This window comes from Serratia sp. TSA_198.1 (assembly GCF_052686505.1).
In genome coordinates this window covers 228,035-285,428 of the sequence record NZ_JBQZFP010000005.1, presented here as the reverse complement: position 1 = coordinate 285,428, position 57,394 = coordinate 228,035, and the positions used below count along the sequence as shown (strand labels likewise).

The window sequence follows — 57,394 nt, the reverse complement described above, 5'->3', positions numbered from 1 at the left end:
TCAGGATGACGCCAAGCTGGTTGGCCTGCTCGGCAACCTGCCGGCGGCGCAGAAAGCCGATTTTGAGATTTCACCGTTCAGCATCACCAAAGAGTACCAGGGCGTCGGCATTCCAAAAGGGGAAGATCGCCTGACCGCCAGCATTAACGACACGCTGATCAAGCTGGAAAAAGACGGCGAAGCGGTTAAGATCTACGACCGCTGGTTCGGCCCGGAAACCAAAACCGCCCAACCGCGCGGCGATTTCAAGATCGCGCCTTTGGATCAACAGCCAAAAGCCTGACGATCTGGAGTGCCGAGATCTGAACGGAGGGGCGCAGCTTGCTGCGCCCCTGATGCATTTGGCAAAACAAGGATTGAACATGAATTTGGACTGGCTGCTGGCGCCTCAGTATCTGGGCTGGTTATGGGATGGCTTCCTGCTGACGCTGTGGCTTTCCGCTTGCGCGAGCCTGGCGGCCACGCTGTTGGGTTTGATACTGACGGCGATGCGCGACAGTAGCCTGCGTCCGCTGCGCTGGCTGGCGGTGGGCTACAGTTCGTTGTTTCGCAATACGCCGCTGTTGGTGCAGCTGTTCTTCTGGTATTTCGCTGCCGGGCAGATCCTGCCGTCCTCCGCCATGCAGTGGCTGAACACTTCGCATCAAATCGGGCCAATCGCCTGGCCGTCGTTCGAGTTTCTCGCCGGCTTCTTTGGCCTGACGTTGTATTCCACTGCTTTTATCGCCGAAGAGATCCGCTCCGGTATCCGCGGCGTCGCAGGCGGGCAAAAATACGCGGCCAATGCGCTGGGGCTGACCGGCTGGCAGGCCATGCGTTACGTGGTGCTGCCGCAGGCGCTGAAAATTGCCTTTCCGCCGCTGTTGGGCCAATACATGAACGTGATAAAAAATTCTTCGCTGACCATGGCGATCGGCGTTGCCGAGCTGTCTTACGCCTCGCGTCAGGTGGAAACCGAAACGCTGCGCACCTTCCAGGCGTTCGGTGTTGCGACGGTGTTGTACATCGCCATCATTGCGTTATTGGAAGGCTGGGGCATGTGGCGACAGCAACGTAAACCCCTGGGGGGGCACTAACATGGATTTCGGCGTTATTTACGACAATCTGGGTTATTTATTGTGGGGCACCTGGCCGGATGGGCCATTGGGCGGCGCGGCGTTGACGCTGGCGATCAGCCTGATGGCCGGCGTGGCTTCGGCTGTCCTCGGCACGCTGCTGGGCGTGGCGTTGGCGATGTCGCGCGGCGTAGCCGCCGGGTTATTGGCTGCTGTACTGGGATTTTTCCGCGCTATCCCGGTCATCATGCTGATTTTTTGGACCTACTTCCTGCTGCCGATCCTGTTTGGCGTGGATATCCCGGAGATCACCACCGTGGTCTGCGCATTGGCGCTGATCGCTTCGGCCTATCTGGCGCATGCGGTGAAGGCGGGCATTGTCGCCATTGGTCCCGGCCAGTGGCAGGCCGGTTTGTCGCTGGGGCTGACCCGTTGGCAAACGTTGCGCATGATCGTACTGCCGCAGGCGTTGCGCATGATGGTGCCGTCGTTTATCAACCAGTGGATTTCCCTGATCAAGGACACCTCATTGGCTTATATCGTCGGCGTCAGCGAACTGACCTTTCTGGCGACCCAGGTCAATAACCGCAGCATGGTGTACCCGATGGAAGTGTTCCTGTTTGTCGCGCTGGTGTACTTCGTGTTCTGCCTGGCGCTTGATCTGCTGGCCAATGCGGTCAACCGCCGCCTCAGCCCGCAGGCCAGGGCATTGAGACGTTCCTGGCGCTGGTGGCGCAACAAACCGCCGCTGCCGGCGAGCTGATCGGGGCCGATTAACGGGTCAACTGCCAGCCGCGTTCCCGCCATAACGCCGGAAGTTGGGCCAGATCGTCAAACGGGGTGACCAACGGGTGGTCGATAGGCTGGTTGTGCGGATCGGCACAGAAGTAAAACACCGGAATGTCGGCGGCGATCCCGGCCTGGGCTCCGGCGGCGGAATCATCCACCAGAATACAACGCTCTACCGGCACCTGCATTTTTTCGGCGGCGTGGAACAGGAGCGCCGGGTCCGGTTTCCAGCGCTGGATGTCATAGCCGCTGAACAACCGGTCATCAAAATAGTTCAGCATGCCGGTCAGGCCGAGCGAGTGCTGCATTTTGCCGACCGGGCCGTTGGAGACGGTGCACATCGGCACAGCTATTTGTGCCAGCAACTCGCGTGCGCCGGCGATCTCCTGTAGCTCACTGTCGAACAGACGGGCCACTTCCCGGCGATATAAGGGCTCCAATTCCTCTTTCGGCAGCGTGATGCCGTGCTCCGCATTAACCTGCTCGATGATCTCGTACAGCTTTATCCCTTTGTATTTCCTGAACATCTCCTCCAGCGACAACTGAAGGCCGTAGTGGGCGAACATATGCACATAAGCTTTGCTGCACAGCACTTCGCTGTCTACCAGCGTGCCGTCGCAATCAAACAAAATGCAGTCGATCTGATTCATCAGGGTAAGCGTCCTTCGGTTAAGCGGCGATAAACCACTTTAACCGCATCAGGCAAGATTGCGACTCCTTAATCCACTTTGCCAATGAATATCAATAAATACAGTCTGTTGATTACTTTAGCCGTAAAGACGGCGAAAAAAACCTGTGACCTGCGTCAAAAGCCAGACTTTTTGTTATAGGATAGCCAACGACTGTCCATTCCCCTCTTCGGAATTCTGATAATGAGCAAACCAGTATCTGGCCTTGACGTTGAGCAAGGCTTGCTTGGGCGCGTGTTTAAACTCAAGCAGCATGGAACCACGGCGCGTACGGAAACGATTGCCGGTATTACTACCTTTTTGACCATGGTGTATATCGTGTTCGTTAACCCCCAGATCCTGGGCGCGGCGGGCATGGATACGCAGGCGGTGTTCGTAACAACCTGCCTGATTGCCGCTTTTGGCAGTATTTTTATGGGCTTGCTGGCTAACCTGCCGGTAGCGTTGGCGCCGGCGATGGGCCTGAATGCGTTCTTCGCCTTTGTGGTGGTTGGCGCCATGGGCATTTCGTGGCAGATCGGCATGGGCGCTATTTTCTGGGGCGCCGTCGGTTTATTGCTGTTGACCATTTTCCGCATCCGTTACTGGATGATTGCCAACATTCCGATGAGCCTGAGGGTGGGGATCACCAGCGGTATCGGCTTGTTTATCGGCATGATGGGGCTGAAAAACGCCGGCATCGTGGTGGCCAATCCGGACACTCTGGTCACCATCGGCAGCCTGACCTCGCACAATGTGCTGTTGGGGGCGTTGGGCTTCTTTATCATTGCCGTGCTGTCCTCACGCAATTTCCATGCGGCGGTACTGGTCTCCATCATGGTAACCACTCTGATCGGCTGGGCGCTGGGCGATGTCAAATACGGCGGCGTGTTCTCCATGCCACCGAACATTACCTCGGTGGTGGGCCAGGTTGATCTGGCCGGTGCGCTGAATATCGGCCTGGCGGGGGTGATCTTCTCCTTTATGCTGGTTAACCTGTTCGACTCTTCCGGCACCCTGATTGGCGTGACCGATAAGGCGGGGCTGACCGACGACAAGGGCAAGTTTCCGCGCATGAAACAGGCGCTGTATGTGGACAGCATCAGTTCGGTCGCCGGTTCGTTTGTCGGCACATCTTCCGTCACCGCGTACATCGAAAGCTCTGCCGGCGTATCCGTTGGCGGCCGCACCGGCCTGACGGCGGTGGTGACCGGTATCCTGTTTCTGCTGGTGATCTTCCTGTCGCCGCTGGCGGGCATGGTGCCGGCTTATGCCGCCGCCGGCGCGTTGATCTACGTTGGCGTGCTGATGACATCGAGCCTGGCGCGCGTGAAATGGGATGATCTGACCGAGGCCGTGCCGGCGTTTGTCACCGCGGTGATGATGCCGTTCAGTTTCTCGATCACCGAAGGCATCGCGCTGGGCTTTATTTCTTACTGCGTGATGAAGCTCGGTACCGGCCGCTGGCGTGAAATCAGCCCCTGCGTGGTTGTCGTGGCGCTGCTGTTTATACTGAAGATTGTCTTTGTAGACGGCCATTAATACGACCAGGGCCGACGTTTGTCGGCCCTGGTCTCTATACCCCAGGCTTCGCGTCCGGTGCCTGATTCAATACCCACTGTAATGGCCGTTTGAAACGCGCCTGCCAGCCGCCTTCCGCGTTCTCTCCCTGGGGAAAATGCAACGTCTCCACCTGATTATTTTCGCTGAAAAGATTGGCGAAGTGCAGTGCCAGCGCCTGCTCGCTGAAGTTTTGCCGATCGTAGTACGCCACCACCACCTTCTTGTTCGCCGCCAGCGACTGCTGTGCCGGTTTGATCTCGCCATTGGGCGCAATCAGCATTGCACCGGCATAAAACTGCGGATACTTGCTAAGCAGGTTGGCGGCATGCAACGCCCCCTGTCCGCGGGCCGCGAGGTAGATCTTTTGCGGGTTGAGCTGTAATTCGTCCTGCGGCCGGAGGGCCTGTTGAATGGCGTTTTGGGTACTTTCCTCGCTGTAATTCGACCAGCGGAAGCTGTTTTCCGACAGCATCTGGGTGCCGTTGATCTCAATATAGGCGACGCCCATCTCACTGAACAGCAAGCGTTCTTCGGGGCTGATATTGGCGCCTTTGCCATAGCCGTGCAGGAACACCACGATTGGCCATCCTCCCGCCGGAGGAGTGCCGTCCGGTATGGCATAGCTGGCTTTGCCTTCAAACAACGGGGCGTGCCGCAGGTAGCGAGCTTTGGTGGCGGCGAGGATCGACTGATAGGTGGCACGGTGCTGGATGCTGTTGAAGGCGTCGTCTTCGAGCAATGCGTAGTAATACCACAACCCACGATTGGCGCTTAGTTGCAGATAGCGCTCAGCCAGCTCTGTCTGGCCCTTTTCAGCCGAAGAGGCCGCTAACTGATAGGGTGCCCATACGTTGCTTCCATCTTCTCGCATCAGCGTCAGATAGAGCGACATGGCGCCGAGTTTCTTGTCTTCCTGGCTTTGGGCGGCGCGCGGCAACTGGGCGTTCAACAGGCTATGTGCCGGCAGCTCGATCGGTTCTTCTCCGGCGGGATAGCGCATTTCTGTGGCGAACGAAGGTCTGGTGAACAAAGCCAGTAATAGGGCTAAAATAAAAAAATACATAATTGCATAACTTTATTTTTTAATGGGTTAGAGAAAATCCTCTCACGGGAGCAGCGCCTTCAGCCGATTGATGGCCGAAGGCCTCAAAAACAGGATTTACTTCAGGCGGCGGATATAGTCGCTGAATGCGGACAACTGGCCGGTCAGGAAATCCAGCGTACCTTGTTCGACCAATTGCCCGGCCTGCGCATCCACTTTGTTCTGGATGACACCGCCCATAAACTCCGGCTTGTTCATCACCATGGCGTCGAGGAACACCAGAATCTGGCGCAGATGATATTGGCAACGCGCGCCGCCAATGGGCCCCATCGAGCTGGTCTGAATCGCTACCGGTTTACCGGCCAGCGGCTGGTTCGGTAAGCGGGACAGCCAGTCAATGGCATTTTTCAATCCGCCCGGCACCGAGTAGTTATACTCCGGGGTCACAATGATCACGCCGTCAGCCTGACGGATTTGCGCGGCGATAGCCTCAACCGAGGCGGGGAAACCTTCATCTTGTTGCACATCGGCATCATACAGCGGGATATCACGGATTGAGGGAAGCGCTTCGATGATCACCCCCTGAGGGGCAAGGTCTGGCAGCGCTCGGGCCACCATGGCGTTGTAAGAACCTTTACGCAGGCTACCGAGCAGGGTGACTATTTTTAAGGCTTGGTCTGACATGGTGATTCTCCCTTTCGAATGAACAGATTCAGCTTAGAACACCTGCCGATAGTAGGGCAAACATGGCGGTGAGAATAGCCAATTCCTGCATATTTGCCTGCCTTTACAATTTTATTCAGAAATTAATAGGTTAAAGAAAGTTTTATCTTATCTTTTTTGCCATAAGCCGCCGATGTCAGCGGTGATGGGCCAGGCTGGTCAGTTTTACAAAGCGGGTGGAGATGGTGGGGGTGCGTGATGAGATCTCGCCGTACTTCTGCAGGCCTTTGTGCTCTTCGTACTGCCAGCACACCAGCCGATCAAGATTGGGCTCATGCGCACAGGCCCAGCTAAGATACTCGTCGATATCACTCATCACCTGAACCTGGGGGGTAGCGCTGGAGCGAAGATGGCCGGAAAAGGGGTGCAGCAGCAGCGTTGATTGCCCGCTATTCCCCAGACCGGAAAGCTTCAGCACGCTCTGGCGGATACTCCACAACTGGGTTTCCGCTTCCAGCTGATCGTACTGTGCGCTGATCCAGGCGGTCTCTGTCGGTGTCTGATACTGGTGTTGCAGTTTTTTTTGCTGGCCGCCGCGCGCGCGCATGACCTCTATATCCAACCCTACTTTGCCTTCATTGCTGAGCAGGACGCCTACGGTATCGCTGGCATAGGCCAGGCTGAAATCAGGCAGGTGGTTGTCGGCAAAACAGGGGCGCCCGGTGGGCGTGGTGGCTATCGGCGGCAGTGTCGGCAGCCCATAAAGATAAAACATCATTTCGGCGAGCAGGATGCGTCCCTGAAGGAAACGCTGGCGGCGTTTAGCGGAAAAAGCCGCGGTCGCGGTCAACATCTCGGCAGATAATCTATGGGTATCCAGGGCGGCGCTAGCGGGGATCCATCGGGCAAAATGACACGCCATTGTTCACTCCATGACAGAGAGGTCTCTGATAACGCAGGAGTGTTAGATTAAGCATAAGTCGCGGATTTATCATCAAAAAAGAGTATGAGGTTTATCCTATTTATCTGTTTCTTGAATGTCATTGTCTGGCGCCGCATCACTCCACCATTGTATCAGCGAGGCATTTGGCGTCAGATCAAAATGCGGTTTGCCGAGCAAATGATTGAGGATACGGGCAGAGCGCCAGGCCATCAGGCTCAGGCCGCCTTCAGCGCTGCCGTGGCTGTGGATACCGGCATTCACCGCATAAATCCGGTTCTGCTCCGGCCCTTGCCACTCAAGGTTAAAATCCGGTAACAGCGGCAGGTGCTGTTGATTGTCGAAGGGGATGCGCGGCAACAGCGGTTTCAGGCAGGAAGGCAGCGAAGGGCGGTAGCCGGTGGCTAAAATGACCATATCGGCCTTAAATCCTTCCTGACGATTTTCCAGGCCATGCCGGGCGCGCAACTGGAAATCTTTTCCCGTTGGCTCTATCGCCAACAGCGTTCGGTGCGGCAACAGGCGTACGTTACGTGTCTGGTGCATTACGTCAAAACGCATGTACAACTCGCGATATAGGGTACGCAGCGTATGGTTGCTGATGCCGTCGGCGGGCAGCTTCTGCGCCTTGATTTCCCGTTCGCGGATATCTTGCGGCAGCGTATAGAAATAATCGACGTATTCCGGGGTGAAGTACTCATTGGTGAAGGCGGATTCATCCAGAGGCTGGAAGTTGGGCCGGCGGGAAAGCCAGTCCAGCTGCGCCGGTTTTCCCCAATGCCCGCGCAGTGCATTGAGGAAAATGTCGGCACCGCTTTGGCCGCCGCCCACCACCATAACCCGTTTGCCGGTAAGATCCGGATTGCGGAGGGCGATCTCTGCGGCATGCAGGCAATTTTCCCCCAGAGCCGGGTAGAACTCATCAGGGATCCAGGGATCGTGGCCGGTGCCCAGGCAGATGTTTTTTGCCCACAGGGTTTGGTTGAGAGTACGGACTTCAAACAGCTGCTGGTCATCGTCAAAATCAATGCTTTCTACCGACTGCGAAAACTGTAGCCCATCTAATCTATCGCAGGCCCAACTTAGGTAGTCCGAAAACTCTTCACGGCTGATAATTTGCTGCTCGGTGATCAGAAAACGGTAAATTTTTTTCTGCTCGACCAGATAATTGATAAATGAAAACTGGCTGCGCGGCGCAACGGCGGTCACTAAGTCCTGCAGCACATAAGTCTGCATATACGCCGAGGGTAACAACATGCCGGGATGCCAGCGAAAGCTGGCGTTGCGATCGAGAAAGGCGTAGTTCACCTCACCGCTTTCGAAGGCCATGGCTGCCAGACTGAGATTGAATGGCCCCAGGCCGACGCCCAGTAAATCCAATGGTTCGTTCATTTATGCTTATGTCTCTCGGCAAAAATCGCTGAGATAAGCTTAGGCCAGTTTGGGCGGGTAAAGGGGAAATGGCGGGGGGATTGTTGGATGCGGGTGCCGTTTCCAGCACCCGTCGCCGGTTATTTTCCGATGCAGAAACTGGAGAAAATGCGCCCCAGCAGGTCATCTGAGGTAAATTCGCCGGTGATTTCACTCAGCGCTTGCTGCGCCAGGCGCAGTTCCTCGGCCAGCAGCTCCCCCGCGTAAGCGCTCACTAACTGTTCTTTGCCCTCGACCAGATGACAGGCCGCCTGTTCAAGCGCTTGCAGATGCCTACGACGCGCCAGGAAGCCGCCTTCCATATTGCTGGTGAAACCCATGCTCTGTTTCAGATGATCGCGCAGCAGGTCGATGCCTTCGCCGGTGCGCGCCGAGAGGCGAATAAGTGAGTGACCATTTACTTCGGTCATGCCCAGCGTTTCACCCGTGATATCGGCTTTGTTACGCACAACAGTGATTGGCAGGCTGTGCGGCAGGCGCGCCATAAACTCTGGCCAAATCTCTGCCGGTTCGGTTGCGGCGGTGGTGGTGCCGTCAACCATAAACAGAACACGATCGGCTTGTTCGATCTCGTTCCATGCACGTTCGATGCCGATGCGCTCCACTTCGTCGCTGGCTTCACGCAGGCCGGCGGTGTCGATGATGTGCAGCGGCATGCCGTCGATGTGAATATGCTCACGCAGTACGTCGCGGGTGGTACCGGCAATGTCGGTGACGATCGCCGCATCGCGGCCGGCTAACGCATTGAGCAGGCTTGATTTACCGGCGTTTGGCCGCCCGGCGATCACCACCTTCATCCCTTCGCGCAGCAGGCTGCCCTGGCGCGCCTCGGCGCGTACGTTGTCCAGATCGGCCATCACGCCGTTGAGCTGCGCTTCGATTTTACCGTCAGACAGGAAGTCGATTTCCTCATCGGGAAAGTCGATCGCGGCTTCCACGTAGATTCGCAGGTGAGTGAGTGCTTCCACAAGCTGGTGGATGCGGGTGGAAAACGCCCCCTGCAATGAGTTCATTGCAGAACGTGCTGCCTGTTCGGAACTGGCGTCGATCAGATCGGCAATTGCCTCTGCCTGCGCCAAATCCAGCTTGTCGTTGAGAAAGGCGCGTTCGGAGAACTCGCCGGGCCGCGCGATGCGCACGCCGGGCAGCGCCAGTACGCGTTTCAGCAGCAGATCGAGGATTACCGGCCCACCGTGGCCTTGCAGTTCCAGCACGTCTTCACCGGTAAACGAGTTTGGGCCGGGGAACCACAGCGCAATGCCCTGATCCAGGGTGGCGCCTGCGGCGTCGCGGAACGGCAGATAATCGGCGTATCGTGGCTTCGGCAACTTGCCGAGCAGGGCCTGGGCGGCGTCTTTCGCGCCACGACCGGAAATACGCAGAATGCCGACGCCGCCGCGTCCCGGCGGAGTGGCTTGGGCTACGATGGTATCGGTAGTGCTGCTCATAACGGTTCTCTCTGACGATTCAATATGCAAAAAGGCGGTCTAATGACCGCCTCTTATCTTTCGCTGCAAGGGTTCAGCGTGCCGAACCCCTACAATACGCTTAGGTCTTTTTCTTGTCGCGGCTGTGTAAGCCACGTTTTTCCAGGCCGCGGTAAATCAGCTGCTGCTGGAGGATGGTGACCAGGTTACTGACGATGTAGTACAGCACCAGACCGGACGGGAACCACAGGAAGAACACTGTGAAGATCACCGGCATAAAGGTCATGATTTTCTGCTGCATCGGGTCAGTCACGGTGGTTGGCGACATCTTCTGGATGAAGAACATCGTCACGCCCATCAGGATTGGCAGAATGTAGTACGGGTCTTGCGCCGACAGGTCATGGATCCACAGGGCGAACGGCGCATGGCGCAGCTCAACCGAGCCCATCAACATGTAGTACAACGCCAGGAAGATTGGCATCTGGATAACCAGCGGCAGACAACCTCCCAATGGGTTCACTTTCTCGGACTTGTACAGCGCCATCATTTCCTGACTCATGCGCTGTTTGTCGTCACCGATACGCTCACGCATCGCCTGCAGTTTTGGCTGCAGCATGCGCATTTTCGCCATCGAGGTGTACTGCGCTTTGGTCAGCGGGTACATGATGCCGCGCACGATGAAGGTGATGATGATAATCGAGAAGCCCCAGTTACCGATAAAGCCGTGGATGAACTTCAGCAGTTTGAACAGCGGCTGGGAGATGAACCACAACCAACCGTAATCCACGGTCAGGTCCAGATGCGGCGCCAGTTGGGCCATCTGATCCTGCAGCTCCGGACCCACCCACAGGGTGGCATTCAGCTGTTGCTGCGCACCAGGCTGCACCACAACCGGGGTAGATTTGAAGCCGATGGTGGACAGGTTGTCACCAGGTTTAGCGGTATAGAAGGTATTGCTGCCCTGAGTTGCCGGCACCCATGCGGTGGCGAAGTATTGTTGCAGCATCGCAACCCAACCGCCCTGAGTGGTGACATTCAGGTTCTCGTCCTTGTCGAACGCATACTTCTGATATTTGTCTTCGCTGGAAGAGTACGCCGCGCCGCGGAAGGTGTGCAGAGCGAAGTTGTTGCTGCCGGTGTCGCGGTGCTTAGGCAGTTCAGTAGTCTGCTTCAGTTGGCCGAACAGGGTCAGCTCCAGCGGAGCGGTGCTTTTGTTGTCGACGTTGTAGTCAACGCCAACCGCGTAATGGTTACGCTTGAGCACGAAAGTCTTGGTGTAAACCGCACCGTCTTTGCCGGTGAAGGTCAGCGGGATGCGCAACTCATCCTGGCCTTCCGGCAGGGTGTAGTTGTCCTGCGCTGCCTGGAACAAAGGACGTTCGCCATTTGCCGGGTTATCCGGGCCGTTTCTGCCGGTCAGACCGCTTTGCGCCTGATAAACAAATGACGGGGTGTTTTCCAGCAGTTGGAATGGAGTCGATGAACCCAGGGTATCCGGGTAGGCCAACAGTTTAGCCTGCTCGATATCACCACCACGCGTGTTGATGGTCAGTGACAGCACGTCAGTGTTAACGGTAATCAGTTTACCCTGGCCACTGGCTGGCACAGCCTGGCTTGCAGCATCACCGGTAGCTGTGTTCGAAGTCTGTTGCGTGGTCTGGGCGACTGGTTGCGGAGCGTTGTCCGTTTGCCAGGCCTGCCAGATCATGAAAGACACGAACAGCAGAGCGATGAGGAAAAGATTGCGTTGCGAATCCATCGTTAGTGTTCTCTGTTATCGTCGGTTTTCGGCGGCACGGGATCATCGCCACCTGGGTTCAAGGGGTGGCATTTTAATACGCGTTTCAATGCTAACCAACTGCCTTTTATCATGCCAAACCTGCTTAATGCCTCAATTGCGTAATGAGAACATGTCGGCTGGAAGCGACAACGAGGCCCAAGCAACGGACTGATGACGAGCTGGTAAGCCCGCACCAGCCCGATCAGGATGCGGGAGCCTGGCGACAGTGGCGACGCCATAATTTTTCCAAAGCTTCCGTCAACGCGCGGTTATCCAAATCCGCTATCCCTTTTTTGGCCACCACGACAAAATCCATCGCCGGTAACTCGTGCTGACGTAAACGGAAGCTCTCGCGGGTAAGGCGTTTGATCCGGTTGCGTTCATGCGCGCGTTTGACGTGTTTTTTGGCGACGGTAAGACCGATGCGGGGATGCCCCAGCTGGTTCAGGCGGCCGAGGATGGTGATTTGCGGCGTGCCAGCCCGTTGTGGCTGCTGGAAGACGAAAGTGAAATGAGTGGGAGTTAACAAACGTAACTCCCTGGGAAAAGCGAGCTTAACCACTCAGCGGGTTAGCTTTTATTACTTAGAAACAGTCAGACGAGCACGGCCTTTCGCACGACGGCGGGCCAGAACTTGACGACCATTTTTGGTGGCCATACGAGCACGGAAACCATGGCTACGGTTGCGCTTCAATACGGACGGTTGGAAAGTGCGTTTCATGGCGATTTCTACCTAAACTTAAATAAGGACATAAGTCAAATGCGTTTGGCTACTCGGCGTGAAAGCTACCGACGCCTCAATCGCAATATATAAAGAGGCGGGATTGTAATAATTGTACAGTCCTGAGTCAATTCACATCGCGCGAGCCTACCTGGTTGTCTGCCAATACGGAGTAAAATCCGGTCTTGGCCCGTGGTCACAGCTGAATCCTGTCTGGCTAATGACTCACCATAAGGAACCAGGTATTACACGTAGGGCGAATATTATACGGATTCGGGGGTAAACCGCAAGGATCCTGAAGCGATCCTTGCGGTTAAAAGCCAGGATCCGAGGTGGATAACAGGGTATAACCGGTTGACAATGTAAAAAATACCGTCCTTCGGGCGGGATCTCGCCTGCAATTTGACGTGGATGGCGAAAAGATCGCCGCAGGCCGCGGCCTGTGGATAAAATGGATCTAATCTGTGATGAAGGGGAGGATCTCTTGCTCGGATTGCGCTATGATCCGTCATTCCGATCGCGATCTCTCAAGCGGGGATCGTGAGGGACATAAACCGTGAAAGGCGGTTCGCATGCCCCACTGGTGTTCAGCCGATGCCGGGCATGTGTCAAAAATCATGAGTTATAAAAAATTAGCCTGATTCTTTTCTTTTATTGATCTTGTTCGAGTGGAGTCCGCCGTGTCACTTTCGCTTTGGCAGCAGTGTCTTGCCCGATTGCAGGATGAGTTACCTGCCACAGAATTTAGTATGTGGATACGCCCATTGCAGGCGGAACTGAGTGACAACACCCTGGCGCTTTATGCGCCCAATCGCTTTGTGCTGGATTGGGTTCGCGATAAATACTTAAACAATATCAATGGGCTGCTGAATGATTTCTGCGGTACGGATGCCCCTTTGCTGCGTTTTGAAGTCGGCAGCAAACCGCTCACCCAAATCATCAGCCAGACCGTCACTGCCAGCGTCAGCGCACCTAGCGCGCCGGTGGTGCGCGCCGTAGCGCCTTCCCGGCCAAGCTGGGATAACGCGGCGCCACAGCCCGAACTGTCTTACCGCTCCAACGTTAATCCAAAGCACACCTTTGATAACTTTGTTGAGGGTAAATCCAACCAACTGGCGCGCGCGGCGGCCCGTCAGGTGGCGGATAATCCGGGCGGTGCCTATAACCCGTTGTTTCTGTATGGCGGTACCGGGTTGGGTAAAACTCACCTGTTGCACGCGGTCGGCAACGGCATCATGGCGCGCAAGGCCAACGCCAAAGTGGTCTATATGCACTCTGAACGTTTCGTGCAGGACATGGTAAAAGCCTTGCAGAACAACGCCATTGAAGAATTTAAGCGTTACTACCGTTCGGTCGACGCGTTGCTGATCGATGACATCCAATTTTTTGCCAACAAAGAGCGTTCGCAGGAAGAGTTCTTCCATACCTTTAACGCCCTGTTGGAAGGCAATCAGCAGATTATCCTGACGTCAGATCGCTATCCCAAAGAAATTAACGGGGTGGAAGATCGCCTCAAATCCCGTTTCGGTTGGGGCCTGACGGTGGCAATAGAGCCGCCGGAGCTGGAAACCCGAGTGGCGATCCTGATGAAAAAGGCCGACGAGAACAATATCCGTCTGCCGGGCGAAGTGGCGTTCTTTATTGCCAAGCGCCTGCGTTCCAACGTGCGTGAGCTCGAAGGGGCGCTGAACCGCGTGATCGCCAACGCGAACTTTACCGGCCGTGCCATTACCATTGATTTCGTGCGCGAAGCGCTGCGCGATCTGCTGGCACTGCAGGAGAAGCTGGTCACCATCGATAATATTCAAAAGACGGTGGCGGAATACTATAAAATTAAAATCGCGGATTTGCTGTCCAAGCGGCGTTCGCGTTCGGTTGCCCGCCCGCGCCAGATGGCGATGGCATTGGCAAAAGAACTCACCAACCACAGCCTGCCAGAAATCGGCGATGCGTTTGGTGGCCGCGACCATACCACGGTGTTGCACGCCTGCCGGAAGATTGAGCAGCTGCGTGAGGAAAGTCACGACATCAAAGAAGATTTCTCAAATTTAATCAGAACATTATCTTCCTAGCGCTATGAAATTTATCGTTGAACGTGAGCATCTGCTAAAACCGCTGCAACAGGTGAGCAGCCCGCTGGGCGGCCGCCCAACATTGCCAATTCTGGGTAACTTGCTGCTGCAGGTGACGGAAGGCTGCCTGCTGCTGACCGGCACCGATTTGGAGATGGAGATGGTGGCGCGCGTTGCCCTGTCCCAACCCCATGAAGCGGGCGCGACTACCGTCCCCGCGCGTAAATTCTTTGATATCTGCCGTGGCTTGCCGGAAGGGGCCGAGATCGCCGTAACGCTTGAAAGCGAACGCATGCTGGTGCGCTCCGGCCGCAGCCGTTTCTCGCTGTCAACGCTGCCGGCGGTGGATTTCCCGAACCTGGACGACTGGCAGAGCGAAGTTGAATTTACTCTGCCGCAGGCGACGCTGAAGCGCCTGATTGAGGCCACGCAGTTCTCGATGGCTCATCAGGACGTGCGCTACTACTTAAACGGCATGCTGTTCGAAACCGAAGGTGAAGAACTGCGTACCGTAGCAACCGACGGTCACCGCCTGGCGGTGTGCTCGATGCCTATCGGTCAGCAGCTGCCTTCGCATTCGGTGATCGTGCCGCGTAAAGGGGTGATGGAGCTGGTGCGTCTGCTGGACGGTGGCGATACGCTGCTGCAACTGCAGATCGGCAGTAACAATATTCGTGCCCACGTCGGTGATTTTATCTTCACCTCCAAGCTGGTTGACGGCCGTTTCCCCGATTATCGCCGCGTATTGCCGAAGAATCCGGACAAAACGCTGGAAGCCGGCTGCGACTTGCTCAAGCAGGCGTTTGCCCGCGCAGCCATTTTGTCGAACGAAAAGTTCCGCGGCGTGCGCCTGTATGTGAGCCAGAACCAGCTTAAGATCACCGCCAACAACCCGGAGCAGGAAGAAGCTGAAGAGATCCTTGATGTCAGCTACGACGGTACCGAGATGGAAATTGGTTTCAACGTCAGCTACGTGCTGGATGTGTTGAATGCGCTCAAGTGTGAAGATGTGCGCCTGCTGTTGACCGACTCGGTTTCCAGCGTGCAGATCGAAGACGGTGCGAGTCAGGCGGCGGCGTACGTCGTCATGCCGATGCGGTTGTAGAAATTATCGGGCTATCTTACTTGCCCCTTTGCGATTGGGCAGTGCTCGCAATCCTCGCGTACTCTGTGTACGCTCCGGTTGCTGCGCGCTGGCCGCGCGCAAATGGCCTGCGACGATTACGCCCTGGGCTGTTCGATGATTAAGATAACTGCAGCATGGCTCTGACGCGTTTACTGATTAAAGATTTCCGCAATATCGAAGCGGCGGATTTGGCTCTGGCGCCGGGATTCAATTTCCTGGTTGGGGCCAACGGCAGTGGGAAAACCAGCGTGCTCGAGGCGGTGTATACCCTTGGCCACGGGCGCGCATTTCGCAGCCTGCAGGCCGGAAGGGTGATCCGCCACGACCAGCCGGAGTTCATTTTGCACGGCCGTATTGAAGGCGCTGAGCGTGAAATATCCGTGGGATTAAGCAAGAGCCGTCAGGGAGACAGCAAAGTGCGCATCGATGGCAGCGACGGCCACAAAGTGGCTGAGCTGGCGCAGTTATTGCCGATGCAGCTGATTACCCCCGAAGGTTTTACCCTGCTAAACGGCGGGCCGAAATTTCGGCGCGCCTTCCTGGACTGGGGTTGTTTTCATAACGAACCCGGTTTTTTCACCGCCTGGAGCAACCTGAAACGGTTACTGAAGCAGCGTAATGCCGCGCTGCGCCAGGTCAGTCGCTATGCGCAGATCCGCGCCTGGGATCAGGAACTGATCCCGTTGGCCGAGCGTATCAGCGAGTGGCGGGCAGCTTACAGCGACGCGATTGCCGCGGATATCACCGCGACGTGCGCGCAGTTTTTGCCCGAATTTGCCCTGAGTTTCTCTTTCCAGCGCGGCTGGGACAAAGAGAGCGACTACGGAGAGCTGCTGGAGCGCCAGTTTGAGCGCGACAGGGCGTTAACCTATACCGCCGTGGGGCCGCATAAGGCGGACTTCCGCATCCGTGCCGAGGGCACGCCGGTAGAGGATTTATTATCGCGCGGTCAGCTAAAGCTGCTGATGTGCGCGTTGCGCTTAGCGCAGGGTGAGTTTCTCACCCGGCAGAGCGGGCGGCGTTGCCTGTATCTGATTGATGATTTTGCCTCCGAGCTGGACACCGGCCGTCGCCGGTTGCTGGCCGATCGCCTGAAAGCCACCCAGGCCCAGGTCTTTGTCAGCGCGGTAAGCGCTGAACAAGTGACCGATATGGCCGGTGAAAAGGGCAAGATGTTCCGCGTGGAACAGGGTAAAATAGAGGTTCAACCACAGGACTAAAATGAGCGAGAAACGTTGATGTCGAATTCTTATGACTCCTCAAGTATCAAGGTATTAAAAGGGCTGGATGCGGTGCGTAAGCGCCCGGGCATGTATATCGGCGACACCGATGATGGCACCGGTCTGCACCACATGGTATTCGAGGTTGTGGACAACGCTATCGACGAAGCACTCGCGGGCCACTGTAGTGACATTCAGGTGGTCATCCATGCCGATAACTCCGTTTCGGTACAGGATGACGGCCGTGGTATCCCGACCGGTATTCACGAAGAGGAAGGGGTTTCTGCGGCGCAGGTCATCATGACCGTGCTGCATGCCGGCGGCAAATTTGACGACAACTCCTACAAGGTATCCGGCGGCCTGCACGGCGTGGGTGTCTCCGTTGTTAACGCCCTGTCCGAGAAGCTGGAACTGGTTATTCGCCGCGAAGGCAAGGTGCATGAGCAGACCTACGCCATGGGTGAGCCGCAGGCACCGCTGAAAGTGGTCGGTGAAACCGATCAGACCGGCACCACGGTGCGTTTCTGGCCGAGCTACGAAACCTTCACCAACAACGTTGAATTTGAGTACGACATTCTGGCCAAGCGCCTGCGCGAGCTGTCTTTCCTTAACTCCGGCGTGTCTATCCGCCTGAAAGACAAACGCACGGACAAAGAAGACCACTTCCACTACGAAGGCGGCATCAAGGCGTTTGTCGAATACCTGAACAAAAACAAAACCCCAATCCACCCTAACGTGTTCTATTTCTCCACCGTGAAAGACGACATCGGTGTGGAAGTGGCGCTGCAGTGGAACGACGGTTTCCAGGAAAACATCTACTGCTTCACCAACAACATCCCGCAGCGCGATGGCGGTACCCATCTGGTCGGTTTCCGTACCGCGATGACCCGTACCCTGAACAGCTACATGGATAAAGAAGGCTACAGCAAAAAGGCTAAAATCAGCGCCACCGGCGATGATGCGCGTGAAGGCCTGATTGCCGTGGTTTCGGTGAAGGTGCCGGATCCCAAGTTCTCTTCCCAGACCAAAGACAAGCTGGTTTCCTCCGAGGTGAAAACCGCGGTTGAAACGCTGATGAACGAGAAGCTGGTCGATTATCTGATGGAAAACCCGGGCGATGCGAAAATCGTCGTCGGCAAAATCATCGATGCGGCGCGTGCCCGTGAAGCGGCGCGTAAAGCGCGTGAAATGACCCGTCGTAAAGGCGCGTTGGATCTGGCCGGCCTGCCGGGCAAACTGGCGGACTGCCAGGAACGCGATCCGGCGTTGTCCGAACTCTACCTGGTGGAAGGGGACTCTGCGGGCGGCTCTGCCAAGCAGGGGCGTAACCGTAAGAACCAGGCGATTCTGCCGCTGAAAGGTAAAATCCTCAACGTCGAGAAGGCGCGCTTCGACAAGATGCTGTCTTCGCAAGAAGTGGCGACGCTGATCACTGCGCTGGGTTGCGGCATCGGCCGTGACGAGTACAACCCGGACAAGCTGCGTTACCACAGCATCATCATCATGACCGATGCCGACGTCGACGGTTCGCACATCCGTACGCTGCTGTTGACCTTCTTCTACCGCCAGATGCCGGAAATCATTGAACGCGGCCACGTGTTCATTGCCCAGCCGCCGCTGTACAAGGTGAAAAAAGGCAAGCAGGAACAGTACATCAAAGATGACGAGGCAATGGATCAGTATCAGATCGCCATCGCGATGGACGGCGCAACCCTGCACACCAATGCCAACGCGCCGGCGCTTGCCGGTGAACCACTGGAAAAACTGGTGGCCGAGCACTACAGCGTGCAGAAGCTGATCGGTCGTATGGAACGCCGCTACCCGCGCGCGCTGCTGAACAATCTGATCTATCAGCCAACCCTGAATGAAAGCGATCTGAGCGATCAGAGCAAAGTGCAGGTATGGATTGAGTCGCTGGTGAAACTGCTGAACGATAATGAGCAGCATGGCAGCAGCTATGACTCGGTAATCTTCGAGAACCGCGAGCGCCAGATGTTTGAGCCGGTGCTGCGCATCCGTACCCACGGCGTGGATACCGACTACCCGCTGGACTTCGAGTTCTTCCACGGCGGCGAATATCGCAAAATCTGCCAACTGGGCGAAAAACTGCGTGGCCTGATCGAAGAAGATGCCTTCATCGAACGTGGCGAACGCCGTCAGCCGGTAGACAGCTTCGAGCAAGCGCTGGAGTGGCTGGTGAAAGAGTCGCGCCGTGGCCTGTCGATACAGCGTTATAAAGGTCTGGGCGAAATGAACCCTGAGCAGCTGTGGGAAACCACCATGGATCCGGAAAGCCGCCGCATGCTGCGTGTGACCGTGAAGGACGCCATCGCTGCCGATCAGCTGTTCACCACCCTGATGGGGGATGCGGTCGAACCGCGTCGTGCCTTTATCGAAGAAAATGCCCTGAAAGCGGCAAATATCGATATTTAACGCATTAATGGCTGTGAAAATCCGCGCCGGGCAACCCGCGCGGATTTTTTTACGCCTTTTTTGGCGCTGACAACGCGGGCTGAAACGCGTTAGCATGGGAAAAAACCACTGGGAGAAGCTTGAATGGCTATTGAACTGATTGCGATCGATATGGACGGCACGTTGCTTAATCCGCAGCACCAGATTACGCCTGCGGTGAAGCAGGCCATCACCGAGGCGCGCCGCAAAGGGGTTCACGTGGTGCTGGCTACCGGGCGGCCTTACGTCGGCGTTCAGGATTATCTGCGTCAGTTGGATATCCAGGGCCCCGGTGATTTCTGCATTACCTACAACGGCGCGCTGGTGCTGCAGGCGGTCGACGGCGCCTGCATCCTGCAGGAAACCCTGGGCTTCGAGGATTATCTCCACTTCGAGCAGATGGCGCGGGAGTTTGGTGTCCACTTCCAGGCGTTCGATTTCGATACCCTGTATACCCCGAACAAAGATATCGGCAAATACACCGTGCACGAGTCGGAAATGACCGGCATTCCGTTGAAATACCGCAGCGTAGAGGAGATGGATCGCCAGACTCGCTTCCCGAAGTTGATGATGATCGACGAGCCGGAGTTGCTGGATCGCGCCATTGCGCGCATTCCAGCCGAGACGCGGGAGCGTTACACCATCCTGAAAAGCGCGCCTTACTTCCTGGAGATTTTGCATAAACGGGTTGATAAGGGCACCGGGGTGAAAATGCTGGCAGAACACCTCGGCATTGCGCAGGAAAACGTGATGGCATTGGGCGATCAGGCCAATGATACCGCGATGATCGAGTACGCCGGCGTTGGCGTAGCGATGGGCAACGCCATCCCGGAACTGAAAGCGGTGGCGCAGTTCGTGACTACCGCCAATACTGAAGACGGCGTGGCGCGCGCCATCGAGAAGTTCGTGCTGAACGCCTGAGGCGTTGTTGCACCCCAGGGGCGCACCTGCGCCCCTGAAGCGCGTTAGAGCCGCGCTAAAATGCCTTTCACAATCTGGACGTCCTGAATCGCCAGCCCGGTAAGATCGGCAATAGTGATTTGTTGCGGGCTGCTGCGCAGCCTTCCCCCCTGCGCCAGAGCAGTGCCTAATTCGACGATCGGCTTCGATGTCAGCAAACCTTGCCGATAAGCGGTGGCGATCTCGCCATAGTCTGCGCATTGCGACAAGGCATCGACCAGCAACAGGTCCGCCCTGGCGACCAGATCGGTCGCCAGCTCCTGCTTGCCGTGGGTGTCTGCGCCAATTGCCGTGATATGGGTACCAGGCTGAATATCCGTCGCCTGCAAAATGGGCTCGCGGCTGGGGGTAGTGGTGACAATCAGCCGACAATGCGCCGCCAGCTCTGCCGCGTTTTGGGTGGTCTGCACCCGGAAACCCTCGGCTTCGGCATCGTGGCGAAAGGCTTGCAGAGCCGGTTCGTTGCGGCCCCATACCCAGACATCGCGGCATGGGGTGAGTGGTTTTAGCTGCTGCAGTTGCAACCGGGCCTGCATGCCGCAGCCGACGATGCCGATCGCCGGGATGTCCGTCGGGGCACACAGTTCGGCGGCAATACGCCCCGCCAGCGCGGTGCGTAACGCGGTCAGCCAGCCTTCGTCCAGCAGCAGCGCCTGTGGTTCGCCGGTCAGTGCAGAGAAGGCCATCAGCAACCCCTGATTGCTGGCCAACCCTTGCGCCGGGTTGCGATAGAAACCGGCGGACACCTTGACGACAAACTGCTCATCGCCTTCCAGCCACGCCGATTTGATACAGCAGTCGCCTGCTGCCTGCTCAAACAGAAAATGCTGTACCGGCGGCTGTTGTACCTGTTGGCGCGAGTAAGCAATAAATCCGGATTTAAGCAGTGACGTGATGCTATCTGCGTCGAAACTGTCAATTATCTGCTGCTGGTTAATGATTTTCATCGGCGATGGCCTTGAGGTATTTCTCCAGCACGATATTTTTTCCGCACAGCACCACAGCCACTTTTTTTCCCTGAAATTCCGGTGCCAGTTTGATGGCCGCCGCCAGAGCTACCCCGGCCGCGCCTTCAATAATCCAGCGATCGCTGGCGGCAATCTGGCGCATCGCCCGTTTGATTTCCGTTTCACTGACCAGAATTTTGCGATCGATCAGCTGCTGGCACAGTGGGAAGGTAATGGCGTTAGGCTCCACGCCGCCGGCGGTGCCGTCGGACAAAGTCTCCTGCTCCTCTACCGGGAAGATATGGCCGGCTTCCAGCGCGCTGTACATGCTGGTGGCATTCTCCGGCCAACAGGCGAACAGTTGGGTTTTCGGCGACAATTGCTGCAGTACGGTGCCAATACCTGAAATATAGCCACCGCCGCCTACGGCGACAATCACCGCATCCAGATCCGGTTGCTGTTCGACCAACTCCATGCCGCAGGTGCCCTGGCCGGCGATCACTTGCTCGTCGTTATAAGGGGAGACATAGACTTTGCCCTGTTCCTGGGCCGCCTTCTCGCCCGCCTGTTCCGCTTTCAGAGCATCCCCCGGCACTGTCACGACTTTACCGCCCAAAGCGCGGATGGTTTCGAGCTTGATCGCGGCGGCGGTTTCCGGCGCATAGACCGTCACGCTGACGCCCATCAGTTTGCCCGCCAGCGCCATCGCCTGGCCGTGATTACCGCTGGAGGCGGCGATCACCCCGCGTTGACGCTGTTCGTCACTCAGCAGTCGCAGTTTATTGCTGGCCCCGCGAAATTTGAATGAACCGGTTGGCTGCAGATGGTCGCATTTCAGATACAGCTCGCAACCCAGTTGCTGCGACAGCAGCACGCTGCGCTCCAACGGGGTCACGCGTACCTGAGGACGCAACTGCTGATGGGCGGAAACAATTGCGTCGAATAAGCTGCTCATACCGGTTCCTTTTATTTTCATCGGGTTGACGATCTTTTTGATCTGATTTTCCACATGGGTATTTTTCATTGATGTGGACTTTAAAATCCATATTGTACTTTATTGTATTTATTGTAAACCCCCCTGCGTCGACGGGAAGCACCTTGATGGGCGATGTGAAGCCCTTGCCCAATCCGGTAAGATGGTGACTTAGTGCCAACATGTGCAGGGGAGCCGCCATGAGCTATCGGGAAAAACAACTGACTTTTGAACCACGCGGACACCAGTTAACCAATATCAACGTCTGGACGCCAGACAGCCAGTGGCTGGCTTACGACGTGCGTCCGAACGGCGCTTCCTTTACCGGTCTGAGTATTGAACGGGTGAATACCAACAGCGGCAAGGTCGAGGTGGTATATCGCGCGCAGCAGGGTGCACATGTGGGCGTAGTGACCGTCAGCCCGGACGCACCGGCCCGTTACGCTTTTATTCACGGCCCGGAACACCCGGACAGCGTTTGGCATTACGACTTTCATCATCGCCGTGGCGTGATCGTCAGCGAACCGGATCTTGAACTGGCCGTGACTCTTGATGCGATGGATATCACTGCGCCCTATACCCCCGGGGCGCTGCGCGGTGGCACGCACGTTCACGTGTTCAGCCCGGACGGCAGTCGCCTGAGTTTTACCTATAACGACCACGTGATGCACGAGCTGGACCCTGCACGGGATCTGCGTAACGTAGGAGTGGCTGTGCCGTTGCAGGGCGTAAATCCGCCCAAGCAGCATCCGCGTGAATATGATGGCAGCCATTACTGCGTGTTGGTCAGTGAAACGACGCCGCAGCCGCAGCCGGGCAGCGATCAGATTAACCGTGCCTACGAAGAGGGTTGGGTCGGGCAACGTGGCTATTTACGGCCCGATGGACGCCAACAGCGTTGGGCACTGGCGTTTATCGGCGACACGCGTTCCGCTGCCGGCGAAAAGTTGCCGGAAGTGTTTATTGTCGACCTGCCGCGCGACGACGGCGATTACGCTAAAGCCGGCTCCCGACCGCTGCAGGGCACCCCGACCCATTTACCCGCTCCCCCTTTGGGCGTGCGCCAACGTCGCCTGACCTTTACCGGCGGGCGTCGTTATCCCGGCGTTGTCACCGCACCGCGCCACTGGCTGCGCAGTTCGCCTGATGGCAGCATGATTGCCTTTCTGATGAAGGATGACGAGGGCGTAGTGCAGCTGTGGACGGTTACGCCGAACGGCGGTGAGCCGCGCCAAATTACCCGGGGTGAGCATGGGATCCAGTCTGCGTTCAGTTGGCATCCGCAGGGCGGGCGAATCGCGCTGGTGTGCGATAACAGCCTGATGCTGTGCGAGGTGCCCAGCGGCCGCATGCAGCGCCTGACGAAACGCACCGCGCTGCCACCGTCGGGCGATGCCATTGTCTTTTCGCCGGACGGTAACCAAGTGGCGTTTATGCGCGAGGTTGAGGGTTTCAGCCAGATTTTTGTGGCTGCGGTGTGATCAGGATGCGGGCCGGGCAGCCCGCGTCAGAGCCTTTTAATGTGCGGCTACGCTGGCTGCATGGCTGGGATCGCCGCTGGCCGCCAGGTTCTGCTCTTCGCCGCGCAGGATGCGTGCTCTCGGTGAGTCTGCGGTGTCGTCACTGCCGGAGCGCATATAGTCGTAAGGCAGCAGCACGGTGTCCATCACGGCCGAGAAGGGCAGATCCAGCGCCACCAGCGGCATCATCGCCCAACTGGTGTTGTCGTCCTTCAGCATGCCCACGCTGGCGCGGGTACCCGGATAGTAGCCCTGATTCGGGCCGGTGTGGCTCATCACGCTGGAGCAGCCGTTTGTCGCCAGCAGCATGCAACTGGTTGCTATCACTTTTATCGTTTTCATTATTCCATCCTGCAGGGTGCTGTTCCCTAAAATTTGCTGATCTATAACATCTTGTCGATGTTTTAAAAGGAGCAAGGTCACGCTCTGTGGCGGCTCTCTCACTTTATTGTAAGGGATAAAAAAACTTTCGCCGAACTGATTGTCATTTTTTTGATCGCCGCCGGTTGAAATGATGAAATCAACCCCCATTTTCTTATCAGAAGCAAATTAAGAATTTGCCGTAAGGGAATTCTTATTATTAGCCTGTCCTTAGTGGAAGGCGTAATTATTAAACCTCGCTGAAGTGCCTTAGGAGGCTGTTTTATGCGCAATTTCGATCTTTCCCCGCTATACCGTTCCGCCATTGGTTTTGACCGCTTGTTTAACGCGCTGGAGGCTGGGCAGAGCCAGGGGAATGGCGGCTACCCACCTTATAATGTTGAGCTGGTGGATGAAAACCATTATCGCATTGCGATCGCGGTGGCCGGGTTTGCCGAGCAGGAACTGGAAATCACCACCCAGGACAATCTTCTGATTGTGCGTGGTGCCCATAATAACGAACCTGCTGAAAGAACCTACTTATATCAAGGTATTGCCGAGCGTAACTTCGAGCGTAAATTCCAGCTGGCCGAGCATATCCAAATTAAAGGCGCGAAGCTGGAGAATGGGTTGTTGTATATCGATATGGAACGCATCGTACCGGAAACATTAAAACCGCGCCGGATTGAAATTAAATAATTCTTATTTCATCAGCGAAACGTCTCGCTGGTGTTAAATGTTAACTTGCCCGCCGTCAGGGGGCATACCTTAATTTACCCTATGAATTTTAAGTTACGGCCAGGCGACCCGCTCATTCATCCTATGGGGCTTACCAAGGTAAGTGACAGGGGTGACAAATTTGCCGGGAGCAGATTTGAACGGGCCGCATCACCGAGGGCAGGTAACGACGCCGTAGCTTGAAAGGCGACGGGTAAAATCTCGCTTCATAGAAGGAGTTTACATCATGCGTAATTACGATCTGTCACCTTTGCTGCGTCAGTGGATTGGTTTCGACAAGTTGGCCAGCTCAATGGGCGGCCAGGAACCCCAGGGCTTCCCGCCGTACAACATCGAGAAAAGCGACGACAACCACTACCGCATTTCTCTGGCGCTGGCCGGGTTCAAACAAAGCGAACTGAACATTGAAGTGGAAGGGCCGCGCCTGACCGTGAGCGGTAAGCCGACGCCGCCGGAAAAACAGGTGGAATACCTGCATCAGGGGCTGGTGTGCAAAGAGTTTACTCTGACTTTCACGCTGGCCGAGCACTTGCAGGTTGCTGAGGCGCAGTTTGAAAATGGCCTGTTGCACATCGATCTGGTGCGTCAGGTGCCGGATGCCTTGCAACCGCAGCGCATCGCCATCGGCACCACTCCGGGGTTAGAAGCTCAGTAACCGACTGAAAAAAATCGGTAATAACACGGGGGAAGTCCAAGCGGGCTTCCCCCGTTGCATTCTGTGGCGTAACCCACATTCCCCCCGTCCCGCTTATGCCAGAATCCCTATTAATTGTGTGATTTAACCGCAAACCGATTGTTAAACTTCTGGCAAGGATGTGACCTATGAGCGATATCGCCCTGACCGTCAGCATGTTGGCGTTGGTGGCCGTTCTCGGGCTGTGGATGGGTAACTGGAAGGTGTATGGTGTCGGGCTGGGCATTGGCGGGGTCCTGTTCGGCGGCATTATCGTGGGGCATTTCGCCCAGAGCTGGCAAATCAGTCTTAACGGCGACATGCTGCATTTCATTCAGGAATTCGGGCTGATCCTGTTCGTTTACACCATTGGCATTCAGGTGGGCCCAGGTTTCTTTTCTTCCCTGCGGGTGTCCGGGCTGCGGCTCAACGGTTTCGCCATTTTACTGGTGCTGGTTGGCGGCGTGGTGGCGGCGGGGGTTCACAAGCTGTTTGCCGTGCCGCTGCCGATCATTCTCGGCGTGTTCTCCGGCGCGGTCACCAATACCCCCGCGCTCGGTGCCGGGCAGCAAATTCTTACCGATCTGGGGTCCGATCCGGCGTTGGTCGATCGCATGGGGATGGGTTACGCCATGGCCTATCCGTTCGGTATCTGCGGCATCCTGCTGGTGATGTGGCTGATCCGCCTGTTCTTTCGTATCAATATCGATAAAGAAGCGCAGGCGTTTGAAAACAGCCTGGGCAATCACCACGAACTGCTGCACACCATGAACGTGGCGGTGCGTAATCCCAATCTGCAGGGGATGGCGATAAAAAATGTGCCGCTGCTGAATGGGGAGGACATCGTCTGCTCACGGCTGAAACGCGGCGAGCTGCTGATGGTGCCCGCGCCGCTCGAGAGGCTGGAGTTGGGCGACTATCTGCATCTGGTAGGAAAGCGCGAGAGCCTGGAAAATGCCCGGCTGGTGATTGGCGAAGAGGTGGACGTTTCGTTGTCAACGCGCGGCACGGCGTTACAGGTGGTGAGGGCGGTGGTGACCAATGAGAAGGTGCTGGGCAGCAAAATCCGCGATCTCAACCTGAAGCGGAAATATGACGTGGTGATCTCGCGCCTTAACCGTTCCGGGGTTGAACTGGTGGCCGGCAGCAACGTTACGTTGCAATTTGGCGATATCCTCAACCTGGTTGGCCGGCCGGAATCGATTGAAGCGGTCGCGGCCATCGTCGGCAACGCTCAGCAGAAATTGCAACAGGTGCAGATGTTGCCGGTATTTATCGGCATTGGGCTGGGAGTGTTGCTGGGTTCTGTCCCGCTGTTTGTACCGGGTTTCCCGGCGGCATTGCGCCTTGGGCTGGCCGGCGGGCCGCTGGTGGCGGCATTGATCCTCGGGCGTATCGGCAGCATTGGCAAGCTGTACTGGTTTATGCCGCCGAGCGCCAACCTGGCGCTGCGCGAGTTGGGCATTGTGCTGTTTCTGGCAGTGGTGGGGCTGAAATCGGGGGGGAACTTTGTCGATACCCTGATGCATGGCGAAGGGCTGGCGTGGATTGGCTACGGCGCGTTGATTACCGCTATCCCGTTGCTCAGCGTGGGTGTGCTGGCGCGGGTCGTGGGCAAGATGAATTATCTGACGCTGTCCGGCATGCTGGCAGGTTCGATGACCGATCCGCCGGCGCTGGCCTTCGCCAACGGCCTGCACCCGACCAGCGGCGCTGCCGCGCTGTCTTACGCCACGGTTTACCCTCTGGCGATGTTCCTGCGCATCATGTCGCCGCAGTTGCTGGCGGTGCTGTTTTGGGCGATGTAGCGAGCCGGGGCGCAGCTGTTACCTGCTAACTGCGCCCCGGCTCAGGCATCAGCCCGCTTCCTGGTGCGCGCGTTCGATCTCTTCCGCCAAAATCGCCACGCCGCGCTCGATTTTCTCCGGATCCGGCACGTAGTTCATCCGCATGCACTGGTGAGTATGCGGCCATTCATGCTCCAGTCCCGGGAAGAAGTAGTGGCCCGGCACCATCAGCACGCCGCGTTTTTTCAGGCGCTGATACAGCAGCTCGGTGGTGATCGGCAGATCCTTGAACCACAGCCAAAGGAAAATCGCCCCTTCCGGTTTGTGGATCAGGCAACGCTCTGGCGACAGATAGCGGCGGATTATCTCGATGGTGTGTTCAACGCGCTGTTTGTAGAACGGGCGGATCACCTCGTTCGACAGGCGCAGCAGATCGCCGCGTTCGATCATTTCCGCTGCCATCGCCGGCCCCATGCTGCCCGGTGACAGGCTGATGATGCCGTTCATGTTGGTCAGGGCGCTGATGACTTTCTCATCGGCAATCACGATGCCGCAGCGTGAGCCGGGCAACCCGAGCTTGGACAAGCTCATGCACAAGATGATGTTCGGGTTCCACAGCGGCGTCGCTTCGCTGAAGATAATTCCGGGGAACGGCACGCCGTAGGCGTTATCGATCACCAGCGGAATATTGCGTTGCTGCGCCAGCAGATCGAGCTTCATCAGCTCTTCGTCGGTGATCACGTTACCGGTTGGGTTGGTCGGGCGCGACACGCAGATCATGCCGATGTCGTCGCCAATGTGCAGGTGTTCGAAATCAACGTGATATTTGAATTGACCTTCCGGCAGCAGCTCGATATTGGGCTTGGCCGACACGAACAGACCCTCGTCCAGCCCGGCGTCGGCGTAGCCGATATATTCCGGCGCCAGCGGGAACAGCACGCGGCGACGGCTGCCGTCGGCATAACGCCCGGCAAACAGGTTAAACAAGTAGAAAAATGCGCTCTGGCTGCCGTTTGTTAGTGCAATATTCTGTGGTGAAATCTGCCAGCCCAGCTCGTCACGCAGCAAAGTAGCCAGCGCTTTCAGCAGGGCGTCTTTGCCCTGCGGGCCATCGTAGTTACACAGCGCCTCGGTCAGTTTGCCCTGGTCGAGCATGTCCTGACACAGTTGTTTGAAGTAACTTTCCATCTCTGGAATTTGCGCCGGATTGCCGCCGCCGAGCATGATGGCACCGGGCGTGCGCAGGCCTTCGTTCAGGTCATCCATTAAACGGGTAATGCCCGCGTAACGGGTAAATTTGTCGCCGAAAAGTGAAAAAGTCATAGGTGCAGCAGTATTGTTTTTAGCAGGTAATCGCCCACCATACCGCCAGATAATTTTCGGCGCAATGCGGTTCATAAAACAACCACCGGGGATAAACTTCACCCGGTGGTTGTTTTCCAGCAGATTGTACTGAATTAATGTGACCGATCGCCGACCCACACCACCATCACCTTGTCGTCGCCAAGCCGGCGGCTGAAGGCATAGTAGCCTGCGGTTTGCTGCGACTGTTGCACACCGGCCCCGATCGCCGGATGGCGGGCACGGAACTGCCCAAGCCTTTGCCAATGCGCCAGCAGTGGCGCTTTGGCGCCTTGCAGTTCACGCCAGTTCATATCGGAACGCGTGCCCTGCAGCGGATCCGAACCGGTCGGGCCGAGCTGGCGGCCGCTTTCATCACCGTAGTAAATTTGCACCGCCCCCGGGGCCAGCAGCAACAGATCTGCCGCACGCTGCTGCAATGGTAGCGAACCTTTGGCATCGCTGGCGAAGAACAGCCGGGTATCGTGCGAGGAGATATAGCTCAGTACGTTGAAATCCTGCAGCTTGTCGGCCATTTGCTGGTAAGTGGCGTCGATACTGGAGAAACAGCTCAGCGCCTGCGAAACCTGATCCTGAAAATCGAAATTGATCATCGCGTCAAAGCCATTCTGGTAATAGTCGCTTTTCATCACGCCGTGGCCCCAGGCTTCGCCAGTCATCCAGAATGGGGCGTCATCCAGCGCCTGGTGTGGATTGGCGGCTTTCCATTGCGCCAGCGCCGCCGTGGCTCGCTGTTTCAGCAGCGCCAGCGTGGGTTTCTCCACGTGCTTGGCGGTATCGACGCGGAAGCCGTCGATACCGTAATCGCGCACCCATTGGCTGAGCCAGGTGGTCAGGTAATCGCGGGTCGTGGCACCGGGAATATCCTGTGCGGCGGTGTCGGGTTTGTGGCGATAGAACAGCGGCAGGCCACTGGCGCCGGGCGCTTCAGTTTTGATGTCCGGGAGGAAGGCCAGTGACATGGTGAGGTCGTTATAACCCGGCGAGTCATAGTCGCCGATATCGGTGCGGATCCAGTTTTTTCCCCACCATGGGCTCCAGCCTGCCTTGTCGCTGAAATTAATGTAATCGTTGAAGCTGTGCCAGTTTTGCCCTGGACCAGGCCGCCAGTCGCCCCAGTTTTTACCCAGCGTTTTTTCGATTTCCGCGCCCTTCAGGTAGAGCGAGCCGAAGTGGAAGGTCTGCATATCGGCCAAGGTGGCGTAGCCGACATGGTTCACCACCACGTCGAACAGAATGCGGATGCCGCGTTGGTGCGCCTGTTCGACCAGTTTGCGCAGGTCTTGCCCGGTGCCCATATTGGCGTCGAGCCGGGTCCAGTCCAGTGCGTAGTAGCCGTGATAAGCGTAGTGCGGGAAATCGCCTTTGGTGCCGCCGCCGACCCAACCGTGGATCTGTTCCAGCGGCGAGCTGATCCACAGTGCGTTGACGCCAAGTTGTTGCAGGTAATCCAGCTTTTGCGTCAGCCCGGCGAGATCGCCGCCGTGGAAGGTGCCGATCTCCTGCATGCCGTCGCTGCGGCGGCCGTAGCTGTGGTCGTTGGCCGGGTTGCCGTTTTCAAAGCGATCGGTCAGTGCGAAATAGACCGTGGCGTTGTGCCAGTTGAACGGTGCCGGTTTTTCCGTGCCGGCGGATTCCAGCAGCAGCATGCCGCCGCTGCCTGCGGCAGGCTGAAGGGTCACTTTGCCCAGACTGACCCTGGCCGTTTGGCCGGAATAGAAATCGCGCACCGTTTCGCCTTCGGCAAAGGTCGCCGCTACGTCAAGGGTGACGGGCTTGCCGTCCCAGCGCTGGCAGATGTGGGTTGCCGCTGCTGCGGTGGCCTGTGGGGCCGTTTTCAGGCTGAGCAGCAGCGTCGGCGTACCGCTGCGGGTATCGACGCGCACCCGGTATTCACCGTCGCGGAACAGCCGCCAGTTGACCGGAGGGCCATCGCCGCAAGGTTGCAGCGACAGGGTTTGATTCAGCCTGGCCGCAGTGGTCGGCTGCCAGCATTGCCGATCCTGATAAATTTTCAGCGGCAGTTCGCCCTTGGGCAGCGTGGCTTGGCTGGTGAACAGCCCGGCGGTGGATTCGTCAAAGGCCGGGAAGCTTTGCAGTGTCCAGCTTGCTGTTGCGGCTGGTGACAGCAGCATCAGCAGGGGTAGGGTCAGGCGTTTCATGGCTCTCCTTACGCGTGGCAGGAAGCGTTTTTATTCTGAGGTAACGCTCAGTGTGACAAATGAAGAAAAAATAGCCTCATCCTGATGGCGTATTTTCAGGGAGGAGGGAGAAGGGGGATAAGAGGAAAGAATATGGGCGGGAAAACTCCCGCCCGTTATGACTATTTCTTCAGCAACTGCGGATTGACGCAGTTTTCTTTTACCGTACCGGTCAGGGCGGCAATCAGGTTATCTACCGCGCATTCGGCCATCGCATTGCGGGTTTCATGAGTGGCGGAGCCGATGTGCGGCAGTGCCACCACGTTCGGCAGCGTCAGCAGCGGCGAAGAGACCGGCAGCGGCTCTTTCTCGAAGACGTCCAGCCCGGCGGCGTGGATCGTTCCGTTCTGCAACGCTTCTATCAGTGCGGCTTCATCCACCACCGGGCCACGGCCGGCGTTGATCAAAATACCGCTCTTTTTCATCTTCGCCAGTTGGTCGCGGCTGATCATATGGAAGGTTTCTTCGGTCAGCGGCAGCGTGATGCAGATGAAATCGGACTCGGCCAACAGGGTGTCCAGATCGCAGCGGCGGGCGTTAAAACGCGTCTCGGCCTCTTCGTGGGTGCGGCGGGCGTTGTACAGTATCGGCATGCCGAAGCCGAAATGAGCACGCTGCGCCAGCGCCAGGCCGATGCGGCCCATGCCGAGGATGCCGAGGGTTTTATGGTGCACGTCGACGCCAAACCAGTCCGGCCCGATGCTGCCCTGCCATTCACCGGCTTTTACCCGCTCGGCCACTTCCACCACGCGGCGCGCCGTCGCCAGCACCAGGCTCATGATGGTATCGGCGACGGTTTCGGTCAGCACGGTCGGGGTATGCATCAACACCACGTTATGGGCGTTAAGCGCGTCGACGTCGAAATTGTCGTAACCGACGGAAATGGTCGAAGCGGCGCGCAGCTTGGGTGTTTGTTGCAGGAAAGCTTCATCAATCTTGCCGCCGGAACCGATGATCCCTTCCGCTTGAGCGAGCGCTTGTTTCAGCTCGTCGCGGTTATCCGGCGACAGGCCGTCGAAGGCGTGCACGGTGAAGTGCTGTTCCAGCCGTTGACGCAATTCGGTGGGGATGCTTTTGTACAATACGATAGAAGGCTTCATCACGAACTCCAGCAATACCCTTTGTCTTTCAGGCTGCAGCGTTGTTGGCTACAACCGGAAATCCATCGGGTATGTTCAACAGAAAATAAAGTATAACGAGATCAGGCTACTTGTGGATGAACCTCGTTGCGAGCGGGTTTGACGATCAGCGTCACGACGACCGCCACGATCAGCGCTATGGCCATAAACATATAAGAAGCTGACGGGTTGCCGGTCGCGCCGTTCAGGTAGCCGACGAACCAGGAGCCGAAGAAGGAGCCCAGCGCACCCATGCTGTTGATCAGCGCCATCGCGCCACCGGCGACGTTTTTCGGCAGCATTTCCGGAATGATGGCGAAGAAGGGTCCGTACGGGGCATACATTGCCGCACCGGCGATCACCAGCAGACCGTAGGAAACCCAGAAATGGTTGGTGCCGACGGCATAGGAACCGAAGAACGCCAGCGCGCCGATCAGCAGCAGCGGCCAGACGAACAGTTTGCGGTTCTGCATTTTGTCCGAAGCCCAAGACACCAGGATCATGGAGATAGTCGCCGCCAGGTAAGGCACCGACGACAGCCAGCCGGCTTCCACCATGCCCATTTGCATGCCGCTGCGCAAAATGGACGGCAACCACAGCACGAAGCCGTACACGCCGATGCTCCAGGCGAAATACTGTACGCACAGCAAGATCACGTTGCGTGAGCGGAAGGCTTCACCGTAGTTGCGCACCGCCTTGATGCCTTTCTGCTCCTCATCAAGCTGCTTTTGCAGCGCCGATTTTTCGTCTTCGCTCAACCATTTGGCCTGCGCCGGCTTGTCTTTCGCCAGCACCCACCAGCAGAAGGCCCAGAGTACCGCCGGAATACCTTCGATGATGAACATCTCGCGCCAGCCGAAGGCGTGGATCAGGTAGCCGGAAACCACCGACATCCACAACACGGTGACCGGGTTACCGAGGATCAGGAAGGTATTGGCGCGTGAACGTTCTGATTTGGTGAACCAGTTGCTGATGTAAATCAGCATCGCCGGCATCACGGCCGCTTCCACCACGCCGAGAATAAAGCGAATGGCGGCCAGCATCGGGATATTGCTGACCACGCCGGTCAACGAGGCGCAGCCACCCCACAGGATCAGGCACCAGAAGATCAGTTTTTTTACGCTGCGGCGTTCGGCATAGATCGCGCCGGGAATTTGGAAGAAGAAATAGCCAAGGAAAAACAGCGCGCCCAGCAGCGAAGACATGCCTTTGGTAATGCCCAGATCGTCGTTGATGCCGGCGGCCGAGGCAAAGCTGAAGTTAGCGCGATCGAGGTAGGCCAGGCTGTAGGTGATAAACACGATGGGCATGATGTACCACCAGCGTTTGGCCGCGAGAGTGACTGTATTCATGTTCAGATTCCTCAGTGGTGTCGTATTCCCGTTGCCTTTCAAGCTGTAGCCAACAACGCTGCAACTTGGAAATCATTGGGTATTGCTCTCCCGGCGAGTCTGGTTGTAGGGCCAGAGGCGTGTGCCGTTCGGAGAAGGCTGTTAACTGATTTTGTTTGTTATTTTTATTCAGCCAGTGCCGCGCGGGTTGGCAGCCCTTCGCTGTCGCCGATGGCCTGGATCGCCAGCGAGCCGATTTTATTGCCGCGTTGCACCGCCTGTTTCAGCGTTTTGCCCTCCAGCAGGGCGCTGATCGTCCCAACGGCAAAGCCGTCTCCTGCACCTACGGTATCCACTACGTTGCTGACTTTTATCGCCGGTACTCTGGCCCGATCGCCGGCGGCGGTTTTAAACCAGGCGCCGTCCGGGCCGGTTTTGATGATCACCGCTTGCACGCCGCGTTCCAGGTAGAAATCGGCGATGCCTTCCGGCGTGGATTGGCCGGTAAGGATTTGCCCCTCTTTGAGCCCCGGCAGTACCCAGTCGGCGGCGAACGCCAGCTTGTTCAACTGATCGATCATCACCTGTTGGCTGGACCACAGCACTGGGCGCAGGTTGGGATCGAATGAAATGGTCTTGCCCATGGCGCGCATTTCACGGGCGGCATGGTTGCACAGCTCCAGCGATTGGCCGGACAGGGCCGCAGCCACGCCGCTCAGGTGCAGATGGCGTGCGGAGCCGAAGTAATCGCGGTTAAAGTCGGCGGTCGACAAATGGCTGGCCGCTGAGCCTTTGCGGAAATATTCCACGCTGGGATCGGTACCATCCGTGGTTTTAGATTTGATCTGAAAACCGGTCGGATAGTTGCCGTCTACCGTGACTTGCTGGAAGTTAATGCCTTCTTTTTTCAGCTGTTGCAGGGCGAAACGGCCGAAAGCGTCGTTGCCGACCCGGCTGACCCAGCCCACGTTCAGGCCCAGGCGCGCAAGGCCAATCGCCACGTTCAGCTCGGCACCGGCAATGCGTTTGGTGAAGGTCTCGACTTCAGCCAGATCGCCGGTTTGCGTGGCCACGAACATCGCCATGGCCTCACCCAGCGTAACTACGTCCAATGGCGCATTACGCGCCGCTGTCAGCGTTGTCATGATGTTTACTCCGCACGCAGAAGGTTAACGTAGTGGCGGGTAACGGCTTCCAGGCTGTCACCCTGCAGAGGGAATTCGATGCCACGCGGCGCATCCAGCGGCAGGCGGGCCAGCAGTTCGCGCCAACTGCCGTCGGTGTCGTCCAGCGCCACTGCGCGCCAACCGCGCGGGCCGTGGGTGGCGGCTTTAACGTGAACATAGCTGACGTGCTGCGCCAGGCGCTCTGCGGCGGCGAAGGCGTCTTGCCCCACCCAGTGCCAGTTGGCCATATCGAACGTCATGCTGACCGGCAGGCGGTTGTCTTCCGCCGCATGGAAAAAGGCATTCAACAGCGACAGGATGCCGCAGTCAGGGGTCTGGTCATTTTCCACCACCAGCTTGACCGGGTGCTGCTCCAGCGCCACTTTCAGTTCGGTAAAATCGAAGCCCGGTTGGTAATGCCCAAGGGAGAGTTTCAACTGACGTGCATGCAGCACCTGAGCTTCCGCCAGCAGCGCCGGCAGGTTTGGGTTCAGCGTATGCTGTGGGGTAAACAGCGCTTCAGGAGCGGAATAAACGGCAAACAGCTGCTGCTGTTCAATCGCCTGAGCCAGCGCCGGCAGGCTTTCCAGCTCTTGGGCGGAAAACAGCTCGCGGCGTATCTCCACACCATCCGCGCCCGCCCCGGCAATGATCGGCAGTAAAGCGGCTTGCCCGCCGTGTTGCTGAACCACATCGGTGCCGTATGCGCCGGTCACTACGATAATTTCTCTTTTCATTTTGGCTCCTGAGGTGGCGTTATTCCCACCGCTGCTGTTAAGGGTACGTTAAATGGAACCGGTTCCAGGTGAAAGCGACAGAATGTAAAAATATGATCGCAATCACGAACATGAGCAAAAAATAGTCTTTCGAGGGAGGCGAGAGGCGCCGTAAACCGCGCCACTGCTGGGGAACGAGGAGGTTAGCGGGTGGTGGAGCCGCGCACGATCAGTTCACCGGAGAACATCTGTTCGCCGATCGGCGCATCCAGGCCCTGAATACGTTGCACCAGTTGTTCCAGCGCCGCGTGGCCCATTTCATAGGTCGGCTGCTTCAAGGTGGTAATGCCTACCCCCGCCAGTTCGGCCCATTCCAGCTCGTCAAAGCCGAGCAGGCCGATGTCGCTGCCCCATTGAATGCCCAGCCGGCGCATGGCGCGCGCGACCTGCAACGTCAGCGCGCCGTTGGCGGAAATCACCGCTTTGCGCATGCCGCGGTGGCGGGCGTTAAAGCCACTGAGCACGCTTTCCAACTGCTTCAGGTCGTTAAGCGGCGTCTCGGCCTGTTCGGCCAGCAGCCCGGCATGTTGCGCCATGGTTTGGTTAAAGGCGTGCAGCCGCTCCAGCCGGGTATTGACCGTGCCGATGGGTTCACTGAGAAACAGGATGGCTTCGAATCCCTGCTGCAACAGATGTTCGGTGGCGGTGGTCGCCGCCTCATGGTTGTTCAGGCCGACCACGTCGCAGGCGAAATCAGGGATTTTGCGGTCGATCAGGACCATCGGCAGCATGGATTGTTGCAGCGTCGACAAGGCTTCTTCACGCATGCCGACGGCGTTGACCACGATGCCCTCCACCCGATAGCTGCTGAGCAGCTGCAGGTAGTGTTGCTCCTGATTGACCTCGTTATTGGTGTTACACACCAGCAGGGTAAAGCCGTGTTGACGGCAGGCGGCTTCGATACCGCGCATGACGTCCACCGAGTAGGGGTTGGTGATATCGGCGATGATCAGGCCAATCAGACGCGTTTGCCCGCCCTTCAGGCTGCGGGCCATCTGGCTCGGCCGGTAGTCGAGCTGGTGGATTGCCTGTTCGATGCGCTGTTTGAGATCGTCAGAAAGCAGGTGCTGCTCACCATTCAGATAGCGCGATACGCTGGTCTTGCCGGTTTTGGCGGTTTTCGCCACATCGCTGATGGTGGCGCGCCCCGAGGCGCGCATTGCCTTAACAGTGCTCACTGCCGATCTCCCCTGCGGTTAATTGCCAAGGAGACTACCACACCCGGCGTGGGGCCGGGAATGTTGAATGGCAGGTTGTGTGTGACTAAGGGATAGGTGCAAAGCGAGAAGCGGCGGGGCTTGGCGCCCCGCACGGGATTACTGCAGCGGGCTGAGGGTGATCTCGACGCGGCGGTTTTGCGCCTTGCCTTCCGCCGTGCTGTTGGAGGCGATCGGATTATCCGGGCCTGCGCCTGAGGTGCGGATGCGGTTTGCCGCTACGCCCTGGGTAATCAACGCGCTGCCCACGCCGTCGGCGCGTTGCTGCGACAGGGTCATGTTCAGGGCGCGGGAACCGGAGCTGTCGGTATAGCCAATCACGTTAACCGCCGTTTTTGGGTATTCCTTCAGCACCATGGCAACGCCGGTCAGGGTATTGGCGCCCGCCGGTTTCAGGGTGGCGCTGCTGCTGTCGAAGGTGACATTGTTCGGCATATTCAACACGATATTGTCGCCTTGGCGGGTGACGCTGACGCCGGTGCCTTTCATTTTGTCGCGCAGCTTGGCTTCCTGCACGTCCATGTAATATCCCGCGCCGCCGCCCAGCGCCGCACCGGCTGCTGCGCCGATCAGCGCACCTTTGCCGCGGTCTTTTTTCGACGAGGAGATCATGCCCACGCCGGCACCCAGCGCCGCGCCAAGGCCGGCGCCAATACCGGATTTACCGGCTTCAGATTCCCCGGTGTACGGGTTGGTGGTACAGGCTGACAGCGTGAGCGCAACGCTCACCGCGCCGGCAATAATCGCAATGCGTTTCATGTTTTTTCCTCAACAAGCGGATAGAAGCTGAGCCTGTTATCAGGGAAAAATCAGAGGAATACCATGCAGCGGATTCTGAATTGACCGCATCCCGGTGCGGGATGCGTTATTTTTAAGCGAAATCGACAGGGTTCAGACGGCCGGCGGCCAGTTCATGATCAGCGTATAAGCTTGGGTTTCTTCATTGTACAGCCGTTGGGATACCTGAAAACCCTGCTTGCGGTAAAACGCGCAGGCACGCAGATTTTGCTCATACACCTCAAGGCTCAACCGGGGATAGCGCTGCTGTACGTGCGTCATCAGCGCCTGGCCGACGCTGTGGCCATGAAAGGCTTGTTCGACAAACAGCGCGCCGATAAAACGGTCATCCAGCACGCTGATAAACCCGACGATCTCCCCTGCGTGACAATACGCCCAGCTTTGCGCCCGCGGCAGATAGCTATCCCGCACCAGCACAGCGCTTTCCCGCCAGTAGCTTTCCACCACAAACGGGTGGGCGGCGATGGTGCTGGGCAACCACAGGGCCATCAGCCGCGGAATATCGGCCGGGCGGCAGGGGCGGATCATTTCTGCTTTGGGTAGCAAATACACCCGGTCAGATGATCGTTCACCAACCCGCAGGCCTGCATAAAGGCGTAACAGATGGTGGAGCCGATAAATTTGAAGCCGCGTTTTTTCAACGCTTTGGACAAGGCATCGGACAGCTCGGTTTTCGCCGGCACCTGGCTCAGCGCTTGCCAGCCGTTGAGCTGTGGCTCGCCGCCGACAAAGCCCCAGATAAAGGCGGAAAAATCTTCGCCGGCCGCTTCCATGGCCAGGTAGGCTCTGGCGTTAGTGATGATGGCTTCGATTTTGCCGCGATGGCGGATGATGCCGCTGTCTTGCAGCAGCGTTTCCACGTCCTGCTCGGTCATGGCCGCCACCCGTTGCGGATCGAAATTGTGGAAGGCGCGACGGTAATTTTCACGCTTTTTCAGCACCGTGATCCAGGAAAGCCCGGCTTGCTGGCCTTCCAGGCACAGCATTTCAAACAGTTCACGCGCAGCGGTGGTCGGTGCGCCCCATTCTTTATCGTGATAGTCGAGATATAACGGATCTGCCGTCACCCAACCGCAACGTTCGCTGGCCATACTGCCTGTCCTTAAGCTGTGTTTATTTACAGTAATCATCGCCCGAAGTGGCAAGCTTGGCAAGCCCCTGATTGTTTTATCATCAACTGGCTTGACGTGACGGAAAAGCCAGCAATATTTACTAGATGGCCGCAGGCAGAAAAAGGCCAATGATAAAAAACGGGTTTCCTTCATTTGCTGGCTCTCAGGAGTCTCTTCATGCCTCTAAAAATAACTCGCATGCCCCGCCCGGCGGTGCTTGCAGTGGCGATATTATGCAGTATGACTACCCCGGCGCTGGCCTATGACCAGGTTTACGTATTTGGCGATAGCCTGAGCGATACCGGCAACAATGGCCGCTTTACCTACGACGGCAATAAACACCTGCTGTATGACGAAGTGCTGGCGCAACGCATCGGCGCCGCGTTGGTGGCATCGGACGACGGTGGCTACAACTATGCCGCCGGCGGCGGTGTGGCGGTGCCGGCGCTCAACCCGGCGGACAATACTCAGGATCAGGTGCAGAGCTACCTTGGCCGGGTCGATGGCCGGGCCGATGGCGAGGGGCTGTATATTCACTGGATTGGCGGCAACGATCTGGCGGCGGCGGCGTTAAACCCGACAACCGCGTCGGACGTGGCCTATAACAGTGCAGCCGCCGCCGCCGTGCAGGTTCGTTCGCTGTTGAATGCCGGCGCCGGTACGGTGATCGTACCGACGGTACCGAATATTGGTTCAACGCCGCAGCTGATGGAGCTGATTATCCAGCAGGCGCTGACGCCGGTGCAGGGCGCCGCAGTACAGGCGGCCTATGCCACCCTCAATTCACTGACTACGCCGGATAATGCTTCGCGCACTCAGGCTATCCATCAGGCGCTGACTTCCGCCGCCGCACAGGCCAGCGCAATCCCGCAGGTGCAGCAGGCGATTGCCGCACAGCTGATTGCCGCCTTTGACAGCCTGAGCGCTCAGGCCGCGCAGTTGACCGATTTTTATAACCAGAGTGAGGATCGCTTATTGGCGCAGGGCGGTGGCAATGTTGTTCGCGTCGACGTGAACAAGCTGTTCGCCGAGGCGATAGCCAATCCGGCGCAGTTTGGCTTCGCCAATACCGCCGGCATGGCTTGTCCGGCCGGGGTGTCGTCGGCGGTGTGCAGTTCCGCCACGCCTGGCTTCGACGCCAGTCAGTCCTATCTGTTCTCCGATCATTTTCACCCCAGCCCGCAGGCGCATCTGTTGATTGCCGATTACATTCAGGCGGTGCTGGATGGCCCGGCGCAGGTGGTGGCTCTGAATCAGGCGACGGCGGCGATGGCGCGTGACAGCCGCGCGATGCTCGACAGCCGTTTCCAGCAATTGCGCAATGGCGACAATCCGCAGGGATCGCTGGGCGTCTTCGGTGGCTATGCCGGGCAGCATTATGATTACTCGGCCAATAAGGCGGCGGGCGACGGCAATGCCACCACCCATAATCTGACGGTTGGGGTAGATTATCAGTTGGCCGAAGGCTGGCTGATTGGCGCGCTGATATCCGGTTCCAATGACGATCAGCAGCCGTCCAGCCGCTATGAATACAAGGCGCGCGGCCTGCTGTTGTCGGCCTTTACCGCCCTTGATCTGTTTGAGCACGGCTGGGTGAATGCCGATCTGCACTACGCGACGATGGATTACGACGATATTCGCCGCAGCATGCAGCTCGGGCCGCTAACCCGCACCGAAACCGGCTCGACCTCCGGCAAGCAGTGGGGCGCACGCCTCACCGCCGGTTATGATTTCCCGATCACCTCTTATCTGACGACCGGCCCAATGGCGCAGTTTGCCTGGGATTACAGCAACGTCTCCGGTTACAGCGAGGATGGCAACAACAGTACCTCAATGCGCTTTAACGACCAGACCTACCATTCGCAGATCGGCGCGTTGGGCTGGCGGCTGGACAGCCAATTTGGCCTGTTTAATCCGTATGCCGAGGTGAGCTATCAGCATCAGTTTGGCGACGATGTCTATCGGGCCGGCGGTGGGCTGAAGTCCACGCAAACCTCGTTCACCCGCGACAGCGCTGGGCAGGATAAAAACTGGGTGGATGTGACGCTGGGGGCGAACATGCCGCTGACCGATCAGGTGGCGGCGTTCGCCGCCGTTTCGCAAACCGGTGGCCTGAGCAGCGGCGAGCAGTTTATGTATAACGTCGGCGTCAGCGCGCGGTTTTGAGTGGTTAATATATCCGTCAGGGGCCAGGATATCGGGCCTAGTCACCGATACAGGCTGGTGTGGAGGTGTACAGATATAACGGTGAAGTGCTAAAGGGGGGCAACAGTATATTGATGCCGGGCGGTTGAAAAGTGCGAGTTTATTTATGAGGGATTAATCGATTAGCTACGGCTTATTTGTAGCACTTGATAGGTTGAAACCAACGCTATAATACGGTAATCACTGCTCTCCGCATGGGACATACAGCCCGTGACTGTACTTTAGTACAACTATCATTCGAGCCTAAAAGACTTTATTGTCACCTCAGAAAAACAAGACACACATTACAAAAAAAACTGATCCTGAATCAGGATCAGATAGCCAATTTGGCCAACACCAGGGAAATAATTTTAGATATTATTGTTTTCTATATTTTGATTGTCAATTTCTTTCTTTCACCCTGTCATTTGGTGGGGTGAGGAAGTTATTGGTTTTTTTTTCCTGATATCTAATAGTGTTCCCTTCCTCCTTGCTTACTCATAATATCTGGTTGGATTTGTTGTGTTCCTGCTTATTTTGTTATTAAAATTAACACACAATGTGTCTGAATACTTTTGCAGATAGCCGTTACCATTCCTTCTTGTTTACCCACCTCACCCCAGTACTCTGATGAGATTGATTTTGAATTATTAATCTGATTATATTTACTCGTTGTTATTAATTATCTCGTATGGATAACCTAAAATGTCTGTCCTAATAAGCAGTTTTAAATAGGGTGTCGAGATTTTTTCTTGATTATGCTGAAAGAAATTTTCATGTTATAATTTCTAATTGAAACGGATTTTTTATTTTTTCAGGAGACTATCTAGTGTCAAATTCATTCTTCAATAATGAAATAATTAACACCTCCATAAAAAATATCCTGGAAGATAAACTTAGTGAATACAGTAATGTGAAGTATGCTTATGCTATAATGAATAAAAGAAATCCAGCTAATTTTGCGATCATTTCAAACAGAACAGAGTGGTTTAAGTTTTATACGGAAAATAACTATCAATTTATCGATCCAGTTCTTATTACCGCTTCACGTCGAATTACACCTTTTTCTTGGGATGAAAACTTGATGATAGATCCAGGATTAAAACTACCAAGAATTTTTGATATGGCAAAAAATTACAATGTAGTTAATGGCTATACATTTGTGTTGCACGACCATAATCATAATTTGGTGGTGCTTTCTATCATGATAGATAAACATTGTGACGATAATATAGAGGAAAAAGTAGCGGCCAACCAAGACAAACTCCAGATGCTGCTAATCGCCACCCATGATAAAATCACTAAACTTTACAAGGAAATGAATAGCCCCGCATACTTTGATAAAATGAACAATAAAGAAATATTCTCGAAGCGTGAGAATGAGATAATTTACTGGGCGAGCATGGGGAAATCCTATCAGGAGATTGCACTCATTCTGGGGATCAAGCTCACCACAATAAAATATCATATCGGGAATGCTGTCAAAAAATTAGGCGTTACAAATGCCAAGCATGCTATCAGGCTAGGAGTTGAGCTGCAGCTCATCAGACCCGTGCTCTCTGACGCGGAAGGTTAACGGCCAGGCATCGCGCACCGGGGTTAAGCCCGAGTGGGCTAAGTTGATGCGATCCACCAATATCTGCTGGTTACGATCGTCAACTGGCATGTAAATCAGGTAAATTCGCTGATTTTTCTCTGACTGTCCTTGCTCAACCACTGAAATTTCCCAACCGGATCTTTGGAAGATAATCAACATGGGATGGCTGATAATAGCATAGATCCCTTGGTAACCGTAATTTCTCGCATAATTGATCATGGATAAAAATAGTATTGAACTGATTGGCTTCCTTTGCAGTTGCATCGCTTGTATGCGCTCTTTATCGATAAAGAGTCTGCTGGCCTCAACGAAGTTACCTTCTGGGAGTTCTATTTTATTAAAATAGGATTTAAACGTGCCGGTAATCATGTTGGGATATTTTGTTTCTATAAATCTTAGACTGCAAACGACCATTTCTTTATATGTGCCAAAAATATAGGTGGTATGTTTATTATCATACTCGTCAAACTCCATGTTGTTTTCGCAATTCACAATCCAGTCGAGGCGATCCTTAAATGTTTTTTTTCTTAAAGAGAATAACTCTTTTGATCTGTTGTCCGGTAGTAGATTATAATTCACATCAAAGATTTCTATCATTTCTACATCTTCCATAATTGAATTTTAAATTTTATTAAGTCTTACGGCGTTGGTGAGTTGTTGTAGGCAATCCTACCAGAGTCAAGTCGGCAAGTAAATTTTTAGACTTCGAGATAAGTGATGGTTGGTTGTTGTAAAAAAGTGTTTTTTTCTGTTGGTGATTGCTATTTTAATATTTAATTTTTTATGAATTACCCTTGATTTTTTATCTGATAATGTCTTTTTAAGCAGATTATTGCCGGTTTGTTATCAACTACGGAGATAATAGAAATATTATTGTCGGGAAATGCCGAAATTAACTTAATGCAGAATGCGCTGGCCTGAAGGCATCCTTGCCTTAGGGCCTTGCTGTTGTCAGGAAGAGGTTTGTTGCATGCCATTGTGGCTCGATAGCGAGCTGTCAACTCTCATCTTCCTTTCCGGTTGCAGCAGGGTCATGCACAGCATGCTGCAGAAGGATACCGCGGCGGTGGCGAAGAACATGGCGCCATAGCCGTGGTGCTGCGCCAACCAACCGCTCAGCATCGGTGCGGTGATCGACGCAATATTGGCGATCGCCAGCGTCATGCCGCTGTAAGCGCCCACCGACGCCTTCGGCGTGACGTCGATCACCACCGACCAATACACGTTATTCACCAGCGCGTTCAGCGCATTGCCCAGCGTCATCAACAAAATGATTTCGGTCGGCGTGCTCATAAACGGGATCAGCAGGAAGCAGGTGGCGGTCAGCAGCAGCGTCACCGCCGCAAACAGGTTGCGCGCCAGCCGCAGGTTGCCAAAACGCCTCAGCAGCGCATCGGCGATGCGGCCGCCGAGTAGTACGGTAAAGCAGGCACCGCTCCAGGGGATCATCGCCACATACCACAGCGAGTGCAGATCGTAGTTGAAGGTGTCCTGCAGATATTTTGGCCCCCAGGTGACCAGCACAAAGGTAACGTAGAGGAAAGAGAAGTAACCCAGGGCGTTAAACACCAGCGTGCGGTTAGTGAAAAATGCCCACCACGGCAGGTGCGGTTGTCGGCTGTCCGGTTCCTGATCGGCGCCGATGGCCGCCAGTTCGGCGGCGTTAACCCGAGGATGCTCCTGCGGCGTATCGGTAAAGACGCGGGCGAACAGCAAAATGGCGATCAGCGAGAACAGGCCCAGCAGGATAAACATGCTGCGCCAGTCATCGGTCAACAGCAGCAGCCCCACCGCCAGCGGTGCGGTGAGCAGCGAGCCCACCTGGGTACTCAGCAACCCGATGCCCAATGAAAATCCCCGTTCCTTGCGCGGTGCCCAGTTGGCGATGGTTTTGTTCATCAGCGCGTAGGCCGGGCCTTCGGCAAAGCCGAACATGATCCGCAGCGCGGCGAAGCCCATGATCGCCGAGCCACCGAACAGCGCCACCCCCAGCTCGCCGGCCCAGGCAGTAGCGATCTCCAGCAGCGACCACAGCGCCCCGGCCATCAGCCAGACTTTTTTGGTGCCGATACGGTCGGCCAGAAAGCCGCCGCACAGCGAACCGAACAAATAACCGAAGCCGAAGTAGCCCAGTACGGCACCCAGTTGCGCCTTGTTGAAGTTGAATTCATGCGAGATATCGTTGGCGGCGAAGGATAACGCGCCCCGATCGACGTAGTTGATCAGCGCTATAAAAAACACCATGGCGAAAATACGGTAGCGATAGCGGCTGTCGGTTAAGGCGTTGGTCATCAGCGAACCTCCTGAAACGTTTGATATCAGGATGCTGCAAGGTTGGTGCCAGTCTCGTCGGCCGTTGCGGGACGGGAGATGGCGGCGGTGCGGATGCGTTGAACGGGCATCCTGCATGGGCATTTGCCCTGTGATGGTGCATGAAAAGGCGACGCCTCTTCGCCGATTCGCACTTGTTGCCGGATTCTGGCTGTATATCTTACGGTCAACGGGTATACTGGCCCATTCCATATAAATCCACTTGTATCGCGTGCGAATTCAACATGCAAAAGTTTGATACCAAGACCTTTCAGGGCCTGATCCTGACACTGCAGGACTATTGGGCGCGCCAGGGCTGCACCATTGTTCAACCATTGGACATGGAAGTCGGCGCGGGAACCTCTCACCCGATGACGTGCCTGCGCGCACTCGGCCCAGAGCCGATTGCCGCCGCCTATGTGCAGCCGTCCCGTCGCCCGACCGACGGCCGTTACGGTGAAAACCCTAACCGCCTGCAACACTACTATCAATTCCAGGTGATCATTAAACCGTCGCCGGACAACATTCAGGAACTGTACCTCGGCTCGTTGAAAGAGCTGGGTCTGGATCCGACCATCCACGATATCCGCTTCGTAGAAGACAACTGGGAAAACCCGACGCTCGGCGCCTGGGGCCTGGGCTGGGAAGTCTGGCTGAACGGCATGGAAGTGACGCAGTTCACTTACTTCCAGCAGGTCGGCGGCCTGGAGTGCAAACCGGTTACCGGCGAGATCACTTACGGTCTGGAGCGCCTGGCGATGTACATCCAGGGCGTGGACAGCGTCTACGATCTGGTCTGGAGCGACGGCCCGCTGGGTGTGACCACCTACGGCGACGTGTTCCACCAGAACGAAGTGGAGCAGTCCACTTACAACTTCGAGTATGCCGACGTCGACTTCCTGTTCTCCTGCTTCGAGCAGTATGAGAAAGAAGCTCAGTCGCTGCTGGCGTTGGAAAAACCGCTGCCGTTGCCGGCTTACGAACGTATTCTGAAGGCCGGCCACACCTTCAACCTGTTGGATGCGCGCAAGGCGATCTCGGTGACCGAGCGTCAGCGCTATATTCTGCGCATCCGCACGCTGACCAAAGCCGTTGCCGAGGCCTACTACGCTTCCCGTGAAGCGCTGGGCTTCCCGATGTGCAAAAAGAACGAGAACTAAGAGGCAGCCATGACTCAACAGACTTTCCTGGTGGAAATCGGCACGGAAGAGCTGCCGCCGAAGGCTCTTCGTTCACTGGCAGAATCCTTTGCCGCGAATTTTACCGCTGAGCTCGATAGCGCCAACCTCGAGCACGGCGAAGTGAGCTGGTTCGCCGCGCCGCGCCGTCTGGCGCTGAAAGTGGCCAATCTGAGCGCCGCACAGGCCGATCGCGAAGTCGAAAAACGCGGTCCGGCGATTGCCCAGGCGTTCGACGCCGAAGGCAAGCCGAGCAAAGCGGCCGAAGGCTGGGCGCGTGGCTGCGGCATCACTGTCGATCAGGCAGAGCGCCTGGTGACCGACAAAGGCGAGTGGCTGCTGTATCGCGCCCATGTCAAAGGCCAGTCCGCGCAGGCGCTGCTGGCGGGCATGGTCAGCACTGCGCTGTCCAAACTGCCGATCCCGAAATTGATGCGTTGGGGCGACTCCGAGGTGCAGTTTGTGCGCCCGGTACACACCGTGACCCTGCTGCTGGGTGCTGAACTGATCCCGGGCACCGTGCTGGGCATCGAGTCCGCCCGCACCCTTCGCGGCCACCGTTTTATGGGTGAAGCCGAGTTCACTATCGACAACGCCGACCAATACCCGCAGATCCTGCTGGAGCGCGGTAAAGTGATTGCCGATTACGAAGCCCGCAAGGCGCTGATCAAACGTGACGCCGAGCTGGCGGCGCAGCAGATTGGCGGCAAGGCCGATCTGAGCGAAAGCCTGCTGGAAGAAGTGGCCTCGCTGGTGGAATGGCCGGTGGTGCTGACCGCCAAATTCGAAGAGAAATTCCTGGCGGTGCCGGCAGAAGCGTTGGTGTACACCATGAAGGGCGACCAGAAGTATTTCCCGGTGTATGACGCCGCGGGCAAACTGCTGCCGAACTTTATCTTCGTAGCGAATATCGAATCCAAAGATCCGCAGCAAATCATCTCCGGTAACGAGAAGGTAGTGCGTCCGCGTCTGGCCGATGCCGAGTTCTTCTTCAACACCGACCGCAAAAAACGTCTGGAAGACAATCTGCCGCGTCTGGAAACCGTGCTGTTCCAACAGCAACTGGGTACCCTGCGCGACAAGACCGATCGCATCCAGGCGCTGGCGGGCTGGGTTGCTGGCCAAATTGGCGCCGACGTAAACCACGCCACCCGCGCGGGTCTGCTGTCGAAGTGCGATCTGATGACCAACATGGTGTTCGAATTCACCGACACCCAGGGCGTGATGGGCATGCACTACGCGCGTCACGACGGCGAAGCGGAAGACGTTGCCGTTGCGCTGAACGAGCAGTATCAACCGCGTTTTGCCGGCGATGCGCTGCCGGAATCGCTGGTGGCCTGTTCGCTGGCGATCGCCGACAAGATGGACACCCTGGCCGGTATTTTCGGCATCGGGCAACATCCGAAAGGCGACAAGGATCCGTTCGCTCTGCGCCGTGCTGCATTGGGCGTTCTGCGTATCATCGTTGAGAAAAACCTGCCGTTGGATCTGCAGACCCTGACCGAAGAGGCCGTGCGCCTGTACGGCAGCAAGCTGAGCAATGCCAAGGCCGTCGACGAGGTTGTCGAGTTCATGCTGGGCCGTTTCCGCGCCTGGTATCAGGAAGAAGGTCACGCCGTCGACACCATTCAGGCGGTGTTGGCGCGTCGTCCGACCAAACCGGCGGACTTCGACGCACGCGTCAAGGCGGTGACCCACTTCCGTACGCTGGAAGAAGCGGCGGCGCTGGCGGCGGCCAACAAGCGGGTGTCCAATATCCTGGCTAAATCCACCGATACGCTGAACGATCGCGTTCACGCATCGGTATTGAAGGAAGCGGCCGAGATCCAACTGGCGACCCACCTGGTGGTGCTGCGCGACAAACTGGAGCCGGTGTTCGCGGCAGGTGACTATCAGGATGCGTTGGTGCAACTGGCTGCCCTGCGCGAGCCGGTGGACGCATTCTTCGACAACGTAATGGTCATGGCCGAGGATGACGCCGTGCGCGTCAATCGCCTGACGCTGCTGAGCAAGCTGCGTGAGCTGTTCCTGCAGGTGGCGGATATCTCCGTATTGCAGTAAGCGGTTCTGCCGTGAAAAAGGCGCCTGCGGGCGCCTTTTCTATTGCTGGCGGCGCTGTGCTGCGCCTTCTGCGGTGAGCCGGTATTTTTGCAGACGGCTGTTGGGTTTATCCGGTAGCGTCATTTCGATCCATCCTGCATTCAGCGCAGGTTGCAGATAACGTTCGCGGAAAGATTTCCGATCCTGCAGTTGCAGCGCGCTCTGAATGGCCTCGCGCGACATCTCTCCCTTTAGTGCCGCTAACAGCTCGCCGACTTGGGGGGTGACTTGGGGGGTGACTTGGGGGGTAAGACTTTGCTCCAGCGCCCGCAAAATCATCTCCAGCATAAACTCCACAAAAGGCGCGCAGTCGGTGCGTTGGTTGCTGGTATTGAGTGCCTGGTAATACCCTGATTGGTTATCATGCACCAGGCTTTCAACCGGCACGTTGGCAAACAGCGGGTCCCAGTGCGAAAGAATTAACGTTTGCCACAATCTGCCCATACGCCCGTTGCCGTCAGCAAAGGGGTGAATAAACTCAAACTCATAATGAAACACGCAACTGCCGATCAAGGGCGGCAGGTCTGTCTCTTGCAACCAGACCAGCAGCTGATGCATCAACGGGGATACCCGCTCAGCCGGCGGCGCCATGTGAATGACCGTTTTTCCGTTCATGACTCCGACGCCGCCGCGACGATAATGCCCGGCGTCTGGCAGCAGGCTTTCCATCAACATACGGTGTGCGGCAAGCAAATCCGCAACCCGATGGGCACGCCAATGACTCAGGTTTGCATAGCAACGAATGGCATTGAGGGCTTCCTGAATATCCCGTGGCGGTGCAATGATGCGTTTTCCCGCGATGATGGCAGTAATCTGTTCTTCACTCAGGGTATTTCCTTCAATAGCCAATGAGCCCTGAATGGTTCGGATCCGGTTGATGCGACGCAGCCGTAGGCTGTGCTCCTTTTCGGCCTGCATCTTCAGGCGAGCCAGCGCAGCGCCCACATCGGTAGTCAGATGCAGAATGCGTGAGGTGATGGTCAACGGTGGCTGATAGGATGACATGCGCTGGTTGGCCCGGTGAGAAATGATACAAAAGTGTACCATGTGCCAGAGCCCGTGCAGTAGCCTGTTGCCTTGGGGCAAGCCGCCTTTCGCCACAGAATCGCAACCGAATGGTGAATCGCGTATCGGATCGCACGCAGTTGATCTATTCTTATAGGCGCACGGAGTGCAACAAAAGGGACGGAGTCCGATGAGAAAGCAGGTTTATAACAGGAGTTATGTCACATGGCGGTAGGGATCCAGAGCAGAGTTTTCGCGCGTTGGTTGGCCCCGGTATTGGCATTGTTGGTGGTCATGCAATTGACTGCCTGCGGCGATAAAGAGCCGGAACAACGCAAGGCGTTTGTTGATTACTTACAGAATACGGTCATGCGCAGCGGCGCGAAAATCCCGACGCTGAGCGAAGATCAGAAGCAGAAATTCGGCAACTATGCCGGTGATTACGCCATCCTGGTCGGTTTTTCACAGCAGTTGTCCAAATCGCTGGATGCCAGCCTGACGCCGGCGTTGGATCAGATTAACCAGATCCGCACCGCGCAGGATTACATGAGCAAGCGCGATTCCCTGCAGCAATCCGTTGGGGCGCTGAACCTGCTGGGCCAGCAGATTCAGTCTGCCAAGTCACAGGCGGACACCTCCCGGGCGGCGCTGAAGCAACCTGACGATCTGAAAGCCGTTTATAATCAAGTGTATGACAAGATTGTCACCGGGCCGGCCAATGCGCTGATGCCGGTTATCCCTACCACCGCCAGTTTCGTTCAGGATCTGGTGCAGGTCGGGGATTTCCTGCGCACTCAGGGCAATCAGGTAAGCTTTAACAACAACGGCGTGCAGTTCCGTACTTCTCAGCAGGCAACGCAGTACAACACCATGATGTCGAATCTGGTGGCCAAGCAGCAGGATTTGCTGAATGCACAGAAAACCGTCGCTAGCGTGACCCAGTAATTGTTTTTTAAGAGGCCGGCTTGCCGGCTTCTGTTATTTATCCCCCCAGCTTTCCAATAGCTTGCTCACTTCTTCTCCATCGCTTCTGTACTACACTTCAATTAATCATCGTATTTCGTCATGTAGTTTTCTTACATTCATCACGTCGCTATTTCCCTACGGGATGAGTGCTCACAGGGAAGGTCTTCCCCAAACCAGGATTCGGTAGTCACCGATAAAATAAATTGTGATTGATATCACAATTTAAAAACAAACACGCGACGTTAAAGTGTGATGATAATCACTATTTTTGCGCATTTACGCAGGTTTTGTTCTCGTTGTGTTTTTTTTACACGGAGTAATTGTGACGAATATCACTATAAGTGCCCGGTGCATGGGGTGTTTGGTGTGACATTGATCACGAAAATTCCGTGAAGTTCGCGTGGTAAAAACAGCGTGATAGAGTCCACTCGCAGACAGCACCAACACGGCTGGATCGTAACAACAATAATCACGCGCTCTATTGTCAGCGCGTAACAATAGGGGTGTGTTTTATGTTTTCACCAGACATCAAAGTCAAAGTTCAAAACTTTGGCCGCTTCCTGAGCAACATGGTGATGCCCAACATTGGCGCCTTTATCGCCTGGGGTATCATCACCGCATTATTCATTCCTACCGGCTGGCTGCCGAATGCAACTCTGGCCAAACTGGTTGGCCCGATGATCACCTACCTGCTGCCGTTGCTGATCGGTTTCACCGGTGGGCGGCTGGTGGGGGGCGATCGCGGCGGTGTGGTCGGTGCCATCACCGCCATGGGGGTGATCGTCGGTGCAGACATGCCGATGTTCCTCGGTGCAATGATCGCCGGTCCGCTGGGCGGCTGGGCGATCAAGCATTTTGACCGCTGGGTCGACGGCAAAATCAAAAGCGGTTTCGAGATGTTGGTGAACAACTTCTCGGCCGGCATTATCGGTATGCTGCTGGCGATTTTGGCATTTATGGCCATTGGTCCTCTGGTGGAAGTGCTGTCGAAACTGCTGGCGGCCGGTGTGCACGTCATGGTGGTGAACAACCTGCTGCCGTTGGCGTCCATTTTCGTCGAGCCGGCGAAAATCCTGTTCCTGAACAACGCCATCAACCACGGTATCTTCTCGCCGTTGGGCATTCAGCAGGCCACTGAGGCCGGCAAGTCAGTGTTCTTCCTGATTGAAGCCAACCCGGGCCCGGGCATGGGCGTGCTGATGGCATACATGTTCTTTGGCCGAGGCAGCGCCAAACAGTCTGCAGGCGGTGCGGCGATCATTCACTTCCTCGGCGGTATCCACGAAATTTACTTCCCGTACGTGCTGATGAATCCACGCCTGCTGCTGGCGGTGATCCTGGGTGGTATGACCGGCGTGTTCACGCTCACCATGCTGAATGGCGGCCTGGTGTCTCCGGCTTCGCCTGGCTCCATCCTGGCGGTGCTGGCGATGACGCCGAAGGGCGCTTATTTTGCTAACCTGGCGGCGATCGGTGCAGCCTTCGCCGTGTCCTTCGTGGTCTCCGCTTTCCTGCTGAAAACCTCCAAAGTGAAGGACGAGGACGATCTGGAAGAAGCGACCCGCCGCATGCAGGAGATGAAATCTCAGGCTAAAGGCGGTGCCGCAGTACAGGCTACGGTGGACGGCGATCTGACTACCGTACGTAAAATCATCGTCGCCTGCGATGCGGGCATGGGGTCCAGCGCCATGGGTGCCGGCGTGCTGCGCAAAAAAGTGGCGGACGCCGGGCTGAAAAACATCTCCGTGACCAACAGCGCCATCAACAGCTTGCCGGACGATGTGGATCTGGTGATTACCCACCGCGATCTGACCGAGCGTGCGATGCGCCATGCGCCGCAGGCCCAGCACATCTCGCTGACCAACTTCCTCGACAGCAAGCTGTACAGCGATCTGACCGAACGCCTGGTAGCGGCCAACAAAACCACCGACAACCAGCAAAAAGTCATCAGCACGTTGGACGACAGCTTTGAAGCGACCGAGCAAAACCTGTTCAAACTGAGCGAAAGCAACGTGTTCCTTAACCTGCAAGCCAGCGACAAAGAGCAGGCGATACGCTTCGCCGGCGAACAGCTGGTTAAAGGCGGCTACGTAGAGCCGGAATACGTCCCGGCGATGCTGGAGCGTGAAAAACTCACCTCCACCTATCTGGGCGAGTCGATCGCGGTGCCGCATGGCACCATCGAAGCCAAAGATCGGGTGCTGCGCACCGGCGTGGTGTTCTGCCAGTATCCGCAGGGCGTGCGTTTCGGGGATGAAGAGGATGAAGTGGCGCGGCTGGTTATCGGTATTGCCGCCCGCAACAACGAACATATCCAGGTGATCACCAGCCTGACCAACGCGTTGGATGACGAAGGCGTCATCGAGCGGTTGGCGAATACCACCAGCGTGCAGGAAGTGCTGGACCTGCTGGGTGGCAAAAAAGTCGGATAACAGAATCATTTTAAAGGGTGTAGCTTGCTGCACCCTTCGACATTGTAAAGGTAGGAATATGAAAGCATTACATTTCGGTGCAGGGAATATTGGGCGTGGCTTTATCGGCAAACTGCTGGCGGATGCGCATGCCGAACTGACCTTTGCCGACGTTAACCAAACCGTGCTGGACCTGCTGAACAGCCGCAAAAGCTATCAGGTTCACGTCGTGGGTGAGCAGGCTCGGGTTGAGAGCGTGAATAACGTCAGCGCGGTTAACAGCGGCAGCGAAGAAGCGGTGGCGCTGATCGCCGAAGCGGACATCGTGACTACCGCCGTCGGCCCGCAGATCCTGGCTAAAATTGCCGGCACTGTCGCCAAAGGGCTGATCAAACGCCATCAGCAGGGCAACACTCAGCCGCTGAACATCATCGCCTGCGAAAATATGGTGCGCGGCACCAGCCAGTTAAAACAGCACGTGTTCGACGCGCTGCCGCAAGATGAGCAGGCGTGGGTCGAACAGCATGTCGGTTTTGTCGATTCGGCGGTGGACCGCATCGTGCCGCCGGCGGAAGCGGGCAGCAACGATCCGCTGGAAGTGACGGTAGAAACCTTCAGCGAATGGATTGTCGATCAGACCCAGTTCAAAGGCCAACCACCGGCGATCGCCGGCATGGAACTGACCGATAACCTGATGGCCTTTGTCGAACGCAAGTTGTTCACGCTCAATACCGGCCACGCCATCACCGCTTACCTTGGCCAACAGGCCGGTCTGCTGACCATTCGTGATGCGATCCTCGATTCGGCCATCCGCCGCGTGGTGAAAGGCGCGATGGAAGAGAGCGGTGCGGTGTTGATCAAACGCTACGGCTTTGACGCCGCCAAGCACGCCGCCTACATCGAAAAAATCCTCAGCCGCTTTGAAAACCCGTATCTGCACGATGATGTCGAGCGCGTGGGCCGCCAACCGCTGCGTAAACTGAGCGCCGGTGATCGCCTGATCAAACCGCTGCTGGGCACGCTGGAATATGGCCTGCCGCACGACAACCTGATCCAGGGCATCGCCGCTGCCATGAGCTACCGCAGCGAGCAGGATCCGCAGGCGCAAGAGCTGGTGGCGTTGCTGGCCAAACTGGGGCCAAAAGCGGCTCTGGCGCAAATTTCCGGCTTGCCGGTTGAAAGTGAGGTTGTAGAACAGGCGGTTGCTGTGTATAACGCCATGCAAAAGTAGATTCAGTATGACGAATCCACGGGCGCGGCAAGCTGCGCCCCTATACCCCGACTTCAGCATTGACGGCATCTCCCAGGCCATTCGAAAAGCGACGATGATCGAGCCACAGGCATTTGAAAATCAGGTTCTGGAAAAGCTGAACGCAGGCAAGACGGTGCGCAGTTTTCTGATCGCAGCGGTAGAGCTGCTGGCGGAAGCGCTTAACGTGCTGGTGGTGCAGGTGTTCCGCAAGGACGACTATGCGGTGAAGTATGCCGTTGAACCGCTATTGTCCGGCGCCGGCCCCTTGGGTGAGCTGTCGGTGCGCCTTAAGCTGATGTACGGGCTGGGCGTTATCTCGCGTCATGAGTACGAAGATGCCGAACTGCTGATGGCGATGCGCGAAGAGCTCAATCACGACGGCTCGGAATACCGCTTTGTCGACGATGAAATCCTCGGTCCGTTCGGCGAACTTCACTGCGTGGCCGCGCTGCCGCCGGTGCCGACTTTTCTGCAGCCCGGCGAAGCGGAAGAATCGCTGATCGCCATGCAGCGTCAGCGATACCAGCAGGTGGTGCGTTCCACCATGGTGCTGTCGATTACCGATCTGATCGCCGGCATCGGCGCCAAACAGCCGTCCCGGCTTTCTCCTCTCGGCCGCGGTTAAGCAAAGGCCGCGCGCCACTCATCGAACAACAGCCACAGCGCCGTTACCGCCATCAAACCCGCCATCGTCGCGTTAAACAGCCGCAGCTTCCAGGTGACGCGCAGCGCATCGCGCAGGCGATCGCCCAGCGCCGCCCACACCAGCACGCAAGGGATATTCAAGGCGACAAAGCCGGCAACGAGCATTAGCGTGTGGCTAAGGCTGGTCCCTTCGCGCGGGGTGAACAGGATCGCGATGTTAATTGCCATCAACCAGGCTTTGGGGTTCACCGCCTGGAACAGCGCGCCGTTGAGCAACCGCATTGGTTGCGCCTGCTGTTTGGCATCCGGCGAGGTCGCCTGGAACAGCTTCCACGACAACCACAGTAAATAGGCGCAGCCAATCACCGCCAGCGGGAAACGTATCGCTCCGGCCCAACTGAGCACCAACGCCAGCAGGCTGGTGGTCAGGGCCAACTGTACCCCACAACCCAGGCTGATGCCGAACACCATCGGCAGGGTGCGGCGCAGGCCGAAGTTGACCCCGGAAGAGGCCAGCAGCAGGTTGTTGGGGCCGGGGGTGATCGACATCACCGTGACATAACTGATAAAGGCGGAGTCCAGCATAACGGGTTCCTTAAACGACACAGTAGCAAGGGAACCAGCATAAAACCTGCGAGCGGATGGTGACAGAGCCAGAAACCCGCTATTGTTATGGGTACAGTTTTGCAGGAAGCAAACTGTACCCATTATCTGGAGAGAAACTGTGACCCTGCTCGATGAAATGCCTGAAACGCGTTATCAGCAACTGGCGGATACCCTGGCACAGGCCATTCGCCGCGGCACGCTGCTGCCCGGCAGCCGTTTGCCTTCGGTGCGCCGCTGCGCGCAGACTCACAGCGTCAGCATCAATACCGTGGTGGCGGCCTACCGTGCGCTGGAAGACCGTGGGCTGGTCGAAGCGCGGCCGCAGTCCGGCTTCTATGTGCGCAGCACGTTGCCGGCGCTGAAAGCCGCCTCGCAGCCCAGTAGCCGGATAGAGCCGCCGGCGGATGACGTGCTGGCGCTGATCGACACGGTGTTTGCCGCCCAGCAGAACCCGGCGTTCACCAACCTGTCGTTGGCCTGCCCGCAAACCTCTGATTTTTATCCCGGCGGCAAACTGGGGCGGATGCTGTCGTCTCAGCTGCGTCGCCAGCCCGATCTGATCGGCAAGTACGCGTTGCCGCCCGGCAGTTTGCGGCTGCGCCAGCAGATCGCCCGCCGTTCGATGACGCTGGGCATGCTGGTGGAACCTGGCGATATCACCCTGACCCACGGCTGCATGGAGGCGCTGCAACTGGCGTTGCGTGTGACCACCAAGCCGGGCGACTGTATTGGGCTGGAGTCGCCGACCTATTTTTATCTGCTGCCGCTGCTGGCCAGCCTGGGGCTGAAGGCGCTGGAAATCCCGACCGATCCGCAGCATGGCCTGTCGCTGGACGCGCTGGAGCTGCTGTTGAATGAGAAACGGCTGGATGCGGTGATCGCCATGCCGACGGTACAGAATCCGCTGGGGTGTACCATGCCGCTGGCGGCCAAAAAGCGGCTGGCGCGGCTGATGAACGATCATCAGGTACCGCTGATTGAAGACGGGCTGTACGCCGAGATTCAGTTCGGCGGCGCGCTGTCGCCGGCAGTGAAATCGTTCGATCGCGACGGCTGGGTGCTGTTTTGCTCCAGCTTTACCAAGACGCTGGCGCCGGATTTCCGCATCGGTTGGATTGCCGGTGGGCGTTTCAACGAAGCGCTGCGCAAGCTGAAGGCGGTGTCATCGATGGCGGAATCACAGCTGCTGTCAGAGACGCTGGCGATGTTCCTGGAAACCGGCGGCTACGATCACCATTTACGCAACCTGCGTAAGCGCTACGCCGCCCAAGTGGAGGCGGCACGGGCCTTGATTGCCCGTCATTTCCCGCGCGGCACGCGGGCGACGCAGCCGGCGGGCGGTTTTGTGTTCTGGGTCGAGTTTCCGGCCGGGGTCGACAGCGTGACGCTGTTCCACCAGTTGCTGGAGGAACAAATCTGCCTGACGCCGGGCACCTTGTATTCCCCCAGCGGCCGCTACCGCAACGGGCTGCGGCTCTCTTGCTGCTATCCGTTTAATGCCCGTTATACCCAGGCGTTGGCGCGCGTGGGGGCGAAAGCCTGCGAGATGAGCGGGTTGCCGCCGGGAATCGAGCAAGGCGAGTAACTGCGTGCGCATTTTGCTACAATGTGGGCATCATTGATTAGCGTGCCGTACAGGCACAGACAGGCCATAAACCATGAAAGAGAAAGAAAAGGCAGAAATTAAGCGCCTTAGCGACCTGCTGGACGCACTGAATCACAAAGACACGGCGGTGATCCAACAGGGCAATGTCGAGCTGATTGCCCAGCACACCAAAGAAAAAGAGAAGCTGGCGACGGAAATCGAACGTCTGAAAGGCGTGCGCGTCGAGAAGCTGAGTGCGGAAGCGCAGAAGCTGAGCCAACTGCCCTTCAGCCGTGAAATCACCAAGAAAGAACAGGCGGACATGGGCTCGTTGAAAAAAAGCGCGCGCGGCCTGATCGTGGTGCACCCGATGACTGCACTGGGCCGTGAGATGGGCCTGAAAGTGGTCACCGGCTACGCCAAAAAAGCCTTCTGATTCACCCGGGCGCCGCCCTGCGACGCCCGGTATTTCATCCCTTGGTCGTGAAATACGCCTTGGTTTGATAGGGCACGGTTAGGGTTTCCTTGCCCTGCAATTCCCCTTCCTCCGCCACCAACTGGCGAATCTGATCGATCACCTGTTCCTGCTGTTGCGGCGGCAAGGCGGCGATAAAGCTGGTTGAACGCACCCGGTTGTAAATCACATCTTCTGCTGCGCCCTGGTGGCCGAACATAAACACCTGCTCCTGCAGCGGTTCTAACCCCTTGACCGGAAACAGTTTGCGCCATTCGCCGGTGTAGAAACGCGGTGCGTCGCCTTCGTGTCTGTCGACAATCTGATTCAGCTTGCGCACCCAGCTCACGCGCGCATCGCGCATGTTCCACACCAGACCCAGCTTGCCGCCGGGCTTGAGGATACGCTGAATTTCAGCCAGCGCCTGCGGCGTGGCGAACCAGTGGAAGGACTGCGCGCAGACTACGGCATCGACCGATTCGTCCGGCAGCGGAATCGACTCGGCGGTGCCCGCCAGCGTTTTCACCTGCGGCAGCACGGCCGACAGTTTCTCCAGCATTTGCGCTACCGGTTCGACGGCGATCACCTGCGCGCCGGTTTCCAGCAGGCGCGGGGTGAATTTACCGGTGCCGGCGCCGAGATCGACAACCGTCATGCCGGCGTGCAGGCCGATAACCTCACGCAGCCAGGTGGCGATCTCCGGCGGATAATCCGGTCTCCCTTTCACGTAGCGGTCGGCATTGGCCTGATAACCAACGGCTGCGGCGTGGTGGATCGAATGAGAGGGGGTGGTCATAGCTTTTGCTCCTGCCTGAAAGAGGTTGCACAACAGTCTAGCGGTCGGTCTTTTTCAACGGCCCAGCAGACGGCGGTTAAGGTTTTCGATACGGCCGGTAGTGATGCGCGTCAGCATGGTTTTGCTCCAACTGGCGGACAGCCCGGCGACCGCCAGCAGGCGGCGATACTGCTCTTCATCGAACGGCATATGCCAGGCAATGCCGATGGCTTCGGCCACCGAGACGTCGCTGCTGCGCATCACCAGTTCCAGCGGACGATCGCCGCTGACGGTACCGGCGGACACCACCCGGTACAGCCAGCCGCAACGGCCGCTTTG

General features: G+C 56.9%; 52 protein-coding genes (2 of these 52 cut by a window edge). 23 read left to right on the top strand and 29 right to left on the bottom strand.

What is annotated here, in order from left to right; genetic code table 11:
• The 3 genes from ACUTSW_RS20025 to ACUTSW_RS20015 form a co-directional block, all read left to right on the top strand.
• Positions 1-283: the end of an ABC transporter substrate-binding protein gene (locus ACUTSW_RS20025; RefSeq protein WP_004950512.1), read on the top strand. It extends 557 nt beyond the left edge of the window; 283 of the gene's 840 nt are visible here — the last part of the coding sequence; its start codon lies off the left edge, out of view; the stop codon is at positions 281-283.
• Positions 284-362: 79 nt separating this feature from the next.
• Complete coding sequence (locus ACUTSW_RS20020) at positions 363-1,076, top strand: amino acid ABC transporter permease (RefSeq protein WP_004950513.1); 714 nt, start codon at positions 363-365, stop codon at positions 1,074-1,076.
• A 1-nt stretch (position 1,077) separates the two neighbouring features.
• Positions 1,078-1,818: an amino acid ABC transporter permease gene (locus ACUTSW_RS20015; RefSeq protein WP_063198844.1), complete on the top strand. Its 741-nt coding sequence runs from the start codon at positions 1,078-1,080 to the stop codon at positions 1,816-1,818.
• A 10-nt stretch (positions 1,819-1,828) separates the two neighbouring features.
• Here ACUTSW_RS20015 and yieH read toward each other — a convergent pair whose 3' ends face one another.
• Complete coding sequence (gene yieH, locus ACUTSW_RS20010; RefSeq protein ID WP_445585193.1) at positions 1,829-2,494, bottom strand: 6-phosphogluconate phosphatase; 666 nt, start codon at positions 2,492-2,494, stop codon at positions 1,829-1,831.
• Between the two features lie 222 nt (positions 2,495-2,716).
• Between yieH and ACUTSW_RS20005 the strand changes: the two genes are divergently transcribed.
• On the top strand, positions 2,717-4,054 hold the full coding sequence (locus ACUTSW_RS20005; protein WP_004950522.1) for an NCS2 family permease: 1,338 nt from the start codon (positions 2,717-2,719) through the stop codon (positions 4,052-4,054).
• Positions 4,055-4,088: 34 nt separating this feature from the next.
• Here ACUTSW_RS20005 and ACUTSW_RS20000 read toward each other — a convergent pair whose 3' ends face one another.
• The 9 genes from ACUTSW_RS20000 to rpmH all read right to left on the bottom strand — a co-directional run bounded on the left by ACUTSW_RS20000 (position 4,089) and on the right by rpmH (position 12,079).
• Positions 4,089-5,138 carry an alpha/beta hydrolase gene (locus tag ACUTSW_RS20000; RefSeq protein ID WP_445585192.1) on the bottom strand — a complete coding sequence of 350 codons (1,050 nt, stop codon included), beginning with the start codon at positions 5,136-5,138 and terminating at the stop codon, positions 4,089-4,091.
• Between the two features lie 96 nt (positions 5,139-5,234).
• Entirely contained in the window at positions 5,235-5,801 is a 567-nt protein-coding gene (locus ACUTSW_RS19995; RefSeq protein WP_062792216.1) for an NADPH-dependent FMN reductase, read from the bottom strand.
• A 175-nt stretch (positions 5,802-5,976) separates the two neighbouring features.
• Positions 5,977-6,702, bottom strand: coding sequence for a 4'-phosphopantetheinyl transferase family protein (locus ACUTSW_RS19990; protein ID WP_062869103.1), 726 nt, complete (start codon positions 6,700-6,702; stop codon positions 5,977-5,979).
• A gap of 96 nt (positions 6,703-6,798) precedes the next feature.
• A complete protein-coding gene (locus ACUTSW_RS19985) occupies positions 6,799-8,112 on the bottom strand; it encodes a lysine N(6)-hydroxylase/L-ornithine N(5)-oxygenase family protein (protein WP_004950536.1) in 1,314 nt (437 codons plus the stop codon).
• Between the two features lie 119 nt (positions 8,113-8,231).
• On the bottom strand, positions 8,232-9,599 hold the full coding sequence (mnmE, locus tag ACUTSW_RS19980; protein WP_434462007.1) for a tRNA uridine-5-carboxymethylaminomethyl(34) synthesis GTPase MnmE: 1,368 nt from the start codon (positions 9,597-9,599) through the stop codon (positions 8,232-8,234).
• A gap of 100 nt (positions 9,600-9,699) precedes the next feature.
• Complete coding sequence (gene yidC, locus ACUTSW_RS19975) at positions 9,700-11,337, bottom strand: membrane protein insertase YidC (protein ID WP_004950541.1); 1,638 nt, start codon at positions 11,335-11,337, stop codon at positions 9,700-9,702.
• Positions 11,338-11,339: 2 nt separating this feature from the next.
• Complete coding sequence (yidD, locus tag ACUTSW_RS19970) at positions 11,340-11,597, bottom strand: membrane protein insertion efficiency factor YidD (protein ID WP_004933881.1); 258 nt, start codon at positions 11,595-11,597, stop codon at positions 11,340-11,342.
• Positions 11,561-11,920 (bottom strand): ribonuclease P protein component, encoded by a 360-nt coding sequence (gene rnpA / locus ACUTSW_RS19965; RefSeq protein WP_004950547.1) that lies wholly within the window; start codon positions 11,918-11,920, stop codon positions 11,561-11,563. Before rnpA ends, yidD begins: the two co-directional genes overlap by 37 nt.
• A gap of 18 nt (positions 11,921-11,938) precedes the next feature.
• Positions 11,939-12,079 carry a 50S ribosomal protein L34 gene (gene rpmH / locus ACUTSW_RS19960; RefSeq protein WP_000831330.1) on the bottom strand — a complete coding sequence of 47 codons (141 nt, stop codon included), beginning with the start codon at positions 12,077-12,079 and terminating at the stop codon, positions 11,939-11,941.
• A gap of 680 nt (positions 12,080-12,759) precedes the next feature.
• On the opposite strand from rpmH, the gene dnaA reads away from it, so the two are divergent.
• From dnaA to yidA, 5 genes are all read left to right on the top strand, one after another.
• Positions 12,760-14,151 (top strand): chromosomal replication initiator protein DnaA, encoded by a 1,392-nt coding sequence (gene dnaA / locus ACUTSW_RS19955; RefSeq protein ID WP_004950554.1) that lies wholly within the window; start codon positions 12,760-12,762, stop codon positions 14,149-14,151.
• A gap of 4 nt (positions 14,152-14,155) precedes the next feature.
• On the top strand, positions 14,156-15,256 hold the full coding sequence (gene dnaN / locus ACUTSW_RS19950; RefSeq protein WP_004950557.1) for a DNA polymerase III subunit beta: 1,101 nt from the start codon (positions 14,156-14,158) through the stop codon (positions 15,254-15,256).
• 155 nt (positions 15,257-15,411) lie between these two features.
• The gene (recF, locus tag ACUTSW_RS19945; RefSeq protein ID WP_006322860.1) at positions 15,412-16,497 is read left to right on the top strand and encodes a DNA replication/repair protein RecF; all 1,086 of its coding nucleotides are present in this window, start codon (positions 15,412-15,414) and stop codon (positions 16,495-16,497) included.
• An 18-nt stretch (positions 16,498-16,515) separates the two neighbouring features.
• Positions 16,516-18,930 carry a DNA topoisomerase (ATP-hydrolyzing) subunit B gene (gene gyrB, locus ACUTSW_RS19940; RefSeq protein WP_062869106.1) on the top strand — a complete coding sequence of 805 codons (2,415 nt, stop codon included), beginning with the start codon at positions 16,516-16,518 and terminating at the stop codon, positions 18,928-18,930.
• A gap of 123 nt (positions 18,931-19,053) precedes the next feature.
• Positions 19,054-19,869 (top strand): sugar-phosphatase, encoded by an 816-nt coding sequence (yidA, locus tag ACUTSW_RS19935; protein WP_445585191.1) that lies wholly within the window; start codon positions 19,054-19,056, stop codon positions 19,867-19,869.
• Positions 19,870-19,913: 44 nt separating this feature from the next.
• On the opposite strand, the gene ACUTSW_RS19930 is transcribed toward yidA, so the two are convergent.
• Complete coding sequence (locus ACUTSW_RS19930) at positions 19,914-20,855, bottom strand: ornithine cyclodeaminase family protein (protein WP_445585190.1); 942 nt, start codon at positions 20,853-20,855, stop codon at positions 19,914-19,916.
• Positions 20,842-21,810, bottom strand: coding sequence for a threonine/serine dehydratase (locus tag ACUTSW_RS19925; protein ID WP_445585189.1), 969 nt, complete (start codon positions 21,808-21,810; stop codon positions 20,842-20,844). The genes ACUTSW_RS19930 and ACUTSW_RS19925 overlap by 14 nt, the downstream gene beginning before the upstream one ends.
• A 218-nt stretch (positions 21,811-22,028) precedes the next feature.
• On the opposite strand from ACUTSW_RS19925, the gene ACUTSW_RS19920 reads away from it, so the two are divergent.
• On the top strand, positions 22,029-23,309 hold the full coding sequence (locus ACUTSW_RS19920) for a DUF3748 domain-containing protein (RefSeq protein WP_445585188.1): 1,281 nt from the start codon (positions 22,029-22,031) through the stop codon (positions 23,307-23,309).
• A 36-nt stretch (positions 23,310-23,345) separates the two neighbouring features.
• Here the strand turns inward: ACUTSW_RS19920 and ACUTSW_RS19915 are convergent, their stop codons facing one another.
• Positions 23,346-23,690: a YceK/YidQ family lipoprotein gene (locus ACUTSW_RS19915; RefSeq protein WP_004950571.1), complete on the bottom strand. Its 345-nt coding sequence runs from the start codon at positions 23,688-23,690 to the stop codon at positions 23,346-23,348.
• 303 nt (positions 23,691-23,993) lie between these two features.
• On the opposite strand from ACUTSW_RS19915, the gene ibpA reads away from it, so the two are divergent.
• From ibpA to ACUTSW_RS19900, 3 genes are all read left to right on the top strand, one after another.
• Positions 23,994-24,407 carry a small heat shock chaperone IbpA gene (gene ibpA, locus ACUTSW_RS19910; protein ID WP_004950577.1) on the top strand — a complete coding sequence of 138 codons (414 nt, stop codon included), beginning with the start codon at positions 23,994-23,996 and terminating at the stop codon, positions 24,405-24,407.
• Positions 24,408-24,672: 265 nt separating this feature from the next.
• A complete protein-coding gene (ibpB, locus tag ACUTSW_RS19905) occupies positions 24,673-25,101 on the top strand; it encodes a small heat shock chaperone IbpB (protein WP_004950579.1) in 429 nt (142 codons plus the stop codon).
• A gap of 167 nt (positions 25,102-25,268) precedes the next feature.
• Positions 25,269-26,927, top strand: coding sequence for a putative transporter (locus ACUTSW_RS19900; RefSeq protein ID WP_004950583.1), 1,659 nt, complete (start codon positions 25,269-25,271; stop codon positions 26,925-26,927).
• Positions 26,928-26,975: 48 nt separating this feature from the next.
• Here ACUTSW_RS19900 and ACUTSW_RS19895 read toward each other — a convergent pair whose 3' ends face one another.
• The 10 genes from ACUTSW_RS19895 to ACUTSW_RS19850 form a co-directional block, all read right to left on the bottom strand.
• Positions 26,976-28,229 carry a valine--pyruvate transaminase gene (locus ACUTSW_RS19895; protein ID WP_445585187.1) on the bottom strand — a complete coding sequence of 418 codons (1,254 nt, stop codon included), beginning with the start codon at positions 28,227-28,229 and terminating at the stop codon, positions 26,976-26,978.
• Between the two features lie 134 nt (positions 28,230-28,363).
• Positions 28,364-30,430: an alpha-amylase gene (locus tag ACUTSW_RS19890; protein WP_445585186.1), complete on the bottom strand. Its 2,067-nt coding sequence runs from the start codon at positions 30,428-30,430 to the stop codon at positions 28,364-28,366.
• 161 nt (positions 30,431-30,591) lie between these two features.
• On the bottom strand, positions 30,592-31,569 hold the full coding sequence (gene ghrB, locus ACUTSW_RS19885; protein WP_445585185.1) for a glyoxylate/hydroxypyruvate reductase GhrB: 978 nt from the start codon (positions 31,567-31,569) through the stop codon (positions 30,592-30,594).
• Positions 31,570-31,670: 101 nt separating this feature from the next.
• Positions 31,671-32,939, bottom strand: a complete 1,269-nt coding sequence (locus tag ACUTSW_RS19880; protein ID WP_062792222.1) for an MFS transporter — start codon at positions 32,937-32,939, stop codon at positions 31,671-31,673.
• A gap of 164 nt (positions 32,940-33,103) precedes the next feature.
• The gene (locus ACUTSW_RS19875) at positions 33,104-34,063 is read right to left on the bottom strand and encodes a sugar kinase (RefSeq protein WP_004950602.1); all 960 of its coding nucleotides are present in this window, start codon (positions 34,061-34,063) and stop codon (positions 33,104-33,106) included.
• Between the two features lie 5 nt (positions 34,064-34,068).
• Complete coding sequence (locus tag ACUTSW_RS19870) at positions 34,069-34,821, bottom strand: sugar phosphate isomerase/epimerase family protein (protein ID WP_445585184.1); 753 nt, start codon at positions 34,819-34,821, stop codon at positions 34,069-34,071.
• A 182-nt stretch (positions 34,822-35,003) separates the two neighbouring features.
• Positions 35,004-36,020, bottom strand: a complete 1,017-nt coding sequence (locus tag ACUTSW_RS19865; protein ID WP_063198874.1) for a LacI family DNA-binding transcriptional regulator — start codon at positions 36,018-36,020, stop codon at positions 35,004-35,006.
• A gap of 156 nt (positions 36,021-36,176) precedes the next feature.
• Complete coding sequence (locus ACUTSW_RS19860) at positions 36,177-36,836, bottom strand: OmpA family lipoprotein (protein WP_445585183.1); 660 nt, start codon at positions 36,834-36,836, stop codon at positions 36,177-36,179.
• Between the two features lie 132 nt (positions 36,837-36,968).
• Positions 36,969-37,403, bottom strand: coding sequence for an N-acetyltransferase (locus ACUTSW_RS19855; RefSeq protein WP_445585182.1), 435 nt, complete (start codon positions 37,401-37,403; stop codon positions 36,969-36,971).
• On the bottom strand, positions 37,400-37,966 hold the full coding sequence (locus tag ACUTSW_RS19850; protein WP_445585181.1) for a DNA-3-methyladenine glycosylase I: 567 nt from the start codon (positions 37,964-37,966) through the stop codon (positions 37,400-37,402). Before ACUTSW_RS19850 ends, ACUTSW_RS19855 begins: the two co-directional genes overlap by 4 nt.
• A gap of 198 nt (positions 37,967-38,164) precedes the next feature.
• Between ACUTSW_RS19850 and ACUTSW_RS19845 the strand changes: the two genes are divergently transcribed.
• Together ACUTSW_RS19845 and ACUTSW_RS19840 are read left to right on the top strand one after the other, a co-directional pair.
• A complete protein-coding gene (locus ACUTSW_RS19845) occupies positions 38,165-40,153 on the top strand; it encodes an autotransporter outer membrane beta-barrel domain-containing protein (protein ID WP_445585180.1) in 1,989 nt (662 codons plus the stop codon).
• Positions 40,154-41,000: 847 nt separating this feature from the next.
• The gene (locus ACUTSW_RS19840; RefSeq protein WP_445585179.1) at positions 41,001-41,747 is read left to right on the top strand and encodes a helix-turn-helix transcriptional regulator; all 747 of its coding nucleotides are present in this window, start codon (positions 41,001-41,003) and stop codon (positions 41,745-41,747) included.
• Here the strand turns inward: ACUTSW_RS19840 and ACUTSW_RS19835 are convergent.
• Entirely contained in the window at positions 41,694-42,365 is a 672-nt protein-coding gene (locus tag ACUTSW_RS19835) for an acyl-homoserine-lactone synthase (RefSeq protein WP_445585201.1), read from the bottom strand. The two genes, ACUTSW_RS19840 and ACUTSW_RS19835, sit on opposite strands and share 54 nt — an antisense overlap.
• A gap of 354 nt (positions 42,366-42,719) precedes the next feature.
• On the bottom strand, positions 42,720-44,060 hold the full coding sequence (locus ACUTSW_RS19830) for an MFS transporter (protein ID WP_445585178.1): 1,341 nt from the start codon (positions 44,058-44,060) through the stop codon (positions 42,720-42,722).
• Positions 44,061-44,323: 263 nt separating this feature from the next.
• On the opposite strand from ACUTSW_RS19830, the gene glyQ reads away from it, so the two are divergent.
• Positions 44,324-45,238 carry a glycine--tRNA ligase subunit alpha gene (gene glyQ, locus ACUTSW_RS19825; RefSeq protein WP_006321728.1) on the top strand — a complete coding sequence of 305 codons (915 nt, stop codon included), beginning with the start codon at positions 44,324-44,326 and terminating at the stop codon, positions 45,236-45,238.
• 9 nt (positions 45,239-45,247) lie between these two features.
• The gene (gene glyS, locus ACUTSW_RS19820) at positions 45,248-47,317 is read left to right on the top strand and encodes a glycine--tRNA ligase subunit beta (protein ID WP_006322899.1); all 2,070 of its coding nucleotides are present in this window, start codon (positions 45,248-45,250) and stop codon (positions 47,315-47,317) included.
• Between the two features lie 39 nt (positions 47,318-47,356).
• Here glyS and ACUTSW_RS19815 read toward each other — a convergent pair whose 3' ends face one another.
• Positions 47,357-48,361, bottom strand: a complete 1,005-nt coding sequence (locus tag ACUTSW_RS19815) for a Fic family protein (protein WP_445585177.1) — start codon at positions 48,359-48,361, stop codon at positions 47,357-47,359.
• Between the two features lie 225 nt (positions 48,362-48,586).
• Here ACUTSW_RS19815 and ACUTSW_RS19810 point away from each other — a divergent pair, with 225 nt between their 5' ends.
• From ACUTSW_RS19810 to ACUTSW_RS19795, 4 genes are all read left to right on the top strand, one after another.
• Positions 48,587-49,306, top strand: a complete 720-nt coding sequence (locus tag ACUTSW_RS19810; RefSeq protein WP_004950637.1) for a DUF3053 domain-containing protein — start codon at positions 48,587-48,589, stop codon at positions 49,304-49,306.
• Positions 49,307-49,839: 533 nt separating this feature from the next.
• On the top strand, positions 49,840-51,759 hold the full coding sequence (locus tag ACUTSW_RS19805; RefSeq protein ID WP_445585176.1) for a PTS mannitol transporter subunit IICBA: 1,920 nt from the start codon (positions 49,840-49,842) through the stop codon (positions 51,757-51,759).
• A 58-nt stretch (positions 51,760-51,817) separates the two neighbouring features.
• The gene (locus tag ACUTSW_RS19800) at positions 51,818-52,969 is read left to right on the top strand and encodes a mannitol-1-phosphate 5-dehydrogenase (protein ID WP_445585175.1); all 1,152 of its coding nucleotides are present in this window, start codon (positions 51,818-51,820) and stop codon (positions 52,967-52,969) included.
• A 94-nt stretch (positions 52,970-53,063) separates the two neighbouring features.
• The gene (locus ACUTSW_RS19795; protein ID WP_041415802.1) at positions 53,064-53,615 is read left to right on the top strand and encodes an MltR family transcriptional regulator; all 552 of its coding nucleotides are present in this window, start codon (positions 53,064-53,066) and stop codon (positions 53,613-53,615) included.
• Here ACUTSW_RS19795 and ACUTSW_RS19790 read toward each other — a convergent pair.
• Entirely contained in the window at positions 53,612-54,220 is a 609-nt protein-coding gene (locus tag ACUTSW_RS19790; protein WP_006321722.1) for a LysE family translocator, read from the bottom strand. The genes ACUTSW_RS19795 and ACUTSW_RS19790 overlap by 4 nt on opposite strands.
• A gap of 139 nt (positions 54,221-54,359) precedes the next feature.
• Here ACUTSW_RS19790 and ACUTSW_RS19785 point away from each other — a divergent pair, with 139 nt between their 5' ends.
• Together ACUTSW_RS19785 and ACUTSW_RS19780 are read left to right on the top strand one after the other, a co-directional pair.
• The gene (locus ACUTSW_RS19785; protein ID WP_445585174.1) at positions 54,360-55,826 is read left to right on the top strand and encodes an aminotransferase-like domain-containing protein; all 1,467 of its coding nucleotides are present in this window, start codon (positions 54,360-54,362) and stop codon (positions 55,824-55,826) included.
• Between the two features lie 73 nt (positions 55,827-55,899).
• Positions 55,900-56,262 carry a YibL family ribosome-associated protein gene (locus ACUTSW_RS19780; RefSeq protein ID WP_064799599.1) on the top strand — a complete coding sequence of 121 codons (363 nt, stop codon included), beginning with the start codon at positions 55,900-55,902 and terminating at the stop codon, positions 56,260-56,262.
• Between the two features lie 34 nt (positions 56,263-56,296).
• Here the strand turns inward: ACUTSW_RS19780 and ACUTSW_RS19775 are convergent, their stop codons facing one another.
• Entirely contained in the window at positions 56,297-57,076 is a 780-nt protein-coding gene (locus ACUTSW_RS19775; protein WP_445585173.1) for a class I SAM-dependent methyltransferase, read from the bottom strand.
• Positions 57,077-57,130: 54 nt separating this feature from the next.
• Positions 57,131-57,394, bottom strand: partial view of a 6-hydroxyaminopurine reductase gene (gene yiiM, locus ACUTSW_RS19770; protein WP_445585172.1) — the final stretch only. The gene runs 408 nt beyond the window's last position; 264 of the gene's 672 nt are visible here — the last part of the coding sequence; its start codon lies beyond the right edge, outside the window; it ends in the stop codon at positions 57,131-57,133.

Excerpts from the sequence above, each read along its gene's own strand:
- ibpA (WP_004950577.1), top strand. The coding sequence starts at position 23,994 with ATGCGCAATTTCGATCTTTCCCCGCTATACCGTTCCGCCATTGGTTTT.
- ACUTSW_RS19875 (WP_004950602.1), bottom strand. The coding sequence starts at position 34,063 with ATGACAACGCTGACAGCGGCGCGTAATGCGCCATTGGACGTAGTTACG.
- ghrB (WP_445585185.1), bottom strand. The coding sequence starts at position 31,569 with ATGAAGCCTTCTATCGTATTGTACAAAAGCATCCCCACCGAATTGCGT.
- ACUTSW_RS19855 (WP_445585182.1), bottom strand. The coding sequence starts at position 37,403 with ATGATCCGCCCCTGCCGCCCGGCCGATATTCCGCGGCTGATGGCCCTG.
- dnaN (WP_004950557.1), top strand. The coding sequence starts at position 14,156 with ATGAAATTTATCGTTGAACGTGAGCATCTGCTAAAACCGCTGCAACAG.
- ACUTSW_RS19890 (WP_445585186.1), bottom strand. The coding sequence starts at position 30,430 with ATGAAACGCCTGACCCTACCCCTGCTGATGCTGCTGTCACCAGCCGCA.
- ACUTSW_RS19850 (WP_445585181.1), bottom strand. The coding sequence starts at position 37,966 with ATGGCCAGCGAACGTTGCGGTTGGGTGACGGCAGATCCGTTATATCTC.
- ACUTSW_RS19860 (WP_445585183.1), bottom strand. The coding sequence starts at position 36,836 with ATGAAACGCATTGCGATTATTGCCGGCGCGGTGAGCGTTGCGCTCACG.
- ACUTSW_RS19895 (WP_445585187.1), bottom strand. The coding sequence starts at position 28,229 with ATGACTTTTTCACTTTTCGGCGACAAATTTACCCGTTACGCGGGCATT.
- ACUTSW_RS19815 (WP_445585177.1), bottom strand. The coding sequence starts at position 48,361 with ATGTCATCCTATCAGCCACCGTTGACCATCACCTCACGCATTCTGCAT.
- gyrB (WP_062869106.1), top strand. The coding sequence starts at position 16,516 with ATGTCGAATTCTTATGACTCCTCAAGTATCAAGGTATTAAAAGGGCTG.
- ACUTSW_RS19800 (WP_445585175.1), top strand. The coding sequence starts at position 51,818 with ATGAAAGCATTACATTTCGGTGCAGGGAATATTGGGCGTGGCTTTATC.
- ACUTSW_RS19985 (WP_004950536.1), bottom strand. The coding sequence starts at position 8,112 with ATGAACGAACCATTGGATTTACTGGGCGTCGGCCTGGGGCCATTCAAT.
- yidA (WP_445585191.1), top strand. The coding sequence starts at position 19,054 with ATGGCTATTGAACTGATTGCGATCGATATGGACGGCACGTTGCTTAAT.
- ACUTSW_RS19775 (WP_445585173.1), bottom strand. The coding sequence starts at position 57,076 with ATGACCACCCCCTCTCATTCGATCCACCACGCCGCAGCCGTTGGTTAT.
- ACUTSW_RS19810 (WP_004950637.1), top strand. The coding sequence starts at position 48,587 with ATGGCGGTAGGGATCCAGAGCAGAGTTTTCGCGCGTTGGTTGGCCCCG.
- recF (WP_006322860.1), top strand. The coding sequence starts at position 15,412 with ATGGCTCTGACGCGTTTACTGATTAAAGATTTCCGCAATATCGAAGCG.
- ACUTSW_RS20020 (WP_004950513.1), top strand. The coding sequence starts at position 363 with ATGAATTTGGACTGGCTGCTGGCGCCTCAGTATCTGGGCTGGTTATGG.
- ACUTSW_RS19780 (WP_064799599.1), top strand. The coding sequence starts at position 55,900 with ATGAAAGAGAAAGAAAAGGCAGAAATTAAGCGCCTTAGCGACCTGCTG.
- ACUTSW_RS20000 (WP_445585192.1), bottom strand. The coding sequence starts at position 5,138 with ATGTATTTTTTTATTTTAGCCCTATTACTGGCTTTGTTCACCAGACCT.
- ACUTSW_RS19930 (WP_445585190.1), bottom strand. The coding sequence starts at position 20,855 with ATGAAAATCATTAACCAGCAGCAGATAATTGACAGTTTCGACGCAGAT.
- ACUTSW_RS19805 (WP_445585176.1), top strand. The coding sequence starts at position 49,840 with ATGTTTTCACCAGACATCAAAGTCAAAGTTCAAAACTTTGGCCGCTTC.
- ACUTSW_RS19990 (WP_062869103.1), bottom strand. The coding sequence starts at position 6,702 with ATGGCGTGTCATTTTGCCCGATGGATCCCCGCTAGCGCCGCCCTGGAT.
- ibpB (WP_004950579.1), top strand. The coding sequence starts at position 24,673 with ATGCGTAATTACGATCTGTCACCTTTGCTGCGTCAGTGGATTGGTTTC.
- yidC (WP_004950541.1), bottom strand. The coding sequence starts at position 11,337 with ATGGATTCGCAACGCAATCTTTTCCTCATCGCTCTGCTGTTCGTGTCT.
- ACUTSW_RS19835 (WP_445585201.1), bottom strand. The coding sequence starts at position 42,365 with ATGATAGAAATCTTTGATGTGAATTATAATCTACTACCGGACAACAGA.
- ACUTSW_RS19865 (WP_063198874.1), bottom strand. The coding sequence starts at position 36,020 with ATGCGCGCCTCGGGGCGCGCCACCATCAGCGATGTGGCGAAAACCGCC.
- ACUTSW_RS19790 (WP_006321722.1), bottom strand. The coding sequence starts at position 54,220 with ATGCTGGACTCCGCCTTTATCAGTTATGTCACGGTGATGTCGATCACC.
- ACUTSW_RS19795 (WP_041415802.1), top strand. The coding sequence starts at position 53,064 with ATGATCGAGCCACAGGCATTTGAAAATCAGGTTCTGGAAAAGCTGAAC.
- ACUTSW_RS19870 (WP_445585184.1), bottom strand. The coding sequence starts at position 34,821 with ATGAAAAGAGAAATTATCGTAGTGACCGGCGCATACGGCACCGATGTG.
- ACUTSW_RS19995 (WP_062792216.1), bottom strand. The coding sequence starts at position 5,801 with ATGTCAGACCAAGCCTTAAAAATAGTCACCCTGCTCGGTAGCCTGCGT.
- yieH (WP_445585193.1), bottom strand. The coding sequence starts at position 2,494 with ATGAATCAGATCGACTGCATTTTGTTTGATTGCGACGGCACGCTGGTA.
- ACUTSW_RS19900 (WP_004950583.1), top strand. The coding sequence starts at position 25,269 with ATGAGCGATATCGCCCTGACCGTCAGCATGTTGGCGTTGGTGGCCGTT.
- ACUTSW_RS19845 (WP_445585180.1), top strand. The coding sequence starts at position 38,165 with ATGCCTCTAAAAATAACTCGCATGCCCCGCCCGGCGGTGCTTGCAGTG.
- mnmE (WP_434462007.1), bottom strand. The coding sequence starts at position 9,599 with ATGAGCAGCACTACCGATACCATCGTAGCCCAAGCCACTCCGCCGGGA.
- ACUTSW_RS19915 (WP_004950571.1), bottom strand. The coding sequence starts at position 23,690 with ATGAAAACGATAAAAGTGATAGCAACCAGTTGCATGCTGCTGGCGACA.
- ACUTSW_RS19925 (WP_445585189.1), bottom strand. The coding sequence starts at position 21,810 with ATGAGCAGCTTATTCGACGCAATTGTTTCCGCCCATCAGCAGTTGCGT.
- ACUTSW_RS20015 (WP_063198844.1), top strand. The coding sequence starts at position 1,078 with ATGGATTTCGGCGTTATTTACGACAATCTGGGTTATTTATTGTGGGGC.
- yidD (WP_004933881.1), bottom strand. The coding sequence starts at position 11,597 with ATGGCGTCGCCACTGTCGCCAGGCTCCCGCATCCTGATCGGGCTGGTG.
- glyQ (WP_006321728.1), top strand. The coding sequence starts at position 44,324 with ATGCAAAAGTTTGATACCAAGACCTTTCAGGGCCTGATCCTGACACTG.
- ACUTSW_RS19920 (WP_445585188.1), top strand. The coding sequence starts at position 22,029 with ATGAGCTATCGGGAAAAACAACTGACTTTTGAACCACGCGGACACCAG.
- rpmH (WP_000831330.1), bottom strand. The coding sequence starts at position 12,079 with ATGAAACGCACTTTCCAACCGTCCGTATTGAAGCGCAACCGTAGCCAT.
- ACUTSW_RS19830 (WP_445585178.1), bottom strand. The coding sequence starts at position 44,060 with ATGACCAACGCCTTAACCGACAGCCGCTATCGCTACCGTATTTTCGCC.
- glyS (WP_006322899.1), top strand. The coding sequence starts at position 45,248 with ATGACTCAACAGACTTTCCTGGTGGAAATCGGCACGGAAGAGCTGCCG.
- ACUTSW_RS20005 (WP_004950522.1), top strand. The coding sequence starts at position 2,717 with ATGAGCAAACCAGTATCTGGCCTTGACGTTGAGCAAGGCTTGCTTGGG.
- ACUTSW_RS19880 (WP_062792222.1), bottom strand. The coding sequence starts at position 32,939 with ATGAATACAGTCACTCTCGCGGCCAAACGCTGGTGGTACATCATGCCC.